This window comes from Alkaliphilus flagellatus (assembly GCF_018919215.1).
Classification (GTDB): domain Bacteria; phylum Bacillota; class Clostridia; order Peptostreptococcales; family Natronincolaceae; genus Alkaliphilus_B; species Alkaliphilus_B flagellatus.
The window spans coordinates 1-50,156 of record NZ_JAHLQK010000009.1; the positions used below are offsets into that span (position 1 = coordinate 1).

Genomic DNA, 50,156 nt, shown 5'->3' on the forward strand with positions numbered 1-50,156 from the left:
AGCTGATAGGTACTAATAGGTCGAGGGCTTGACCAATATATTCTAACATTGTATAGTTTTGAGGGAATTATCCCTTAAATGTAACTCCAAAATTTCTACGAAATTTCGGAGTATTACACTCACACAAAATCAAAGATTTTGGTGATTGCAATATCGTGGCAATAGCGAAGGGGTCACACCTGTTCCCATACCGAACACAGTAGTTAAGCCCTTCAGCGCTGATGGTACTTGGCGGGAAGCTGCCTGGGAGAGTAGGTCGCTGCGATATATTTAAAGACACAGTTACATAAATTGTAACTGTGTTTTTTTATTGTCTAGAAAATAATAAATATAGTTTCACGTGAAACTAAAGGGTATAAAACAAAGTTTTTATTTAAAGGAAAGCTGTCCTTTATACTAATTTATGATAAAATATAAGAAATAATTCTATATAGAAAGAAGTGATATTATGACCAGTACAGAAAGAAGAAATGCTATAATAAATAAATTAAAGAATAACCTGGGGCCTATTAAAGGTACAGATTTAGCGAAATTTTTTAATATATCAAGGCAAGTTATTGTACAGGATATTGCACTTTTAAGGGCCCAAGGAGAGGATGTTATTGCAACTCCACAAGGTTATATGATTCCCGTAAAAAAAGATAATAGAATAACAAAGCGAATTGTTTGTAAGCATGAAGGATATAATGCTATTGAAGAAGAACTTCAAATTATGATAGATTATGGTGCAACAATAATTGATGTAATAGTAGAACATCCACTATATGGAGAAATAACTAGTGTACTTAACATAAATCATAAAAGAGATCTAGAGAACTTTATTAATACAATTACTAAAAAGAAAGCAGAACCCCTTGCTACATTAACAGATGGTATTCATATTCATACTATAGAAGTTGCTAATGAAGAAATCTTTCAAGAGTTAAAAAAAGCATTAAATAAAAAAGGATACTTGATTAATGACTAACAATATGTTATATTTTTATAGACAGGTGACAAGACAGCAGTAAATACATGTGATACAATTTATTGATTAAGTCACTAATAATCTATTAGATGAAATTACATTTTCATATTGGAGGAGTGCAGATGAAGATTAATGACAGGCAAGTATCGCTAAAAGATTATATTACGAAGGCGCTTAACGGTATGGCCCTTGGACTTTTCTCTTCTTTAATTATTGGACTTATTTTAAAGCAAATTGGAGAATTGGCTAATGTCCAAATTTTAGTATCTTTTGGTCAGGTTGCACAATTTTTAATGGGACCAGCTATAGGAGCTGGAGTAGCTTATTCTATTGGAGCACCTCCATTAGCAATATTTGCATCATTAATAACTGGAGCTATAGGTGGAAATACAATTTTTTTAACTGAGGTAGGTTCATATAGTATTAAAACTGGAGAGCCAGTAGGTGCATTTGTAGCAGCACTAATTGGAGCTGAGATTGTAAAGTGGATTGCAGGCAAAACAAAGGTAGATATTGTACTAATTCCAGCTGCTACAATCGTAATAGGAGGATTAGCGGGTAATTTTATAGCACCTAGTGTTACAATAATGATGACATTCTTAGGAAGATTAATTAATGATGTAACTGTGCTTCATCCAATACCTATGGGTATATTGTTAGCTGTATTAATGGGAATGATATTAACTCTTCCTATAAGTAGTGCAGCTTTAGCTATTTCATTAGGACTAAATGGTTTAGCTGCAGGAGCTGCTGTAGTAGGTTGTTCTACTCAAATGATAGGTTTTGCTGTGGCGAGCTATAAAGAAAATGGTATAGGTGGTCTTATTGCACAAGGATTAGGTACAAGTATGCTTCAAGTACCTAATATTATTAGAAATCCATTAATATGGATACCTCCAACCTTAGCTAGTGCATTTTTAGGTCCTTTAGCAACGACTATAATTAGAATGGAAAATAATAGTATTGGTGCGGGAATGGGTACAAGTGGATTAGTAGGTCAGTTTGGGGCATTTGTTACTATGGTTACTCAAAATGGTGAAACAGCTTCAATTGTGCTGATTAAAATAGCGTTGCTCCATTTTATTTTACCTGCTTTGCTAACTCTTTTTATTTCATTATTTATGAGAAAGCAAGGTTGGATTAAAGAAGGGGATATGAAGTTAAGTCAATAAAACATAATTAAAGCAATTAAGAATTGCTCTAACAACCAGTTCTTAATTGCTTTAATTGTTCTAAAGACATATTATCTAAATAATAGGACTTTCTAGCGAATTCTTGCCTAGTAATAACATTCTTTTCTATTAAAAGCTCTATTAATGTAGCTATTGCTAATGTGTTTCTATAGTCAATTTCTTTTAAATCTCCTATTTGACCTACTAAATTAACTTGATTCATTAAAATTCCCCCCTTATAATTCCAAAGTATGTATTAATGATCTATTTGAATTATAGCCTAATAAGATTAAAATATACAAAATGCTTGTACAATGAAACCTAAAATGTATAATTTTTTGAAGATATTCATAAAATAAATATAATTTTAAAATATGACTTGAAGTTTTTATATAATTATGATAATATACACTTCAACAATATATTTATAATACGAAGAAGAGAAATAGTAGGCAAGTAGCTTCTTAAGAGAGTCGATGGATGGTGTGAATCGATGGGGCGAGTTGTTGAATCCATCTCTGAGTGTTCTACTGAAAAATAAGTAGGTGGAAACGGCTAGCATACGTTACAATGCTTTAAGGTGGATTAGTATAGCTAATCAACTAGGGTGGCAACGCGGAGTTAAGTCTTTCGTCCCTTTTATTAGGGATGGAGGGCTTTTTTTAATGTATAAATAAAGAGGAGGTAGTAATGTGTTAGATATTAGAAGAATACGAACAAACCTAGATGAAATTAAAGTAGCTATGGCTAGAAGAGGAGAAAAAGATTTTAGCTTAGATGAAGTTGTTGAGCTGGATGAGCAAAGGAGAGTCTTGCTTCAACAGGTAGAGAATATGAAAAATGAGCAGAATACAGTATCTAAGGAAATTCCCAGACTAAAGAAAGAAGGAAAAGATGTTACAGAAGTAATGGCAAAAATGAAAGATCTGTCAGCACAAATTAAGGAGTTAGATGGACAGGTTAAAGAAGTAGAGGATAAGCTAGAATATGCCCTACTTAGAATACCTAATGTACCTCATCCAGATGTACCACAAGGAGAAACTGACGATGATAATATTGAAATAAGAACATGGTCAAATCCGACTAAATTTGATTTCGAGCCAAAGGCACATTGGGATATAGCTACAAGCCTTAATATTATTGATTTTGAGGCCGCTTCAAAGATAACAGGAGCAAGATTTGCGTTATACAGAGGGGTGGGTGCAAGGCTAGAAAGAGCTTTAATTAACTTTATGCTAGATTTGCACACTGGCGAGCATGGATATACTGAAGTTTTACCTCCATTTATGGTAAATAGAAATAGTATGACTGGTACGGGACAATTACCTAAATTTGAAGATGATGCTTTTAAAATACCACAAAAAGATTATTTCTTAGTGCCTACAGCAGAGGTTCCTGTTACTAATATGCATAGGGATGACATTATTGAGGAACAGAAGTTACCGTTATATTACGTAGCGTACACTCCTTGTTTCCGTTCTGAAGCAGGTTCAGCTGGTCGGGACACTAGAGGATTAATTAGACAACATCAATTTAACAAGGTAGAGCTTGTTAAGTTTGTTAAGCCGGAAGAATCTTATAAAGAACTTGAAAAGCTAACAAACAATGCAGAGAAGGTATTACAGTTGTTAGGAATACCTTATAGGGTAGTGAAGATATGTACTGGAGATTTAGGTTTTACTGCAGCATTTAAATATGATATTGAAGTATGGATGCCAAGCTATAATCGTTATGTAGAGATTTCTTCTTGTAGTAACTTTGAAGACTTTCAAGCAAGAAGAGCTAATATTAGATTCCGTCCTGAAGAAAAGGGTAAGGTAGAATTTGTTCATACATTAAATGGATCTGGGCTTGCCGTTGGTAGAACAGTAGCTGCCATATTAGAAAATTTTCAAGATGATGAAGGAAATGTAGTTATACCTGAAGTGTTAAGGGGTTACATGGGAGGAATTGGAGTTATCTCTAAATAATAAAATAGTATAATTTTAGGTAGGCAGTGTATATAGATTCTTATATATACTGCTTATTTATGTATAATAGAAGTATAATTAAATGGTTAAAATATTAATGGTAACTATTAGAAATGTGAACTATTTGGAGGTTAAAAATGAAAAAGAAAAAAGTTGATAAATTCATTTTAGAAAGAAGCTTTAATTATAATTATGAAGAAGATGTTTATGATAGATTAAAATCTATAGAAAACAATAGGAATGACTTTTATACAAATAGATCAAAGATGAAAAGACCTGAATATGATTATGAAGAAGATGCCTATGAGCCGGAAATAGAAGAATAGATTTTATAGATATTCTGGTTTAAATTAAACTATATTGGGAAATCTTAATAGAGGAAGGTAAAATATAAAAAATAAAATAATTTTTAAATAATATGTTTAACTCCTTAATATATAGGTATATATAAGATAAATAGATTGTAATGATTACAAAATTGGAATCATTACAAACAGGAGTTGTTAGTATGAAGATATCAATAGATGATATAAGAGAATATCTATTAAAAAATAATATTAAGCCATCCTATGCAAGAATAAAAATATTAGAGTATTTAGTTGAGAAGGATTCGCACCCAACAGTTGAAGAGATATATAGTAACTTAGTTAATCAAATTCCAACACTATCTAAAACAACTGTATATAATACTATGAAACTCCTAATAGATGCTAATATTGCAAGAGTCATTACGATTGAAGAAAATGAAATGAGATATGATGCAGATATGGGTAACCATGGACATTTTAAATGTAATGAATGTGGTAAAATTTACGATTTCTACATTGTATCTGATTCAACAGAAAAAGCAGAATTAAAAAATTTTAAAATCATGGAAAAAAGTGTTTATTATAAAGGCATTTGTCAAGAATGTCTGTCAAATAAAAAATAAAAATTTAAGGAGGAATAAGAATTATGAATGTACAAATTGGATTAGATGTTAAAGGCAGTGAGGAAGTTTCAAAGGTTTTAAATCAATATTTAGCTAACTTACACGTTCTATATACTAAACTTCATAACTATCATTGGAATGTAGAAGGTAAAAGTTTCTTCCAGCTCCACGCTAAATTAGAAGAACTTTATAACAATACTGCTGAGGAATTAGATGCAGTAGCAGAAAGAATTCTAACACTAGGATTTAGACCAGCAGCATCTATGAAGGAGTATTTAGACCTTGCAACTTTAAATGAAGTTAAAAGTGAACCAATAACAGGAGAAGCTATAGTTAAAGATCTTCAAAAAGATTTTGAAACTTTAATTGCTGAATTAAGAACAGCTTTAAAAACAGCTGATCAAAATGATGATCAAGTAACAGTAGACTTATTTGTAGGAAGTATTGGTAATTTAGAAAAGACATTATGGATGTTCCGAGCTTATTTAAGCTAATAAAATAAAAAATTAAATATGTATTATAAAAAGGAAGCCATGCTTTAGGATATTTTATCTATATAAGACTGGCTTTCTTTTTTATGATATATAATAGGAATGTTAAAAATAATTATATTACAATGTGTATATGGTAAAATAAGTAAGAAACATTGACCCGATTTTAAATTTATGCTAAAATAAAATATGTATGATTCAACTATGCACCTGTAGCTCAGTAGGATAGAGCAACGGTTTCCTAAACCGTGTGTCGGACGTTCGAATCGTCTCAGGTGCACCATACCGAAAAAGCAATCCCAATACCTATAAGGTATTGGGCGTTTTTTTATTTTTTGAATAAGTATTATAATGGTTGCCCAAATGTTGACCATTTGGGCAACCATGGGCAACATCATATTTAAGTTAGACAAAGTCCTATAGATTTTTAGGGCTTTGTCTTTTTTATTTTCAGGATTATTTATATTGTTTAGAAAAAATATAACACTACTACTGGAAATATTGGTATAATATACCTAATGGTTCTAGAGATTATATATAAGTTAAAGGGGGAGATGACCAATATGAAAAGATTTTTAAGTAAAGTTAAAGTAACAGAGAGCGAGGTGTTACGGTAATGAAAAAATTGCTTCATCAAGTCACCATGATCGCCATAATATTGATGGCAATGCTGTTTTTTACCGCATGTGTAAACTCCGATGAAGAGATGACAATCCAAAACTCCGATGAACAGCTGACAATCGAAGACTTTTTAAATGATTTTGATTACATGATGCAAACAATGGAAGACACATTTCCGTATTTTGGAGTTGCAGAAAGAAGATTAGGTGTGGATATAAGAGCTCTGGGGAGGGAAACACGGGCTATGATAGAGAATTACCCCTATTCCCTTGAAAGCCTTGCAAATGACCTAGGTATTTCCTTGGAGGATATGCCTGAATTAGATGAACATATTTTTTGGAGCATTATTTACCATGAATTTTTCTCACATTTCAATCAGTTTGCCCATACCTTTGCGCTGCATTTTGGAACATATAATTATTATAAACCCAATTATATAACTCCTTTGAGTCATTATTACACACCTAATAATAATCATGCCTACTCTAATCCTGTATCCCAAAGATTTTACCAAGAGCAGAAAGACCTTTTTAATACCCTTTTTGAAGAGAAAGGAGTTCTTTTACAATTTATTTTTCGTGATGAACCTCCATTTCAGCTACCGGATAGTATAGTTGAAACAGAAATTATTGAGGAAGACAGGATAGCTTATTTAAAGGTATCAACCTTTTCGAATTTTAACCTTACTATTTACAATAACTTGAGAAAATTTTATAGTGATATACAGAACTATGAGCATTTGATTATTGATATCAGGGATAATCTTGGAGGATCAACGGATTTATGGAGGATGCTTATTATGAAACCTCTGTGGTCAGATAAGAATAATATGCCGGATATGCCTTTATATGCTTTTTACCGAGGAAGTAAGCTAGGGAAATCTTTAGCAGAAGAGAATATTAAAATTGAGTCACAGTATTCACGTTATATGCCTGAAACTGATAATTTACTTAAAGTAAGTGAAATTATAGAATCAAATAATTTGCCACATATTAATGAGGAGGATGTACAAGATTTAGCTTATGGTGTCAAGTTTAATACCAGTATTAGCAATATCGAATGGCGGCATATGAATCAGGTAAAGGTTCAAAATATTTCTGATTATCCCTTTGATGGAGAAATATGGCTTTTAACCAATGGAAACAACTTATCTGCAGCGTCGCTGTTTGCTCGACATGCAAAAGAAATGGGCTTTGCTACCCTTGTGGGAGAGCAGACCGGCGGAGCATATTCTACATATGCGGTCCACTTTACCTTGCCTAACACTGGGATTATATTAAGGTGGGATATAGACTATTTAACTGATAGTTATGGCCGGGCTTTAAATGAGTTCCCGACCACCCCCCACCACTTTAACCGCCCTGGTATGGATGCACTGGAGACTGTTTTGCAGTTAATAGAAGAAGGCAGCTTTTGATGACAAAGAACGTAGGACATTCTAATTACAATGCAAAGGGATATAATCATAGAAAGATAATGGCTACTACACGATTGATACAATTATATGTATGAAGAATGGTATGGTATATAATACTTATAGAGAACCATAATAGGTAATATAACTATAGACAGTGGAGCATAGGGCAAGCAGAAGATTTTGGAAGGGCAAAAAACATAGCTAAGTATAGACAAATTTTATAAGATAAGCTAGACTAATACAGATAGATTTACTACACTATTTTTTAGATTTTTTATGATTTTTGGGCAACACTGAGTAACATTGTTGACCATTCAAAATTAAGAACATAGTATTTTCAATAGGTTTAGCAAAGATAAAGGGCTTTCCCAAACCGTGTGTCGGAGGTTCGAATCGTCTCAGGTGCACCAATTAGAAAAGCCATGTGTAGGATTATTTATTTGTTTAGGTCAATGGAGGATATTGCTATGCAAGCTTTAAAAGTAATATGTATGTTTATAGTTGGTATAGGAATGATTATTATAGGAATAAAAGAAATCAAGAAAAACATGAAAAAACAAAGTTGCTAGTTGCAAGATGAGCATTTTATGTAATCAATGCCTGCATCTAGATTGAGAAAAGGATACATATTGAAATTAGTAATCTCAATACTTTTATGGTGTTGGGATTTATATATTATTATACTTGCTAACTAAAGAATCAACTTATATTTTCTAGATTTTATATCTTAAACTATTGTTATTTAATAAATATAAATAAGTGGAATCATTAACAAAAAATATTAGAACTGCTAAAATTTTTGTGCATATTATAATAAAAAAGCAACTATTATATAGCAAAATAACAAATATAATAAGGAGAAATATAGACAAATTTCATAGAATAAGTTATAATAGAACAGTGCCTAAAAGCTTTACTACTGTATTTTTTAGGACTTTTGACAAAAACATTGACCAACTATAAATTAAGCGAATATAACATTTTTAAGGGTATATTCATTTGAAGGTCTAGATTCCTAAACCCTATGCGGGAGGTTTGAATCCTCTTAGGTAGACCATTTATAATATGGAGGCTCAATAATATTGGAAGAAAAATTTATGCTGCTAGCTATAGAGGAAGCCAAGAAAGCATTTAATAAAAAAGAGGTGCCTATAGGGGCTATTATCGTTAAAGAGAATGAAGTAATAGCACGTGCTCATAATTTAAGAGAAACCTCTAAAAATGCTATATCCCATGCAGAGTTAATTGCGATTCAAGATGCATGCAACTTATTAGGGGGATGGAGGTTGACAGACTGCACTTTATATGTTACTATAGAACCCTGTCCTATGTGTGCAGGAGCTATTTTACAGAGTCGAATTAAAAAAGTTGTAATAGGTGCGATGGATGCCAAAGCTGGTGCATGTGGGTCTATATTAAATCTTTTAAATAATCCTAAGTTTAATCATCAAACAGAGATTGAAACTGGGGTTTTAGAAGAAGAGTGCTCTCAATTAATGAAGAAGTTTTTCAAGTCTTTAAGAGAAAAGCATTAACAATGAAACTCAGCTAGCGCTGAGTACTCTACTTACATCAAATCAAAGATTTGGGTAATTAAAACATGGAGAGATGTCCGAGTTGGCTAAGGGGCACGCCTGGAAAGCGTGTAAGGCCGAAAGGCCCCGCGGGTTCGAGTCCCGCTCTCTCCGCCATTAGAAAGTTTAAAAGTTTGCTGTGCTAGACGGGGAGGTAGCGGTGCCTTGTAACCTGCAATCCGCTATAGCAGGGTTGAAATCCTCTTGGAGGCTCGCACTTTGTAGGGCTGGCCTAAACAAGTGGCGATGAGAATTGGGTCCTACGCAACGGAAAGTCATGAATCCCGTCAGGTCCGGAAGGAAGCAGCGGTAAGTGATCCCTTTCGTGTGCCGCAGGGAAGCCTAATTTGAGTTAACTATTTAGGTAACGCTTATGAAGACGAGTCAAATTGAGGTGCACGGCTTAAAATAATATATTATATAAACCATAAAACCATGAGAATTTTTTATCATGGTTTTTTTATGCAAAAAAAGAAATATGCTATTATTTAATAGGATAATTTTAAAAAGATGTAGGTGGATTTGTAAATGCTACATTTAAAACAACACTAATATATGCTACACTTATAATAAGTGAAGATATCATCTTCTTATAACAATCATTATATAATAGAGGAGTAAGCTTTCTTGGAGTGTAAGACAGAGGATTTAATACTGGCAATTATTGCACAAACAATCGTTAAAATATTAACAAAATAAAAGGAGGATTTCTTTTGATTACAATAAATATTTGTATCGGTAGTGCATGTCATCTTAAAGGAGCTTATAACGTTATTAAAGGATTACAGAAAATTATAGACGAAAGAAATTTAGAAGATATTGTTTCTGTAAAGGCTGCATTTTGCTTAGGGGAATGTACTAAATCAGTTTCAGTAAAAGTTAATGATGACAAAGTTGTATCGGTTAGTGAAAAAACTGTAGAAGAGTTTTTCAATAACAATGTTTCTAGGAGGTTATGACAATGAAGTTAATAAACTTCTCAAGAGAAAAGTGCAATAACTGTCATAAATGTTTAAGAGCATGTTCGTCTAAAGCTATATCGGTTCTTGAAGACCATGCAGAAATTGTTGATGAGAAGTGCATTTCATGTGGTAAATGTCACATTGTTTGTCAGAAACAAGCTTTATATATAAAGAGCAAAGTTAACAAAGTAAAAGATGCGATACAAAATAATAAAAAAGTAATCGCAAGTATTGCACCATCATTTGCAGGTGCTTTTGAAATGAAGGATGAGGCCCAGATAGTAACTGCATTAAAACAGATTGGATTTGACATAGTTGAAGAAACTGCTATAGGAGCTGAAATAGTACTTGATTATTATAAAGAATATGTGAAAAAAGGAAGTTATGACAATTTAATTACTACAAGTTGTCCATCTGCTAATTATCTAATTGAAAAATATTATCCATCCCTTATAAAATATATGATACCTATAGTTTCACCTATGATAGCCCATGGTAAACTACTAAAGCATAAATATGGACCGGATAGTTATGTAGTGTTTATTGGTCCATGTATTGCTAAAAAAGTAGAAGCACAGGATTTTCTACATAGTGAAATTATAGATTCAGTATTAACATTTCAAGAGATGGATGAGTGGTTTAAGGAAGAAAAAATAGAATTGAAGGAACTAGAGCCTCAATTATTTGATCATATATCCTATAGAAGAGGGAGCTCTTTTCCCTTGGAGGGTGGGGTTTTAATAGATGTTTCAGATGAATCACAGAAAAAGTATGAAATAATAAGAGTTATAGGAGTAGATAGATGTAAAGAAATACTAGAGTGTATTGAAAATAGAAGCATTAGTGGGGTATGTGTAGAGCTTAACGTATGTGAAGGAGGTTGTATAGATGGAGCAGGTATGCCAAAGGATAATATCAACTACTACACAAGAGAAAAGAGAGTAAAGAACTATGTAAATAAAAAAAGATATTATTCAAATAGTGATGTTGGAATAGAGCATGTTGATGAAAATATAGATTTTTCAAAAATATTTTTGGATAAAAAGGTTAATAGAAGAAAGGCCTCCGAGAAGGAGCTACAAGAAATATTAAAAAAAATGGGAAAATACAAGCCAGAGGACGAACTAAACTGTAACGCATGTGGATATGTAACTTGTAGAGAAAAGGCAGAATCAATTTTTGAAGGAACATCAGAAATAAATATGTGTCTACCATTTATGAGAGGAAAAGCTGAAAGTTTAAAGAATGTTATTTTTGACAATAGTCCTAATGCAATTTTTCTTTTAGATAATGAACTATGCGTAAAAGAGTTTAATACTTCCTCAGAAAGAGTATTTAAAATAAAAGCAGATGCCATAAAAGGTAAATCGATATCAAACATAATAAGTGATGAAGAGTTTAATAAAGTTATGACTACAAAGGAAAGTCTTATAGGACACAAAATTGTTTATCCAGAATACGGTGTTGTATTAATTACGAATATACTATATTTGGAGAAACAAAATGTTATTATGGCCATAATGACTGATGTAACATTAGCTGAAAAGAATAAGGAAGAACTTGCAAGAGTAAAAGAAAAAACATTAGATGCCGCACAAGAAGTAATAGATAAGCAGATGAGAGTAGCACAGGAAATTGCAAGCTTATTAGGAGAAACTACTGCAGAAACAAAGGTAATACTTACAAAACTAAAAGCTATAGCATTAGGCGAGGCAGGTGATATATAATGGAATTCTTCATTGATGTTGCCTATGATAGTTTAAACAAGTATGGCGAAGAACTTTGTGGAGATAAGGTAGAAATTATTAATACAGACGAAAGTATAATTATTGTATTGGCTGATGGACTTGGAAGTGGAGTGAAGGCTAACATACTTGCTACAATGACAACTAAGATAGCGGGGACTATGCTTAAAGAGGGTGCTAGTATCTATGATACGATAGATACTATTGCAAATACACTGCCTATGTGTAATGTTAGAAAACTAGCTTATTCTACATTTGGAATTATAAAAATACAGAGTGATGGCAAGGCTTATATGATTGAATATGATAATCCACCAATGTTCTTTACAAGAGGTAATGAGGGTATAGACATTGAAAAAAAAGAGATTATAATAAATGAAAAAAAAATAATGGAAAGCTATATCACTTTAAGAGAAGGAGATACATTGACATTAGTCAGTGATGGGGTTATTCATGCTGGAGTTGGAGGAGTCTTAAACCTAGGATGGCAATGGGAAAACGTAGCTGAATATTTGATGAGACAGGTTAAAGTAGAAAAATGTGCTAAAGGTATTTCAAAAAATTTAGTTGACACATGTAAATGCTTATATGATGGTAAGCCCGGTGATGATACTACCGTTGTTACTGTTAAAATAAGAAAGCCTGAAATTATAGACTTGTTCACAGGTCCTCCTGAAGATGAGACAAATGATTCGAGGGTCATAAAAGATTTTATGAAAAATAGAACAAAAAAAGTTGTATGTGGGGGAACTGCGGCAAAGATAGTAGGTAGAGAACTAAATCAAGATGTAGTAGTTGACTTAGAATCAATGACAAGAGATGTACCACCTATGGCAAAAATAAAAGGTATAGATCTTGTTACTGAAGGTGTACTTACATTGAGTAAAGCCGTTGATAAAATAAAGAAGTATACTAATAATTCAACGAATAGATATACAGTGCATGATTTGAATGGCAAGGATGGAGCATCTAATTTAGCAAGAATGCTCATAGAAGATTGTACCCATCTTAACCTTTGGGTTGGTAAGGCCATAAATCCAGCCCATCAGAATCCCAATCTACCAATAGACTTAAGTATAAAGTTACAAGTTATAAATGAGTTATCAAAATTAATGAGAAGCTTAGGGAAGAAGGTTTCTATAAATTATGTTTAATTTAGAACAATTTTTAGCTGACAATGAGTTTTGAACATAAGTCACTTAAGTAGTGAAGTTATTTACATAATAATTATCAATTGAGGAAGCTCCACAGGTATATATACTTGTGGAGTATTTTAGTAAAATAATACTTCATTACAAGGCTAAATCCATTTATCATTGAAAAAGCATATTGCGTCTGTTATAATTTTAAGAAAATATAGAAAACATTGTTCAATACATAAATATATACAAAATTCAAAATTAGAAGGAGAGATAACTAGATGAAATATATTGAAAATCATTCAACAGATCCACGTTATAACTTAGCTTTTGAGGAATATGTTTTTAAAAATTTAGAATTAGAAGACGGTTATGTTTTACTATGGAGAAACGAGCCTTCAATAATTATAGGAAAAAATCAAAATTCAGTTGAAGAAATTAATATGGAATTTGTAAAGGAAAATAATGTTCATGTTGTTCGTAGAATTACAGGTGGAGGTGCAGTTTATCACGATCTCGGAAACTTAAACTTCTCTTTTATTACAAAGGCTGGAGATATCGGGGAAATTGATTTTAAAACCTATACTATTCCAGTATTAAGAGCATTAGAAAAATTAGGAATACCATGTGAACTATCAGGTAGAAATGATATTACAATCGATGGGAAGAAGTTTTCTGGTATTGCACAAAGTGTAATAAAGGGTAGGGTGTTAAATCACGGAACTTTGCTTTTTAATTCTCAGTTAGATGTACTATCAAATGCATTAAATGTTAAAAGAGATAAAATTGAATCTAAGGGTGTAAAGTCGGTAGCCAGCCGAGTTACAAACATTAAACCCTATGTAAAAGAAGATATTGATGTATTAGAGTTTAGAGACTTAATACTTAAAAATATATTTGAATATGAAAATAAGCCTATTGAAAAGTATGAGCTAACTGAAGAAGATAAAAAAGCTATACAGCAAATGGTAGATGAGAGATATGGTACCTGGGAATGGAACTTTGGTAGATCACCTGAGTTTAACTACAAGGGCTACAAACGGTTTGCTGGTGGTGGTGTAGAGGTAAGGCTTCATGTGGAGAATGGATTAATAGACAATTGCAAAATATATGGAGATTTCTTTGGTACAGGTGATATAGGAGTGTTAGAAGAAAATTTTAAAGGTGTAAGATATGATGAAGAATCAGTAAAAGAAATGTTAAAAGATTTCCCTGTCGGTAAGTATTTAGGAAGGATTTCAGAAGAAGAATTTTTAATGTGTTTATTTGATAACTAAATTTCTAGGGAGATGACAAAATTGAAGTTAGTTTGCCTTGGCGATAGTTTAACTTTTGGATTTAAAATGACAAGAAATAATACTTGGCCTCAAATTTTAGAGGAGAATTTAAAAATAAAGGTTATAAACAAAGGTATATGTGGAGATACGACAGGTGGAATGGTATCTAGATTTGGACGTGATGTTTTAGATGAGAAACCAACCCATCTATTATTAATGGGTGGAGCCAATGACTTGATTTTTAATGCACCTATGCCTACAATATATTCTAATTTAGCTACTATTATATATCAAGCCTATCACTATAGAATACAGCCTATTGTTGGTATACACACGCCTATGGTGCCATCGATGGCTAGAGAAAGCTTTGAGTTTACTGATAATTTTGAAAGAGTTAATAGAGAATTGATTTTACTAAGAGAGTGGATTTTTAATTTTAGTAATTTAATGAAATTTGAAACAGTAGATTTTTTTAATGAATTTTATGATCCTGTTAAAAAAATTGGTAAAGAAAATTTGTACATTGATGGAGTTCATCCCACAATAGAAGGAAATAAAATAATGGCACAATTAGTGATTGAAGCTTTAAATATATAAGAAGGATGTGTTTAAAGTGTATGTATTACAGGAAAAACAGTATAAAAGAACAATAGATGAGACAGAAAATTTCGTTGATAAGAAAACCCCGGTAATCGTACAAAAAGATTATGTTCTAAGGGGCTGGGAAAGATGTATAAATAAAGGTCTTAGTCCATATGAAAGAAAAACTGCTAAATGCTATCAAGGAGATGAATTAGATAAAACATTAAGACAAAATATGGAGTTAATTGCTTTTGCCAAGCCTTTTATGGACAACTTATACTCCTTTGTTAGACATTCTGGTTTTGCTGTAATGTTAACTGATGCTAATGCGTGCCTTTTAGAAGTAATAGGAGATAAAGAGATTATTGAAGACTCCGATGACAGAGACAACTTTAAAAAAGGCTGTTTGTGGCATGAGAAATATGTAGGTAATACAGCGGTAAATACTGCTCTCCTTGAAGGAAAGCCACTTCAGATATCGGGGGAGGAGCATTACTGTACAGCATATAAAAATTGGACTTGCTCTTCCGCACCTATTAGAAAAGAAGGAAGGATTATTGGAGCATTAAATGTAAGAGGCTATATGTGGAATACCCATCCTCATACATTAGGGATGGTAGCTGCTGCTGCAAAAGCCATTGAAAATCAAATAGTAATTGAAAAAGCCAATGCAGAAATTCTGCTTAAAACCAAATATCAAAGTGCTATTGCTGAATGTATTACAGATGGGTTTTTAACAATAGACAACCATGGTATTCTCACCTATATAAATGAAACCGGAGCTGATATTTTAGGAATAAACAAAGAAACCGCCCTTGGAAATCCTATTAAAGACTTGGTAGACTTTGACCCAGTAATATTAGATGTAATTCATACTGGAAAAGGATATGTTGATAAGGAATTCATTGTAAGAAACAACAAAAATGGCGTTAAATATCACTTTATTAAGACTGCTATGCCTATTCGAGATGAGGAAGGTAACATAGTAGGAGCCATAGATAACTTTAGGAAGATTAAGCGAGTTCATACGATGATGAGAAAGCTAGTTGGGAACTATGGGAAGTTTACATTTGATGATATTATTGGTAGTAGCAGTAGAATGAAAGAGTGTATTAGATTATCTAAAATTGCTGCTCGTAGCTCTTCTAACGTATTAATTTACGGGGAAAGTGGAACAGGAAAAGAATTGCTAGTTCAATCAATACACAACGCAAGCAATAGAAAAAATGAGAGCTTAGTTTCTATTAACTGTGCAGCTATTCCTAGTGAATTAATTGAAAGTGAACTTTTCGGTTATGAAGGGGGAGCCTTTACTGGTGCATTAAAAAATGGACAAATAGGGAAATTTGAGTTAGCAGATGGTGGTACTATTTTTCTGGATGAGATTGGTGATATGCCACTACATATGCAAGCTAAACTTTTAAGGGTGCTTCAGGAAAATCAAATTATGCGGGTGGGGGGAAGCGATCTACTAGATGTGGATGTACGCATTATTAGTGCCACAAATAAGGACTTGCTTAGTGAATGTAGAAAAGGAAACTTTAGGGAAGATCTTTATTATAGATTAAATGTATTAAACATTGTTTCTCCTCCTCTAAGGGATAGGAAGGAAGATATAGAAGCTTTAGTTTGTCATTTTATTAGCAAAATAAATGAGAAAATAGGAAGTAATACAGAGGATATTTCTCCAGAGGCCATGGACTGTTTAATGAATTATGACTGGCCAGGTAATGTTAGAGAATTGGAAAACACTATAGAACGAGCAGTTAATATATGCTCTGGAACAACTATTGGTATGCAGGATATTTCTAAAAATATACTTGAATACTTGAAGAAAAAATCTGACGGTTGTAAGGATAAGCCATCTATTGATGTAGATGAAAGCATGGAAATAGAAAGCTTAGAGGAAATAGAGAAGGAAGCCATTGAAAAAGCACTTTTAATTACTAAAGGGAATATATCCCAGACAGCCAGCGCATTAAAGGTTAGTCGTAATACACTTTATAACAAAATGAAAAAGTATGGCATGCAATAGATGATTAATAATTAATGTTAAATAATTGAGCACTGTTCAAAAAATTAGCATATCAATGCTAAAAAATTGAGCAGTGCTCAATTTTTTATAAATATTTATTTATCAGAATGATATTAAAAAATCAAAATATAAAAAATTACAAATATTTAGAACTTGAATATTTGAAGGGTTACAACCTTCTAGCAAGAGGAAAATTTATGAATTTTTTAAAAAATATATATTTTGGCACGAAGGGTGCATATATAATATGTCGAATTATGAAATATTTTGAGGAGGTGTGACTGCTTTGGCAGAATTCAGTAAAGAACTCGTATCAGATTTTTACAGAACCATGTGGAAAATAAGACTTTTTGAGGAAGCTGTAGAGAAACTATTTTTAGATGGAGATATTCCAGGCTTCGTCCACTTATATATTGGGGAAGAGGCGATAGCCACAGGTGTCTGCGCTAACTTAACAAACTCAGACTATATCGAAAGTACTCACCGTGGTCATGGCCATACATTGGCAAAGGGAGCAGATTTAAACAGAGCAATGGCGGAAATCTTTGGTAGGAAAACAGGTTTCTGTAAAGGAAAAGGTGGTTCTATGCACATTGCTGACTTTAGCGTAGGTATGTTAGGAGCCAACGGTGTAGTAGGGGGAGGCTATAACCTAGCAGTAGGTGCTGCTATGGCGATAGAATATCAAAATAGAAAAGATGTATCTGTTGTATTCTTTGGAGATGGTGCATCTAATCGTGGTACTTTCCACGAGGCAGCAAATATGGCTGCAGCTTGGAAACTTCCAGTTATTTTCGTGTGTGAAAATAACCAATGGGCATCTACTACACCACATCTTACTCAAACATCTGTAGAAAATATTTCAGATCGTGCCGTAGGTTATGGTATGCCAAGTATTATTGTAGATGGTAATGATGTTTTTGCCGTTTATGAAGGAATGAAAGAAGCAGTAGAAAGAGCAAGACAAGGTGGAGGACCTACTTTCTTGGAAGCAAAAACCTATAGAATTAAGGGCCATTTCGTAGGAGACCCTGAAATGTACAGAACAAGAGAAGAAGTAAAGGAGCAGTACGAAAATAACGATCCAATCAAGCACTTTGAAAAAAGAGCATTGCAGGATAATTTATTGACTAAAAAGGAAATGGAAGCAATTAAAGCAGAAGTAGAAAAGGCAATAGAAGAATCTTTAGAATTTGCTAGAACCAGTCCATATCCAGAAGTAGAAGAATTATTTAATGACTTATATGTATAGGGAGGTGGCTAAACAATGAGAGAAATAACATTTTCACAGGCAACTCTAGAAGCAATGTCAGAGGAAATGAGAAGAGATAATCGTGTATTTGTAATGGGAGAAGATATAGCAAGACAGGGTGGAATTTTTGGACAGTTTAAAGGATTAGCAGATGAATTTGGAGCCGATAGGGTAAGAGATACTCCTATTTCTGAAACCGCTATTATGGGAGCAGCTGTAGGAGCAGCTTTAGCAGGGATGAGACCAGTAGCAGATATGCACTTTGCAGACTTTATGGGAGTTTGTATGGATGAAATATTCAACCAAATGGCAAAAGTTCGTTATATGTTTGGAGGACAATGTACAGTTCCTGTAGTTGTAAGAGCCCCAGATGGAATTGCTAACAGAGCAGCAGCACAACACTCTCAAAGTATTGAAGCTTGGTTTCTTCATATGCCAGGGGTAAAGGTTGTAGCTCCTTCTAATCCAGCCGATGCAAAGGGGTTATTAAAGGCAGCTATTCGTGATGATAATCCAATTATTTATTTTGAAAACAAAATTCTTTATAGAGAAAAAGGTCCTGTTCCAGAGGGAGAGTATATTGTGCCAATTGGAAAGGCTAATGTAGCTAAAGAAGGAAAAGACGTTACGATTATCTCCTACTCTATTATGATGAAAAAAGCCTTTAAAGCGGCTGAAATATTAGCTAAGGAAGGTATTGAGGCAGAAGTAATAGACTTAAGAACTATTTCACCTTTTGATAAAGAAACAATTTTAGAGTCTGTTAAAAAGACTCATAGATTAGTTATCATTCATGAAGCAGTAAAACAAGGTGGAGTTGGAGCGGAAATTTCAGCCTTTGTAGCAGAAGAAGCTATCGACTATCTTGATTCCCCAATCCTTCGTTTTGGAGCACCATTTGTTCCAGTTCCATTCTCACCACCATTGGAAGATGCATATAAAATGAAAACCAGTGATATTGTTGAAGGAATCCGAAAAATGTTTTAGGAGATAGAAACATGAAAAAAACACAAACGATTGTGCTTAATGAAAGCAAAATAGTTGTAGGGAGAATTCTTCCCGGAGTGGATTTAATGGAAGGAATCCACCAAATGTGCAAGGAAAACAACATTCAATTTGGTGTTGTTGGAGCGGTATTAGGAAGTTTGTCCAGCGGATGCATTGTATATGCTATTCCTGATGAAGACAATAGTATGGAAATTCGCTACAGCGAACCTACGCATTTTAATGGACCTTTGGAGTTGTTATGTTGTCAAGGAATTGTAGGAAAAGATGAAGATGGTAAATTCCAAATTCATCTCCATGGATTAATGGGAGATAAAAACCTACGAATAATAGGAGGTCACTTTATCCCTAATGAAAATAAGATATTAGCTACGGCAGAAGTAATGATACAAGCAGTAGAAGAAGCCGAATTTATTCGTAAGTACGATAAAGAAACAGGTTTTTCATTATTTCACTTTATTCAAAAATAAACGATTAAAATAAAGATATAATAAAGATAATTCAAAAACCTAATAAAATAAAGGAGGACAATTATGTTTAAAAAAATAATTGCTGTTGCAACTTCTATGGTGTTAGTAGGCTCATTACTTGTTGGTTGTGGAGGAAAGACTGCTAGTTCAGGAGGAGCAGGAAAAAAGGATAAAGTAAGACTAAAAATGAGTGTTACTGGTTCTGACAGTTCTACTTGGACAAAGGGAGCACAAAAATTTGCCGAGCTAGTAAAAGAGAAGACTAATGGAGAAGTGGAAATTAAAGTATATCCAAATGAGCAGCTTTCTGGTGGTAATCAAGGAAAAGGAATTGAAATGCTTAGAAATGGTGCTACAGATCTTAGTTATCACTCTAATATTATCTATTCTATTATGGATGAGCGTTTTGGTGTAATCAGCTTGCCGTGGCTTTTACCTGATTATGAAACTGTAGATGCAAAGCTTAATGGAAAAGGTGGAGAAGCTATAAACGAAATATTAGATGAAATTGGTGTTGTAGGTCTTGGTTTTGGAGAAAACGGTTTTAGACAGCTAACTAACAGTAAAAAGGCTATTAGTACACCTGAAGACGTAAGTGGTCTTAAAATAAGAGTACCTGGCATTAAAATGTATATTTCTCTTTATAAAGCATTAGGTGCAGACCCAATAGCTATGAATTTCTCTGAAGTGTTTACTGCTTTACAACAAAAAGCAATTGACGGTCAAGAAAACCCAACAGATATTATTACTTCATCAAAAATCTATGAAGTTCAAGATCATTTATCAGTATGGAATTACTCCTATGATTCAATTATTTTAGGAATGAACAAAGCAAAATTTGAATCCTTAAAACCAGAACATCAAGAGGCTATTAAAGAGGCTGCTACAGAAGCCTGTGATTATCAAGTGGAGATTAATAGACAGGCTGAAGGCGAGCAGCTAAAGATGTTCGAAGAAAAAGGAATGACAATTACAACAGTTACAAAAGAAAACATAGAAGCTTTTAAAGAAAAGGTAAGCTCAGTATATACAGAATATGAACCAATCATGGGAAAAGAACTCATAGACGCTTTTAGATAATAGGATAATGTGAGTCCTGCAGGGGAGATACTTGGTTCTGTCAGGACTCATTGTTTTCAAAAAACTTTTAACTTTTAGGTAAGGATGAAGAAATATAAGGAGGGAAAGTTTTGAAAAAGTTATTAGATAACATTGAAGAATACATAGTGGCAAGCAGTTTATTTATAATGACATCCATTGCCTTCGCTAACGTTCTTTCTAGAAAACTGTTTCAAGCTTCTTGGTCTTTTACAGAGGAAATTACAGCTAACCTTTTTATTTTAGCAAGTATGCTAGGAGCTGCTATTGCTGCAAAGAGAGGGAGCCATTTAGGTTTGAGTATACTAACAGATCTTTTTCCAAAAAAATATCAGAAGTTTGTTACATTAATTAGCACAGTAGCAGCGGTTGTTTTTTGTATTGTACTAATAAAAGAAGGTTTTGTCCTAGCAATGCAAGAAAAGGCCACTGGTCAATTAACCCCTGCTTTAGGATGGCCTGAATGGATATTTGGTACCTTTGTTCCCGTAGGAGGAATATTTATTATGATACGATTTATTCAATTTGGAATTAAGGCCTTCAAGGAAGAGGGGGTAAAATAGATGTCAATTCCTGTTATCTTATTTGGTAGTTTTGTTATTCTTTTATTATTAAACGTACCTATAGCTTTATCCCTAGGTCTATCTAGCTTAGCAGCCATGTTGGCTAATGATACATTGCTAACTATGCTTCCAATGCAGCTTCACACCTCTATTGGTAAGTTTACACTATTAGCTATTCCTTTCTTTATTTTAGCGGGAAATGTAATGGAAAAGGCAGGTATATCTGAAAGACTAATCAATTTAGCGGACAAGACCGTAGGACACAAAAAAGCAGGTTTAGCTATTGTAGCAGTAATCACTTCATGTTTCTTTGCTGCTATTTCTGGATCAGGCCCTGCAACAGTAGCTGCTTTAGGAGCTATTCTTATTCCAGCTATGATAAAAAGTGGATACGATAAAGGTATGTCAGCCTCACTCCTGGCTACTTCAGGAGCTATTGGAATTATTATTCCTCCTAGTATTGCCTTTGTTGTATATGGTTCCATTGCCGAACAGTCTATTGGAAGATTATTTATTGCAGGAATAACACCTGGATTATTAATAGGTGCTGCATTAATAATAGCTTCTCTTATTTTATGCCGAAAAATGCCTATTGAACAAAAAGAAAAAGCACCAAGGGAAGAGGTATGGGAAGCTCTTAAAGATGCTTTTTGGGGGCTAATGATGCCAGTCATTATTTTAGGTGGAATTTATGGTGGAATTTTTACACCTACAGAGGCAGCAGCTTTTTCAGCGGTATATGGTATTTTAGTTGGTATATTTGTATATAAAAAGATCAATTTTAAGGGTTTTATAGATCTTTTAGTTGAATCCTCAGTCCAATCTGCAGTTGTTCTATTTATTGTAGCCAGTGCCAGTGTTTTTGCTTGGATCGTTACTACAGAAGGAATTGCCGATATGGCAGGAGAAGCTATTTTAACTTTCTCTGGAGGAAATAAAATATTATTCCTACTTTTCGTTAACATCATTCTTTTAATAGCAGGATGTTTTATAGATGCGGTTTCAGCTTTTTATTTATTTGTTCCAATACTATTACCAGTAGCCCTAGAGTTAGGCTATGATCCAGTTGCCTTTGGAGTTTTAATGACAGTTAACTTAGCTATTGGACAAGTAACACCTCCTGTAGGGGTAAACCTATATGTTGCTTCGCCAATGGCAGGAATTAACTTAAAGGAAATTTCTAAGTCAGTTATGCCATTTATATTGGCGGCAATAGCAGTATTGTTATTGATAACCTATGTTCCTCAGGTGACACTTTTATTACCTAACTTAATGGGAGTTAAATGATATTAAAGGGGGTTAGAAAATGTCAAAGTTGATTGTAATGCCTAAATTAGGCTTAACTATGGTTGAAGGAAAGGTTTCAAAGTGGCATAAAAAAGAAGGAGATGAAGTTAAAAAAGGAGACCTTCTTTTTGAAGTAGAAACCGATAAAATCACCAATCGTGTAGAAGCAGACCAAGATGGTATATTAAGAAAAGTATTTGTACAACAAGGCGAAAATGCCCCTGTTACTGCCCCTGTTGCTATTCTTGCAGGTCGAGGTGAAGATATTAGTAGTCTTTGTGGTGGAGATACAGGAAAAGTAGAGATCACAGCTACTGGGACTAAAGAAGCAGCAGAAAAAGTAAAAGAGGTGGTTTCTGTAACAAGAAAAGAAGGAGAATATGTAAAGGCTTCTCCTTATGCAAAAAGCTTAGCTAAAGAAAAATCAATAGACCTGGCTGGCATTAATGGAACCGGTGAAGGCGGAAGGATTTTAGCTAAAAATGTATTAGAATATGTACAGGAAAACAAGGTAAAGATTTCTCCAACAGCTGCAAAAATGGCTAAGGAAATGGGGGTAGATGTTACCGCCATCGACGCAAAAGGAAGAGTTATGAAGGAAGATATTTTATCCGCAGTAGGTATGGGAGAAGAAATATCAGCTATAGAAGATAAAGTGGAGAAGGTAGCTCCAAGCAATATGAGAAAAGTCATTGCAAAACGAATGCTTGAAAGCTGGACCACATCACCAAGAGTTACTTATAATATGGAAGTTGACGTAACTGGCATGAAGGAGTTTAGAGATAAGTTAAAAGATAGCTTTAATAAAGCAGGTGGAAAGCTTACCTATAATCACATTTTAATAAAGATAGCATCGAAAGCTTTATTGGAAGTCCCATATCTTAATGCTAGTTTTGATGGGGAAGAAATTGAATTTCATCACTATGTAAATATAGGATTAGCCGTTGATGTTGGAGAAGGATTAATGGTTCCAAACATAAAAAATGTACAGGATAAGTCCCTTTTAGATATTGCTGTAGAAACAGAAGCCATGGTTACAGCTACTAGAGAAGGAACAATTACCCCTGATAATTTATCTGGTGGCACATTTACAATTTCAAATATAGGAATGTTTGGTATTGATTCTTTCTCACCAATTATAAATAAACCAGAGGTTGCTATATTAGGTATTAACAGAATTGTTGAGAAACCAATAGCATTAGATGGACAAATTGTTATTAGACCAATGATGAATTTAAGCTTATCTGCAGATCACAGTTTAGTTGACGGTGCAATGGCAGCAAGATTTTTAGCAAGATTCAAGGAAATTATAGAAAACCCTTACTTGCTACTAATGTAAGCGGAAGGAGGAATTAAAGGGTATGGCAATAAATATAGTAATGCCTAAGCTAGGACTAACAATGTCAGAGGGTACAATTATAAAATGGCATAAAAATGAAGGTGATATGGTTAAAAAGGGAGATTCTTTATTTGATGTAGAAACCGATAAAATCACTAATACTATAGAGGCAAAAGAAGAAGGAATTTTAGCGAAAATCTTAATAGGAAATGGGAAAAGCGCTCCTGTAACAGCACCAGTTGCTATATTAGCCGATGAAGGAGAAGATATTTCCTCCTTTGTTAAAGAAGAAAAGCCATTAGAAAAAGAAACAAAAGCAACAGTTCATCAGCCAGAGACCAATGAAGATGATAAGAAAAACGTTGTAGTTATAGGAGGAGGCCCTGGTGGATATGTGGCTGCAATTCGTGCAGCACAGTTAGGGGCACAAGTGACCTTAGTAGATAAAGGTTCTTTAGGAGGAACCTGTCTTAATGTAGGTTGTATACCTACTAAGGTACTTCTTCATACTGCAGAAATTTATCAAGAAGTTCTACATGGAAAAGATATAGGCATTCAAATAGAAGGAAATGTAAAGGTAGATTGGGCAAGCCTACAACAGAGAAAAGAAAATATTATATCCCATTTAGTCGGTGGAGTAACAGGCTTATTAGCTGCTAATGGAGTAGAAGTAGTTATTGGTACTGCTTCTTTTATAGATAGACATCAGATTAAAGTTATAAAGGAAGACGGTAGCAGTGTACCCATTAATGGTGACGATTTTATTATTGCTTCTGGTTCAGAGCCATTTATTCCTCCTATTCCAGGAGTTGAGTTAGAAGGAGTACTAGATAGTACGGCAGCACTTAATTTAGATGAATTACCAGAGGATATCATTATAGTAGGTGGTGGTGTTATTGGAACAGAGTTTGCTACTTTGTTCAATAGCTTTGGTGTAAAGGTAACCGTAGTAGAAATGCTCCCTTACATTCTCCCTCCTATTGACAGAGAAGTTGCTGCTGCAGTACAAGAAAATATGATAGGTACTGGTATTGATATTTTCACATCAGCGAAAGTAACAACAATTGAAAAAGATGGACAAAAATTAAAAGTATCCATTTCCTTAGATAGAGAAGATAAGGTAGTAAAAGCAGACAAAGTTCTTATGTCCGTAGGTAGACGTGGCGTTACAAGAGGATTAAATTTAGAAGCTGTTAATATTCGCTTAGATCGTGGCACCATCTATGTAGATAATAGTATGAGAACTAATATAGAAGGTATCTATGCTATAGGAGATGTAACAGGCAAAAATATGTTAGCCCATGTAGCTTCAGATCAAGGAATTGTGGCAGCGGAAAACATTATGGGTATTGATAGTGCTATGAAGTATAATGCCATCCCTGCCTGTGTTTATACAAAGCCAGAAATTGCTTCTGTAGGAATGACAGAGGAAGAGGCCAAAAAGAAAGGCATTAATTACGAAGTAGGTATTTTCCCATTAGTTAACAATGGAAAAACCTTAATTATGAAAGAAGTAGAAAATACAATGATCAAAATTATTACTGATAAAAAATATGATGAGATTATTGGGGTACACATTTATGGTCCTAGGGCTACAGATTTAATTGCAGAAGGTACATTAGCTCTTAGACTAGAAGCTACTGTAGATGAATTAATTACTACAGTACATGCCCATCCAACAGTAGGGGAAGCTATGAAAGAAGCAGCTCTTGCTGTAAAAAATATAGCTATACATGCAGTAAATAAATAGTAATTAACAATAAGGATTAATAATAGCAAACTGTTAAAACCCTCCAATTTTAACATATAATTAACCTTAAAAAAGCTGCTCCCATTATGGAAGCAGTTTTTTTATCTATATTCAATAGGGGGAGTACAGCTATTTAAAAAAGATAGATAGTACTATTAGTTGTATATGCCTTAATATGAGCTATAGTTTCACATGTATCAAAGGCAGGTGTTCGTGCAGTAACCCTATGATTAGAGTAGTTCTTTATATTCTCAACATAAACTACTGGTAAGCCAATATTAATATTTCCATGGGTAGTACTTGCATCAAATTGGACTCCAGCATTTTTAGGAAGAGACCCAATAACTTCTATTTTAGAGTTGGTTGTTTTCAAACTTAGAGATTGTAATTGGTTATATTCAATATCTTTTATTGTAATTTTACTATTGGATGTAAGGCCTTCAATTCTTTTTATACTACTATTATCAATAACTATTTTTCCGTTTTTTGTAGCTGCTAGTAAATTCTGTGCCTTACAGTTCTCTATGATTATTTTGCTGTTTGTTGTTGTGCAACTAGTATCTTCTTTTGTCTCCACATGATTTAGTGTTATACTTCCATTTTTAGTTTGTAAAAATAGCTTGTTACAATTTAAATTTTCAACTGTAATAGAACCATTTTTACTTTGTGCTTTTACTAGATTATAGGTTTGGTCAGGTATCATGATCTTTAATTTAATACCAATACCGTCGATTTCTTTAGGATAGAAACAAAGAATATTTCCATCTTCTCTTAAATCTAATATTGGTTTATTAGCATCATACTTACCTTCTTTAGCGGAGATATAAGCAGTCACCTTAATCATAGGTTCATTCCATCTGACAATTGAAATGTTGCCGTTGTAGGCTTCAAATTGTAAAGATACTTGGTCAATGTCACTTAATTTTTTTTCTATTATTTCCTCATAGCATTTATTAGATCCAAATAAATCCACATTAATAAATGTATCGGAATCTACCGCTTTGTCTACAACATCAATGATTTTTTCAGCAAAGTTTATAGATTTTTCAGCAAATATAGACCCTAAGTTAACCATTTTTTTACCAAATTGTTCACCAAAAACATCCATTTTATCTTCTAATTGTTCACCTATGGTTTCGAATCTTTTTCCTATAGACTCAAGAATCTCTTCGAAATCTCTACTTTTACCAGCATTGGATTGACTTTCCCTGTTTTCATGTTTGGTATATGTATTATCTTTATCTTTAGAGAGATTTACCTTGGACGGATTAAAAGTGTTAGATGCTTCCTGTGTAGCTTGATCATACTCCATATCTCCTAGAGCATCCAATAGTTGCTCTGCTTCAGATTCTGTAATTTTTCCCTGTTCTAAAAGTTTTAAAATTATTAATCTTTCTTCTCCCATTGAAATTCTCCTTTACTTTTATATAATGATAAACAAAGGTTTCCTATAAATGTAATCTTGATGATTAGCTACTAATCTACTCTTTTAATAGGCTTACAGCCTCTTCGGCAGTAATTTCACCTTTACTTAGTTTCTCTAATATTTCTTTTTTATTGATAGTAGATATCGGTTTTGATGAATATCCTAAGGCAGTAATAACACTTTCTAGCTTACCCCTAACAGTTGGGTAAGAAACTCCTAATTCCTTTTCAATTTCCTTAATATTCCCTCTGTTTTTTATAAATACCTCAATAAAATGTTTATACTCTAATGGAAGCTGACAAAACTTACAAGGTTCAAAGCTTCCTTCAATTGTTGTATTGCAATGTGTACAGTGAAGCTTAGTAACTTCTAATGAATGACTACATACCGGGCATTGTCCTAATATTTTATTTTTCATCTTATAGCACTCCTATCTTTATTTTATAATATAAAAAGATATAGATTTTTTAATTATTAAGGCTTTTAAAGAAGTAATAGATTAGTAGTGTTTTAAGCACTTAAAAATTTAGAATAAGTTTTGAACACTTTAATTTCAAAATGCAAGTTTTAAAATTGAGTGAAACATAAATCATTGTGAGAAAATAGCATAATTTTAAATTCTCTTCTATAGCTATTCCCACAAAACATTAAAAAAATTAATATCAATATTAAAATATTTAAGCTATAATTTAATATTATTAATTATATTTTAAAATGTCAATATATATTTCTATTTTTGTGGAATAAAAATAATAAAAATAATAGAAATAATAGACATAATCAATTTAAATATAATATTCTATTGATAAAGCAAATTTGCCTATTTATAGAATACGTTGAACAATACGAATCCTATTGTTATACTTAAATATATAATAAAGAAAACTTAATTTAGATGTAGCGCCTGACTTCACGCGTAAATAAGTGGGAATAATAGCAATACACAGAAGATATTAAAATGGAGGAATGAAAATGAACAAGGAAGTAGATGCAAGAGGAATGAATTGCCCTATGCCAGTAATCCATACTAAAAAAGCTTTAGAGTCTATAAACAATGGCAAGGTTACTACTATTGTAGATAACGAGGTTGCAAAAGAAAATGTATCAAAGCTTGCCAAAAGTATGGATCTTAAGATTGATATTAAACAAAATCAAGGAAATTATTATATTGATATTTTTAAGAATCAACAAACAGGTGTAGTAGGAGTAGAAGCATTAGATGTTAAATACGGTACAAATAATAAAAAAGATTTAGTTATTTTAATTTCAAAAAATAGTTTAGGAGAAGGATCAGAGGAATTAGGTATACTTTTGATGAAAAGCTATTTATACGCACTAACTGAAGTAACTCCATATCCTAAAAGTATACTTCTTTTAAATGGTGGCGTTAAACTAGCAATCGAAGATTCTGAAGTAGTGGAGCACCTTAGAAGTTTGGAGTCTAATGGTGTTGAGGTCTTATCCTGTGGGACTTGCCTTGACTACTTTAAAATAAAAGATAAATTAGCCGTGGGTGGAATAAGTAATATGTACACTATTGTAGAAAGATTAAATAATGCTAGCAATACGATAAAACTGTAGCAAAGAGGGATAATCAATGATCGATCAACAATTTTATGTAGTAGTGTTCGAGTCAACTCACTATGCAATTGCAGCAGAAAAGTTATTCAAAGATAAGAATTATAAGTTTGATGTTATACCTACTCCAAGGGAAATTACTCATAGCTGTGGACTATCTATTAGGTTTACAGTGGATGCTTTAGTAGAGATGAAAAGAGAGATGGAAGACGCACATATTGCTATTAAAGGAATATATGAAATACAAAAAATTGATAATGAGAAGATTATTAAGCAAATTAGTTAAAGAGGGTAGATGATGGAAACTATTAATAAGAGTTTAACAACAGTATTTCAAGAAACCATGGATTTTTTAAAGAATCCTGAGCAATTTTCTAAAATTATAGGAAATGCAATTAAAATTATTTTAATTTTAATTATTGCAAAACTTTCTGTAAGGATTTTTGGATCTATAATTAATCAGTTTTTTGAAAAACAAAAGAAACTAAAGTTCAATATAGATACAACAAGGATAGACACTATGAAGGGTCTTGTTAAAAGCATATTAACATATGTTATTTATTTTATTGCATTCACAGCAGTTATTAAGTTTTTTGGTATAGAAATTACGGGGCTTATTGCGACTGCTGGAATTGGTGGGTTAGCTATAGGTTTTGGGGCGCAAAATCTAGTGAGAGATATTATTACAGGATTTTTTATTTTATTTGAAGAACAATTTGGCGTAGGACATTATGTTGAAGTTAATGGTGTTAGTGGAATTGTTGAAGAAATGGCTCTAAGGGTAACTAAGATTAGAGATTTTAATGGGGATCTGCATATTGTTCCTAATGGAGAAATCAGTAAAGTAACCAATAAAAGTAGTGGTAATATGAGAGCACTTGTTGAAATGTCAATTGCATATGAGGAAGATATTGATAATGCTATTGCTGTTTTGAATAAAGCAAGTGAAAAGTTAGGTGCAGAGAATGAACAAATTGTAGAAGGTCCAACTGTATTGGGTGTAAGCAAATTAGAAAATTCATATGTGGTAATTTCAATTGTTGCAAAGACTTTACCAATGGAACAATGGGCTATTGAACGTTTAATGAGAAAAACTTTTAAAGAGGCCTTTGACAATGCAGGAATAGAGATTCCTTATCCAAGGACTGTAGTAATTACTAAAAAAGATTAAGTTAAGATAGAAGTAGATTGGAGTGGTAATGATAATGCCTATAAAGCTAGAAATTGGGGATATAGTTGAATTAAAAAAACAACATCCTTGTGGAAGTAAAAGTTTTGAGATTTTAAGAACTGGTGCCGATTTTAGAATAAAGTGTTTAGGCTGTGAAAAGCAAATTTGGCTTCCAAGACCAGAACTTGAAAGAAGAATACGAAAAATAACAAATAATGAAGATAATAAAAGCTAATTAGCATAGGATACTAATAAAGAAGCTGAGATTCTGATAATTCAGACTTGACTAAATTATAGAACTTATTGAACTTTGAATGAATTTTTGATAAAAACATTTCTATTTATTAAAAGAATGTTATAATAATAATAAATTGTTTTATAAAACATACATTTTATTTTATTATCTTAAATACTTTATGGAGGGATTTTTCGATGAAGTTTGCAAAAAGAATGGATTATTTGAAAGCATCAGAAATTAGAGAGTTATTAAAGCTTGCAGAAAGACCGGAAGTTATTTCTTTTGCTGGAGGGCTTCCTGCACCAGAGTTATTCCCTACAGAAGAATTAATTAAAGTTTCAGAAGCTGTATTAAGAGAATCAGGTAGACAAGCTCTTCAATACGGACCAACAGATGGATTTACACCACTTAGAGAAAAAATTGCAAAAAGAATGGAGAAGTTTGGATTTAAAACTGCTGTAGAGAACATCTTAATTACAAGTGGATCTCAACAAGGTTTAGACTTCTCTGCTAGAGTTTTCTTAAATGAAGGTGACATCGTAATTTGTGAGAGCCCAAGCTACTTAGGTGCTATTAATGCATTTAAAGCTTCTATGCCTGAGTTTGTTGAAATTGCAACAGATGCGGAAGGTATGATTATGGAAGATCTAGAAGAAGTTTTAAAAACTAGAGAAAACGTTAAAATGATCTATGTTATTCCAGATTTCCAAAATCCATCAGGAAAAACATGGTCTATTGAAAGACGTAAAAGATTAATCGAACTTGCTAATGAATACGATTTACCAGTTATAGAAGATAACCCATACGGAGACCTTAGATTTGAAGGAGAAATTCCTCCATCACTTAAAGCTTTTGATACAGAAGGACGTGTTATTTTCTTAGGAACATTCTCTAAAACATTCTGTCCTGGTATGAGAATCGGTTGGGTAATTGCAGATGCTCCAATTCTTCAAAAATATAACTTCATTAAACAAGGAGCAGACCTACAATCTAGTACAATTGCTCAAAGAGAAATGGACAAGTTCCTAGAAATGTATGATCTTGATGCTCACATTGAAAACCTTATAAAAGTATATAGAAACCGTAGAGATGTTATGATGGAAGCTATTAAAGAGCATTTCCCAAGCAACGTAAGCTACACATATCCTGAAGGAGGACTATTTACATGGGTGGTTCTTCCAGAAAATATTAGTGCAAGAGACGTAATGCCAAAAGCATTAGAGCAAAACGTAGCCTTCGTTCCAGGAGGATCTTTCTTCCCTAATGGTGGACACGAAAATACATTTAGATTAAATTATTCAAATATGCCTGAAGATAAAATTAAAGAAGGTATTGCAAGATTAGGAAAAGTATTAAAAGAAATGATGTAATTAATAAATCGAGAGTGGCCATTTGGCCACTCTCTTTCATTGTAAGGGGGAGATTGGGATGAATAAAATGTTATATTGTGGGGGCTATCTTAGTTATAGGATTGCCAGTAATTTTATATTATATACATGAAAAATAAAATATTTTGGCTAACATTCAATAAATAGATAAAATATCCATTTATTGAATGTTAGCCAAATGATATAATAATATATTAATAGAATTTGCTTATTATTTAACAATATTATTAAGGAGAAGGGATAATATGTTCCTAGAAGTGCTTAACAATATGAAAATAAAAGATGTTATGGATATTGAAGTAATTACAATTACTAAGAATGCTACTTTAAGGCAGGGCATTGAAATAATGTTTAAATACAATAAGGGAGATATTATTGTTCTTGATGATAAAAACAGGTTATTTGGTATTCTAACTATGACCGACATATCATTAATTGGTGGAGCTTTTTTTAGCAAAAACAAACTAGACCAACCAATAGAGCTATACTGTAATCGAGATGTTATATCGACTACCATAGAAGGAAATGCAATTTCTACAAAAGAATTGATGAAGGAAAAAGGCATAGGAAGATTACCCGTGGTTAAAGATAATAAAGTAATAGGTATTGTTAGAATTAGGGACTTGCTAGATAAGGTATATTCAAAAATAGATAAGACTATGGAAACCTTTAGTTATATACTAAACGGTATTCATGAGGCAGTATGTGTAGTAGATGAATATGGAAAAGTAATTTTTTGGTCTAAGAACTCTGAGTTATTATATGGTATAAAATCTGAGGATATAATTAATAAAGAAATTAGTGAATATTTCCCAAAGGCTTTATTATTAGAGGCATTAAAAAATAGGAAATCAATAACTAGTATATATCATATGCCTAGGGAAGAAAGTCATGTATTTTTAAGTGCAGAGCCACTTTATATTGATAATGAGTTTGTTGGTGCTGTTTCAACAGACAGAGATATAACAGAGGTAATGAACCTTTCGGTAGAACTTGAGAAAACTAAAGAAAGGCTGGATTTGCTACAGGAAGAAATGAAAAAAATTACAATGGATAAGTACTCTTTTGGTCAGATATTAGGTAAAAGTGAAATTATTGTAGATAGAATTAACAAGGCAAAAAAGGTAGCAAGAACAAATAGTAGTGTTTTAATCACTGGGGAAAGTGGTACAGGTAAAGAGGTTTTTGCTAGAGCCTTGCATCAAGAAAGTGGAAGGAAAGGCGATTTCGTTGCAATTAATTGTAGTGCTATCCCGGAATCATTATTCGAGAGTGAAATGTTTGGGTATGAGGGAGGAGCATTTACAGGAGCTTTAAAAAATGGAAAGATGGGAAAAATAGAACTAGCTAATAAAGGAACTTTGTTTCTGGATGAAATAGGTGATATGCCTTTTCATATGCAGGCAAAAATACTGAGAGTCCTACAGGAAAGACAGATTGTTAGAATTGGTTCTGATAAGACTATAGATGTTGATGTTAGAATTATATCCGCCACTCATCACGATCTGAGAAAATTAGTTAATGAAGGAGAGTTTAGAGAAGATTTGTTTTATAGATTAAATGTTGTTAATATTGAGCTACCAAGCTTAAGAGAAAGGAAAGAAGATATACCCATATTGATAATGAAATTTATAAAAGAATTTTGCCAAGAAAACAAAATTAATCCTCCAAATATAACTACTGAGGTTTTAAAAGTATTAATGAATTATAATTGGAAGGGAAATATTAGAGAGTTAAAAAATACAATAGAGCATTTGTTAGTATTTTCTCAAGAAGGTGAAATTAAACTTAGTAGTATACCAGAGCATATTTTGAGGAAGCATACAGTCGATGATTCAGGGGATGAAAGTTTTGACTTACAGAAAACTATTGAGAGAGTAGAATATGAAACTATTAAAAAGGTAATGAATATGGTTGGAAATAATAAAAGCAAAGCAGCAAATATTTTAAATATACCGAGGAGTACTTTATATTATAAGATGAACTATTATAATATGGATTAGTTTAAATAAGGTTTTTTAGAACTGTCAACTAGCTGACAACTGTCAGTCAGCTGACAGTTCTATTTTTTTGAATTTTTTTATATATAAGGTAGCATATATCAACATTATTCGACAAAAAATTATCAAAAACAATTAAATTATTATATAAAAGTGTCAGTACACTGACGTTTTCATAACTTTAATAATAATAGATTTCCAAAAAAATCTAACATAATCGCTTATGTAAAATAAATTTTTAAAATTTTAATAGTTGAAATATCAATAGATATAACGACTTCGATAGAAAAATTAAATACTGTTTATTTTAATTGGCACACCTATTGCTCTATATAAGTGTAACAAAAGGAGGTGATAAGAATGTTTATTAAAATACCATTGAAACAACATGTTGGTGCCCACTGCAAAGCAATTGTAAAACTAGATGATAAAGTTAAAAAGGGACAATTGCTAGCTACACCAGATGGATTAGGGGCTAATATTCATTCAAGTGTATATGGAATTGTTAAGGAAATAACCAATAATGATATAACCATTGAAGTCAATATAAATCAGCCAGAGGAATATGTAAGGATTAAAGAAACCAGTAACTATCTAGAGGCTATAAAAGAAGCAGGGGTTGTTGGAGCTGGAGGTGCTGGGTTTCCAGCCCATGTTAAATTAAATGCAGACCTAAATGGCGGTTATGTAATAGTGAACGCCGCTGAATGTGAACCTATATTAAGCCACAACATACTAGTATTAGAAAAGCAGCCTGAATTAATTTTGAGAGGCTTAAAATATGCAATGGAAATCACTAATGCTGCTAAGGGATATATTGCTATTAAACCTAAGCATAAAAAGGCAATTATTGCTCTAGGAAAGGCTTGTAAAAATGAATCAAATATAGAGGTAAAGTTTTTACCGGATATGTATCCTGCGGGAGATGAGAGGGTTATTGTAAGAGAATTGTTAGAAGTGGAGCTAAAACCAGGACAATTACCATCAGAGGCTAACGCTGTAATTTCAAATGTTGAAACTATAAAGAATATTTGCTTGGCTATTGAAGAAAGAAGACCAGTAATTACAAAGGATATAACTGTAGGCGGACGGGTTGCAGAATCTAAAGTATTTTTAGATGCACCTATTGGTTATCCGATATCCCACTTCATAGAAAAATGTGGTGGATACAATGAGCCTTACGGTGAGATTGTGCTTGGTGGACCTTTTACAGGGAAAAAGGGTGAAGAGGAAACTTCTATTACTAAGACTACTGGAGGAATTTTAGTAGCAATGCCTTTTCCTCAGGAAAAAAGAAAAGCTGGGGTTATAGCTTGTGAGTGTGGTGCACAGGAGGAAAGACTTAGGGAAATTGCTGCGGGAATGGGCACTGTTGTTGTGGCAGAGGTTAAATGTAAAAGAATGACAGAAACCAATGGTAGGTATAGATGTGATTTGCCAGGTGTATGCCCTGGTCAAGCTGAGAAGGTACTGGCTCTAAAAAAACAAGGAGCTGAAGTGATTATTACTGGAACCTGTGAGGACTGAACTAACACAGTCATGCAGACGGCTCCTAGGTTAGGAGTACCAGTATATCATAGTACAGACCATGTTTTAAGGGCATCAGGACATAAATTATATAGGAAAAAACAATAAGAGGGAGGTTTATTTTAAATGTCAATTTCACCAGAAACAGTAAAAAAACATGGTAATGATCCAGCAGTTTCTTGTTGTAGATTTGAAGCGGGTACAGTAGTTGGACCTTCTAATTTAGAAGACCCTAATATTTTCCCAGACTTAGTTGATTCAGGGTTGTTGGAAATGCCAGAAAATTGTTTAAAAATTAGTGAGGTAATTGGAGCAAAACTAATAAAAACCATTGATGCTTTAGTTCCCATGACACCAGATTATTTGGAGGGTGTTAATAAAGAAACTAGTGTAGAGGAAGCTACAACATCTGTAGAAAAAGCAGAGTCTAAAGATGAAACATTGAGTAATCAAGTAGTAGATTCTAGTGTAGTAGCTAATGGAGGAACAATCAAAATCCATATTGGAGAGGGAAAAAATATCAATTTGGAAATTCCTCTTTCATTGGGAGGAACAACTACTTTAGCTAAGGCAGAGCCTTCAAAAGAAGTAGGTTTCAGCACAAAAGAAGAGTTAGCAGTAATTAATAACCAAACAAATGCTTTAGAAGCAAAAGAAATAAGAAGATTAACTAAAAAGCATTTTAACATTGAAAAAGTAGAGTTTGGAAAAGAAACAAAAATAGAAGGTAGCACTTTGTATATTAGAGAGGATATTTGCAAGGATGCATTAAAGGCGGACAAGCTAGTAACTGATATTAAACTAGATATTATTACTCCTGATAGATATAAGGAATACAGTGAAACCATTATGGATGTTCAACCTATTGCTACTAAAGAAGAAGGTAAATTAGGAAGCGGCACTACAAGAGTATTAGATGGTGTAATAGTAATGGTTACTGGAACCGATGAAAATGGAGTACAAATTGGAGAATTTGGTTCTTCTGAGGGAGTTTTAGAAACAAATATTATGTGGGGTAGACCAGGTGCTCCTGATAAAGGTGACATATTTATTAAAACCCAAGTAACTATTAAAGCTGGTACTAATATGGAAAGACCAGGCCCACTTGCAGCCCATAAGGCCTCAGATTATATAACACAGGAAATAAGAGAAGCAATTAAAAAGTTAGATGAAAGCCTTGTAACTAATACAGAGGAATTGGTGCAGTATAGAAGGCCTGGTAAGAAGAAGGTAGCAATTGTAAAAGAGATTATGGGACAGGGTGCAATGCATGACAATTTAATATTACCGGTGGAGCCAGTAGGTGTATTAGGTGGAAAGCCAAATGTTGACTTAGGTAATGTCCCAGTTGTTCTATCTCCTTTAGAAGTTTTAGATGGTAGTATCCATGCTTTAACTTGTATAGGACCTGCTTCTAAGGAAAATTCAAGACATTATTGGAGAGAACCTCTAGTAATTGAAGCAATGAATGATGAAGAAATAGATTTAGCAGCTGTTGTATTTGTAGGTTCTCCTCAAATCAACGCAGAAAAGTTTTATGTATCCGAAAGACTAGGTATGATAGTTGAATCTATGGATTTAGATGGTGTAATCATAACCACAGAAGGCTTTGGAAATAACCATATTGATTTTGCTAGTCATCATGAGCAAGTAGGACAAAGGGGAGTTCCTGTAGTTGGAATGACCTTTGCTGCAAATCAAGGGGCCTTAGTTGTTGGTAATGAGTATATGACCTATATGATTGATCTTAATAAATCAAAACTAGGAATTGAAAACGAAATACTATCAAACAACACTTTATGTAAGGAAGATGCTGTAAGGGCACTAGCTATGTTAAAGGTAGCAATGGCTGGTGAAGATGTTAAAGAAGCAGAGAGAAAGTGGAATTCCAATGTAAAGATTAACAATATAGAAATGCTTGAAAAAACCTATGGTTCAAAAGTTGAACTGGTTGAAAATGAGCAAATACTTCCAAAGAGTAAGAAGCGTTTAGAAATCTACGAAAAATAGTTTTAAAAGATTAAGCGAAGGAGCTCAAATATATGGACAATTTGAAATATGGAAATAGACAGATATATATGGAAGGAATAATTGTTGAAATACAAGATGGAGCAGTATCCATAGATCTGAAAGGCAGATTAGGTTTTATGAAAATTCCAAGAAGGATGCTAATTTCAAACCATGATATTAAAGTAGGCCAAGAAGTTGGTTTTATGATGAGCTATCCTGAAAGCTTGAGTGAAGAAATAAATGAAAAATATTTAGATACTATCAATCACAATAAAACAAAGAGGGAGGAGATATTAAATGAGTCTTTCAATAGTTAAAGGGTTACAGTCTGAAATATTTGTACCCATTACACCATCACCAGTTTGGACACCAGTACAAAAAGATTTAAAGGATATGACAGTAGCACTTGCAACAGCAGCAGGAGTACATTTAAAATCCGATAAAAGATTTAATCTTGCAGGAGATTTTAGTTTTAGAGAAGTTCCAGTTGAAACACTATCTAGTGATCTAATGGTATCCCACGGAGGATATGACAATGGTGACGTAAATAAGGACATAAACTGTATGTTTCCAATTGATCGTTTAAAGGAGTTAGCTGAAGAAGGTTTCATTAAAGCTGCTGCACCATTACATTTTGGATTTATGGGTGGTGGAGGAGATCAGCAAAAATTCCAAGAGGAAACAGGTCCTGAAATAGCAAGAAAATTGAAAGAAGAGGGTGTAGATGCAGTTTTACTAACAGCTGGCTGAGGTACTTGTCATCGCTCTGCTGTAATCGTACAGAGAGCTATTGAGGAATCGGGGATTCCTACAATTATTATAGCAGCTTTACCACCGGTAGTAAGACAAAATGGTACACCTAGGGCTGTAGCACCGCTTGTACCAATGGGAGCAAACGCTGGAGCACCAAATGATAAGGCAATGCAAACTGCAATAGTTAGAGATTCATTAAAGCAGTTAGTAGAAATTTCATCTGCAGGTCAAATAGTCCAGTTGCCATATGAATATACAGCCAAAGTTTAAAAAATATAAACCCACTCCTTTATGGAGTGGGGCCTTTAAAATAAGAAGGTGATCTAATGGAAAATGAAATTCTTTTAAGAAGATTAGTAATTAAATCCTTCCATATAGATAAGGTGTTATTCGGAGATAGAAATAGTATTGAAAACGGAACTTTAACAATTAGCAAGGAAATTACAGATTTAATCTTAGAAAATGAAGAAACCATTGATTCAATAAATATCAATTTAATATCTCCTGAGGATCACAATATATGGGTTAACAGCATAATGGACATTATACCTATTTCAACTAAGGTCTTAGGCCAGTTAGGAGAAGGTATAACTCATACTCTAACTGGAGTATATGTTATGTTAACAGGTATGAGTCAAGATGGTTTTCAGATGGCGGAGTTTGGCTCGTCGGAAGGGATATTAAAAGAAACCATGGTTTTGGGAAGGGCTGGTACACCAAGCAACACCGATTTCATAATAAACTTTGACGTAATATTTAAAAGGGGCTACCCCTTTGATAGAAATTTACCCTTGGCAGCCCATAGAAGTTGTGACAAGTTTATGCAAGATATTAGACAGGTATTAAAGAATATTGATGGACGTCAGGGGGCTGAAGTTAAGGAATATTACGACAAAATAAGACCGGGGAAGAAAAAAGTAGTAATAATAAAGCAAATTGCAGGACAAGGTGCTATGTATGATAATCAGTTATTTCCTAAGGAGCCCAGTGGATTTGTTGGGGGTAGATCTATAATAGATATGGGAAATGTACCTATTATAGTTACTCCTAATGAATACAGAGATGGTGTATTGCGAGCTATGACTTAAGGTGGTGATTATTAATGGGAATTGGTCCATCAACTAAAGAAACTACACTTCATCATTTTAGAGATCCACTCCTTAATATTGTATCTGGAGATGAAGACTTAGACCTTTTAGGAATTATCTTTGTGGGAACCCCTCAAGATAATAATGATAAACACTTTATGGGGCAAAGAACAGCGGCAATGGCAGAAATGATGAGGGCTGATGGAGTTATTATATCTGTTGATGGCTGGGGAAACTCTCATGTGGACTATGCTAACACCATAGCAGAAATAGGACAAAGAGGTATTCCAGTTGTTGGTCTTAGCTTTATAGGGAAGCAGGCCAAGTTTGTAGTAAAAAATAAGTATATGGATACAATAGTTGATTTCAATAAATCTATAGAAGGAATTGAAACGGAAGTAGTTGGGGAGAACAATGTAATTGAGTTAGATGCCAAAAAGGCACTAGCATTACTAAAGTTGAAGATGAAAAAGGAGGATAAGTAAATGAACTTTGTAAAGAGTATTCATGCTATAGATTCTCATACTATGGGGGAGCCTACCCGTATGGTTGTAGGTGGTATTCCAAACATCCCAGGAAATACAATGGCTGCAAAGAAGGCTTTTTTAGAGAGGGAAATGGACGAGATTAGAACTACTATTATGCACGAACCTAGAGGTCATAATGATATGTTTGGATCCATAGTTTTGGCTCCAACACATGAAGAAGCAGATTTTGGAATTATTTTTATGGATGGTGGAGGCTATTTGAATATGTGCGGTCATGGTTCTATAGGAGCTATTACTGTAGCAGTAGAAACTGGCATGGTAGAAAAAAAAGAACCTTTCACAGAGGTAGTAATGGATACCCCAGCTGGTCTAATAAGAGGAAAAGCTAAGGTAGAGAAGGGTAAAGTAAAAGAGGTTTCTATTGTAAATGTCCCGGCATTTTTATATAAGCAGGATGTAAAAATTATTGTACCAGAGATAGGGGAAGTTGTATTAGATATTTCCTTTGGAGGTAGTTTTTTTGCGATAGTGAATGCCAAGCAGTTAAAAACAACTATAGAGCCTAAAAATACACAAAGACTAGTTGATATTGGTCTAAAAATAAGAGAAATAATAAATAACACAGTGGAGATAAAGCACCCATTATTAGACCATATTAAAACTGTTGATTTAGTAGAGATCTATGATGATCCAGTACACAAAGAGGCGGATTATAGAAATGTTGTTATTTTTGGTCAAGGACAAGTAGATAGATCCCCCTGTGGTACAGGGACAAGCGCTAAGCTAGCTACTTTATATTCAAAAGGGCAGATTAAAGTAGATGAACCATTTGTCTATGAAAGTATTCTAGGAACAATATTTAAAGGAAGAGTAATTGGAACTACAAAAGTAGGGGAGTATGAAGCAATTATACCAGAAATAACGGGATCAGCTTTTATAACAGGATTCAATCAATTTGTTGTATCGCCAGATGATCCAGTGAAAACAGGGTTTATACTAAAGTAGTAATAGGTGGGTAATAGGAAGCCTTGACGAGATATTACAAACACAATAGTTAAAATTTTAACAAATCATTAAAAATAGGGGGAAATAAAAATGATAACAGCGGTTTTAGGTGTTTTAGCAGCTTTAACAATTTGTTTTGCTATAGTTTTTATAAAAGACGTAGTTAAGCACAAAAATAATTTAGAATCGAACTCATGGGTAAAGGTAAGTGCAATTGGATTTATTACAAACTTTTTCGACACATTAGGAATTGGTTCTTTTGCACCTACCACAGCTTTATTGAAGGCCTTTAAGCAAACAAAAGATAGGGTAATTCCTGGTACTTTAAATGTTGCTTGTACTATACCAGTTGTAGCAGAGGCTTTTATTTTTATGACAGTAATAAAGGTGGAACCAATTACATTAATAGGCATGCTTGCAGCAGCAGCTCTAGGTGCCTGGGTAGGGGCTGGCATAGTTTCAAAACTACCAGAGAGAATAATTCAGTTCACAATGGGTGTAGCCTTATTTATAACAGCATTTTTAATGTTTGCATCTAAGGTAGGATGGATGCCTGGTGGTGGAGATGCAATTGGATTAGAGGGAGGCAAATTAATATTTGCTATAGTAGCTAACTTTGTATTAGGAGCTCTAATGACAGCAGGAATTGGTCTGTATGCACCTTGTATGGCCTTAGTATACTTTTTAGGTATGTCGCCGAATATTGCTTTCCCAATTATGATGGGTTCTTGTGCTTTTCTTATGCCAGTAGCTTCTATAAAGTTTGTTAAGGAAGGAGCATACGATAGAAAGGCATCCTTAGGTATAACAATAGGTGGAGCTATTGGAGTATTTATTGCGGCATATATTGTAAAGTCATTACCACTTAATATATTAGGTTGGTTAGTTATTGGTGTTATTTTATATACTTCAATTACAATGTTAAAATCAGCTAGCAAAGCACATAGTAAATCAGGTGTTGCTATTGAATAAACGTTTTGAAGAGAAATGAAATAAAATAAAAAGCCAATACAATAATAGAATAAATTATTATTTTAGGTTACAATATAAATAATCGTAAATTGTTATAAAAATTTTAACAATATACGATTATTTATTTGCAATCAATTAAATGAAGTGGTATAATATCTTAATGTGAGAAAATCATTTCTCTGCCCTGTAATAAAACAGGGCCGCTAAGTCCAAAGGGAGGTGGAAAAATGAACAAGTATGAATTAGTATACATTCTAAAGTCAAACGTTGAAGACGAAAAAAGAACTCAACTATTAGACAAATTTAGAGGTATCATCGAAGCTGATGGAGCAATCGAAAATGTTGACGAGTGGGGTAACAGAAAGTTAGCTTATGAAATCAACAAGATAAACGAAGGATACTATACTTTAGTAAACTTCAATGCTGGAGCTGATGTACCAAAAGAATTAGACAGAAACTTAAAAATTGCTGATGAAGTAATTAGACATATGATTATTAAAATAGAAGAATAATCGTAAAGGTGGGAGAAAAATGAATAGAGTAATTTTAATCGGACGTCTTGCTAGAGACCCAGAATTACGTTTTACTGCAAGCGGAAAAGCCGTAGCCACCTTTAGTATAGCAGTAAATAGACCCTTTTCTAAAGAAAAGGAAGCAGATTTTTTCAACATAGTAGTATGGGGAAAAACGGCTGAAAACTGTGCTAACTATCTTGCAAAAGGTAGATTGGTAGGATTAGAAGGAAGACTTCAAAGCAGATCCTATGAAGCTCAAACTGGCGAAAAACGGTATGTTACAGAGGTTATAGCTGATCAGGTAGAGTTTTTAGAGTGGGGTAATAAAGAAGGACAAGGACAATCCCCATCTAAAAGAAATGATGATTTTGGGTCTGTCGATATAGATATTAATGAATTCCAGGCAATGGATGATGACGAAGACATCCCATTCTAGAGAAGAGGAGGGAAAAAGATGGTAAACAATAAAAGAAGACGTAAAACAAGAAAAAAAATCTGTGTTTTCTGTGCTGATAAAACAAAAAATATTGACTATAAAGATGTGCATAAACTAAAAAAATACGTAACTGAAAGAGGTAAGATTTTACCAAGAAGAATTTCAGGAAATTGTGCAATTCATCAAAGAGAGTTAACACAAGCAATCAAAAGATCAAGACACATTGCCTTATTACCATATACAATGGATTAATATAAGTATAATAAAAGAAAGTAACAATTGTTACTTTCTTTTAAATTTTTTTGATAAGACGTCGAATTAATATATTGTTTAAAAATTTGATTTTTAGTATTAATACAAAATTAAAGGATATAGTCAAAATAGCAATGTAGCTAATTAATATTAATTAGCTACATTGCTATTTTTTATACCAAAGAAGAATATATATAGGATAGTTAGTAAAAAAGGTGCACTGTGACTTTTATCACATCACAAAATATGGATACACACTATAATGTTAGTTAATTATCAAACTATTTATCAGTTTTGATAATTATTTTTAAAAAGGGAGGTGAATAAAATGAAAAGAAGAGGTTTATTTATATTTTTATTAGTAGTAATAACATTGGTTTCTGCCTGTTCTAAGTCTAGCACCGAAGCAAAGGGAGAAGAAATACAAGGAATTATTCCTGCAGAGGAGTGGGCTGATAAGTATCCAGATGAATATGCTTCCTATTTAAAAAATGCGGAGGTGGCAAACACAACCTATGGTGGTTCTGAGGCAATTGACTATTTAGAAAAGTACCCAAATCTTAAAACACTATATGCGGGGAATGGATTTAGCAAGGAATATTTAAGAGCTAGAGGCCATGTATATGCATTAGAAGATGTGATTAATACAGCTAGGCCAAAGCCAGGGGCCAGTTGTCTATCTTGCAAGACTGCCGATTATTTAGAAATGATCAATGAATATGGAGATAGTGTCCATGCAATGAATTTTGATGAAATGGCGGCCAAGGTTAAAAATACTATTAGCTGCTATGATTGCCATCAAAATACCCCTGGGGAACCTGTAATAACGAGGAATCATTTAAATGTTGGCTTAGATAAGTTAGATACAGAGTTTAAGATGGGTGATTTATCCTGTGCTCAATGTCATGTGGAGTACTATATGGATAAAGAAACAAAGGAAGTTATTTTGCCCTGGGATAATGGAATAACTGTTGAAGGAATAGAAAAGTACTATGATGATATGGATTACTACGATTGGGTACATCCAGATACAGGTACAAAGCTTCTTAAGGCACAACATTCAGAGTTTGAAACATATCAAGGAAGTCTACATAGCAAAATGGGGTTAACCTGTATAGACTGTCATATGCCACCAATGGAAAATGAAGATGGGGATACTTATCGCTCCCATCAATGGACAAGTCCATTGAAGCATGTGGAACAATCATGTTTACCATGTCACAAAAACGAAACTGCTGATGAACTTATTGCCAGAGTAGAAAAGATTCAAGAAGGTGTAGAAAATAAAACCAATGAAGTTAGTGACATTATTGTAAATTTAATTAATGAATTAACAAAGGCTGTAAACAGTGGTAAATATCCAGAAGAAACATTGAATTTAGCAAGAGATTACCATAGAAAGGCTCAATGGAGATGGGATTTTGTTTTCGTAGAAAACAGTACAGGATTCCATAATCCAGAGTTTACCCATAAAAGCTTAGATGAGGCACGTATGTATGCGGAGAAAGGTTTAGAGGTTTTAAGAGAATTTCAATAATTAAGGGGCTCTATCGAGCCCCAGTTTAAAAGGGGAGTAAAGAATGAAACAAGATAGTATTTTTAAAGAAATATGGAAGGCATTTCACTCAATGAAGTTTGGAATTATCTTATTAATAATTATTAGCATTTCTTCCATAGCGGGAACAGTTATACCACAAAATAATCCGATGACATTTTATGAAAAGGAATACAGTTTTTTTATATACACAATTATTAGTACATTAAGCTTACATAAAGTATATGCTTCTTGGTGGTTTATATCTATGATGGTAGCATTGTCTATAAACTTAACGCTTTGTAGTATTATCCGACTTCCTGTAATAATTAGACAAATTTCAAGGAAGCCTCAATTGGAAGAAGAAATTAGAGGGAAAAATTTTTTAATAAAAAGTGAGTTTGATAAAGAGATTGATGTGGAGAAATTTTTTAAAAGAACAAGGTTTTTTAGGGTGAAAAGAATAGATAAAGCAGAAGGAACCTATTATTTTTCGCAGAAAAATTCCTTTGGTTATTTAGGGTCGTGGCTAAGTCATGTGGGCTTATTAATAATTATTTCGTCCTATATCTTTGGAAAAATAGTTGGATTTGAAACTTATGCTTATGGAGTGCCAGGAACGGTACATTCCATAGAAGGTACTTCATACACATTGAATATAGATGATTTTAATATCGATTTTAGAGAGGATCATACTGTCAATCAATATATTAGTAATATTACTGTGAAGAACCAGGGCGGTGATGTAGTAAAGACAGGGAATGTAATGGTTAATCATCCATTTAGAATGGAAGAAATAAATATATATCAAAATGGTACTGGTTGGGCTATAGACATTGAACTTGAAAAGAATGAGAAAAAGATTTCAGAAAGAACACTTTACCAAAGTGAAGTACATGTAGATGATAATGAACGAATAGCTCTACAGTTTGTTAACTTTTATCCAGATTTTGATCAATCTAAGGGAATGCCTAGAACTTTAACTCCCTATTTAAATAACCCAAAACTTCTTTATACTATTTTTTATGAAGGGCAGAGGGTGGACATGAATGTGGCCTCTATAGGGGAAGATATTTCCTGGGAAGAATATACTTTTAAAATTCATAATCCTAGACAATTTACACTTCTACAAATTGTTAGTGACCCTGGAATGACCGGGGCAACGGTGGGAGGATTAATTTTATTGCTAGGTATTATGCTGGCCTTTTATTTCCATCCAAAGCAGTTAAAGGCGTTCGAAAGCAAGGATGGAAGGACTGTTATATGGGGTGATACAGCAAAAAATAAAGATGTTTTTAAAGAGGAAATGAAACTAGCTTTAATGGAAATAGAATAATTAGGGGGAAATGAATTATGAATTTGGAAAGATTTTTAAGTATAGAGAGTGGGTTATTCAATGTTGGAATAGCCATGTATATGATTTCGATGGTGCTTTATTTTCTGTTTTTTATTATAAAAAGTGAAAAGTATGGTAAATATGCAACATTTTTTGTTAAGATAGCCTTTATGTTTCATACAGTAGCCTTAATAGCAAGAGGAATAGGTGCGCAAAGAGTGCCCCTAACCAATCAATACGAATTTGCCACTAGTTTTGCTTGGGGTATAGCCCTTTGTTTTATTATATTTGAAAAAAAATATAACTTTAGAGCCATGGGAACCTTTGTTACACCTATAATTTTTATAATTATTGGATATGCTGCAATGCAAAATAAAGGTGTTCGTCCTTTAATGCCTGCGCTTCAAAGTAACTGGCTTACAATCCATGTGGCTACAGCAGTTATTGGATATGGTGCCTTTGGGGTTGCCTGTGGGGTATCAAGCATGTATTTATTAAGAGACAAGTTTTCTAGAGATGAATTTATTAAAAAATATATACCCCCTTTGGAAAGACTTGACTTAATCAGTTATAGAGCTATTTCTCTAGGCTACTTGTTTTTAACCTTAGTTATGGTTACAGGTGCTATTTGGGCTGAAAGAGCTTGGGGAAGATATTGGGCATGGGATCCAAAGGAAACTTGGTCATTTATTACATGGATTATATATTCTATATACTTGCATGTTAGAATTATGAAAGGATGGAAGGGAAGAAGGGCAGCACTTTTTAGCGTTATAGGCTTTATTTGTGTATTATTTACCTATATTGGTGTTAATACTTTATTACCAAGTATCCATAGTTACGTTTAGGAGGTTATAGATAGATGGAGTGGTCAAAGGAAGCGGAAGTCAGAATAAAGAAGGCCCCATTTTTCGTTAAGAACATGGCAAGAAAAAAGGCAGAGGAAGTTGCTAAAAGTAGGGGAAAAACCAGAGTGGACATAGAAGATATAGAAATTGCAAAGGGAAGTGGAGAACTGGAGGATTTAAGTACCATGGATTTAGCCATTGATGGATTAAAAAACACAAATTTTCGTGACATGGCTTTATGTGGTGGGATTAGGGAATGTCCCTTAACTCTTTTTAATGACGAGGAAGTAGCTAGAATTTTTGATAAAGTTATTAAAGAAGAAGATTTAGAAAAGGTAATAAAAGGCGCCATTGATGAACCAATATTGTATCATAAAAAATTTAAAGCAGCTATTAGTGGCTGTCCAAATAGTTGCTCTCACCCACAAATTAAAGACATTTCTATTGTTGGATACAGTTCTCCTAAAATTAATGATGGGTATTGTATAGGTTGTTACCAATGTGTAAAATCATGTCCAGAGAAACTTGTAACTGTAGATAAGAATCCAAGGATTGATATAAAGGAATGTATTGACTGTGGAAGGTGCATTAGATCATGTCCAACAGAATCTATTAGAGAACTTGAAAAAGGGTATAGAATCTATATAGGTGGTAGATTAGGTAGAAGACCCCATTTAGCTAAAAAAGTTGTAGATGTTAAAAGTATACAGGAATTAGAATATGTACTTAGAAAGTTAATAGTTTTATATAAACAATGTATAATACAGAGGAAAAGGTTTAGTAAAACCGTAGAAGAGTCCACTATAGAGGAAATCCAAAGAAAGATAGGTATACATTAATCATCGTTAAGGCTAAAATATATAATATAATGATTGTATAGTAGGTGAAGTATGAGAAAATTTGAATTAAGAGAAATAATATTTATAAGTTTAATAGTTGCTGCAATTTTAACTATTGGTTATGCATTGCTACCGTTCATGCAAATGCTACCTACTCCTGCATTTCGTGCTCTTTTAGTAGCTCCAATCTATAGCATAGGGGTTACACTATTAGCTTCTAGAATTAGAAGGCCAGGAACTATTACTATGATGGGATTATTAATAGGTAGTTTGCTAAGTATCTTCTTTATCTGGATGTTTTTTATAGCTGTTATAGGCGGTATTTTAACAGATCTTACATGTTTTACATTATTTAAGGGATATGACAAAGATAAAAGCATTGCTATTGCTGGGGGATTATTTCCTGCCTATCAATTACCAAGTACATTTGTGGTTGTAGCATATACATTAGGTGGCGTTACAAAGGACCTTCTAAACAATTCGCTGGTTATATTAATTCCAACTATTATTACTTTTATTTTAGGTTATCTAACCTCTAAGGGGTTACAAAAAATTCTACGCAGTCGCAGTTTTGAGTCAATGTAATTTAAAATTTGCAATGGGAGTGCATATAGGTAAAACACTATATGGACTTCTTTTTATAAGTAGGACAGGACAGACGACTTTTTAAATTATTTTAAAGGATTTATTTATGCATAAGGAGAATAATATGCATATTGTAACTATAATTTAAAGCATAAAAGGAGAGAAACAAATGGCCTACATAGTAATGGGAGATCATTTTATAGATAGTGAAGAAGTTTTAAAGAAAATTAAAGAAAATACCCAATTTAAAATGGTAAAAGATTTAACTAAAGGCTCAAAGCGAGAGGATACTTTAATTTTTCAGATTATACAAGATGTAAAGCAATTAAAACTAGAATTAGATCTAGAGGGCCAAGCAATTGATGTGAATGAAGAGGAATTAATTGAAGAACTAATGAGTTTAGCTGATGAAACAGCTTATATGGTAGAGGATTTTATTCCAGAGGATGCTATATGTTATGTTTATTCCTATCATTATGACGAAGGATCAGAAGAGATAAAAACTATTGTTGTTGCAGCTGATGAAGTTATAGGGGGACTGAGATTAAGAGATGTGGCGGAAAGGATTTTGCGTTCTGTTGATTAGTAAAGAAAATTTAATTCAGATATAATTTAGCGCTAAATTTGAAATTTTTGAATTAATTTGGTTTAATAGTACTAAGCAATAAAATACAAAATAAAAAATAAAAGGGGGAATTCTAAAATGGCTACACCGGTATTAAATGTTGAATTAAGGAATGTTAAAGGAAAAAACAAAGTATTTAAGACAAGAAGAAGTGGAAATATACCAGGAGTAGTTTACAGCAGAGGAGAAAAGACAAAAGAGATATCATTAAATGGAAGAGAAGTGGAAAAAATATTATCAAGATATGGTCAAAGTATGAAAATAGCTTTGGATCTTGAAGGAAAGAGATCCTTTGCAATTATTAAAGAAATACAAAGAGGTAGTATTAATAATGAAATATTGCATATAGACTTCCAAACATTAGACGAAAACGAAAAGATTAAAATGCAAATGCCAATTCAGATTATTAATAGAGAAGAAGTAGAATCTTCGGTTCGATTTATACAGATAAATATTAATGAGGTGGAAATTCAAACTTATCCTAAATATTTACCAGACAAAGTTGAACTAGATGCTACTAAACTAAATGAAAAGGATGTTCTAACAATAGGAGATTTAGATATTGCTGAAAATGAACATATTGAGATATTAGAAGATAGAGAAAAAGTAGTAGCTTCTTTTGCTCATATATCAAGTAGAGCTGAAGTAGATGAAGAAGAAGCATAATTAAACTACACTAGCGGTGAATTAAATTTCACCGCTTTTTTATTGTGAATACAACAAGGTTCCCGGGACCCATCAGCAATCTTTGATTGCGTTGATGGGTGGGGTTCTTATTATGTAAATAATGACTAGACTACTAAAAGTATAAAACATAAATTTTTGGAAATAATTGATTAGAAAAGGAACTAGGGGTGATTTATCTATGAAATATGCTTTTAGTAGCGAAGTTAGAAAAGATCTAGGTAAAAATGCAAGTCATCGTTTAAGAGAAAGAGGATATGTACCCGCTGTCATTTATGGAAGTAATATGAATACATTGCCTTTAGAAATTAACTCTAATGAAGTAGAGAATTTTACTAGAAATTATGGTAGTGGAGGACTAGTAGGATTAAATGTTGGAGAAGTTAATTACACAGTTTTCGTTAAAGAAATTCAGAAGGATCCTGTTACAGGTAAAATAATTCATGTTGATTTTCAACAAGTTTCCCAGAATGAGAGAATACATGTATCGGTTCCTATAATATTAAGGGGTAAATCCTCAGTTGAAAGAGGAGGTTCAATAATTCAGCAACAATTAAGAGATATAGAGGTGGAGTGCTCCGCTAGAGATATTCCTAAAGCTTTAGAGTTTGATATCTCTCAATTTAAGCCCGGAGACATATTAAAGGTTGCAGATATGGAATTTGGACAGGAAATTAGTATTATTCAAGATCCTCAATCCATTATTGCATCAATTGCCTTTGCTAAAGATAGTATAGAAGAAAGTGAAGAGTAAATATAATAAACAGCAAATGCAAGATTTCAATACTTGTATCTGCTGTTTAAATTTTTTTTGCAAAATGTGTTGACACAAATTTTAAACCGTGATATAGTTGTACAAGTCGTCACCAGTAAAAACATTTTAAATATTAACTTTAAAATTTAAAAAATAACTGTTGACAAAGAGTAATAACCATGATATAGTAGTAAGAGTCCCCATGAGGGACATCGAAGGGCACAAGCCCTTAAAGAGGTCTTTGAAAACTAAACAGTATAGATTAAGCCAGCAAAGGTAGATTGCCAAAATCTTTGATTTTGTGTAAGGTACCTTCTCAGCGAAAAGCTGAGTTTCCATTAAATATTAATTTATTTAAATGGAACCCAAAAATTCGAGCATTTTTATTTAAGAGTTTGATCCTGGCTCAGGATGAACGCTGGCGGCGTGCCTAACACATGCAAGTCGAGCGGAGTTA

The 50,156-nt window shown here is 33.1% G+C and carries 50 protein-coding genes, 2 tRNA genes, 2 rRNA genes, 1 other RNA gene and 1 other annotated feature; of the genes, 52 read left to right on the forward strand and 3 right to left on the reverse strand.

Annotation, left to right across the window (positions count from 1 at the left end):
- Positions 1-151: 151 nt before the first annotated feature.
- From rrf to KQI88_RS17320, 3 genes are all read left to right on the forward strand, one after another.
- Positions 152-268 (forward strand): 5S ribosomal RNA (gene rrf, locus KQI88_RS17310).
- Between the two features lie 180 nt (positions 269-448).
- Entirely contained in the window at positions 449-967 is a 519-nt protein-coding gene (locus KQI88_RS17315; RefSeq protein ID WP_216419526.1) for a transcription repressor NadR, read from the forward strand.
- Positions 968-1,089: 122 nt separating this feature from the next.
- Positions 1,090-2,139 (forward strand): PTS transporter subunit IIC, encoded by a 1,050-nt coding sequence (locus KQI88_RS17320; protein WP_216419528.1) that lies wholly within the window; start codon positions 1,090-1,092, stop codon positions 2,137-2,139.
- A 28-nt stretch (positions 2,140-2,167) separates the two neighbouring features.
- Here KQI88_RS17320 and KQI88_RS17325 read toward each other — a convergent pair whose 3' ends face one another.
- Positions 2,168-2,362, reverse strand: a complete 195-nt coding sequence (locus KQI88_RS17325; RefSeq protein WP_216419530.1) for a hypothetical protein — start codon at positions 2,360-2,362, stop codon at positions 2,168-2,170.
- Between the two features lie 203 nt (positions 2,363-2,565).
- Positions 2,566-2,780 (forward strand) — a binding site (T-box leader).
- 51 nt (positions 2,781-2,831) lie between these two features.
- Here KQI88_RS17325 and serS point away from each other — a divergent pair.
- The 23 genes from serS to lpdA all read left to right on the forward strand — a co-directional run bounded on the left by serS (position 2,832) and on the right by lpdA (position 25,647).
- On the forward strand, positions 2,832-4,109 hold the full coding sequence (serS, locus tag KQI88_RS17330; protein ID WP_216419532.1) for a serine--tRNA ligase: 1,278 nt from the start codon (positions 2,832-2,834) through the stop codon (positions 4,107-4,109).
- Between the two features lie 137 nt (positions 4,110-4,246).
- Positions 4,247-4,435, forward strand: a complete 189-nt coding sequence (locus tag KQI88_RS17335) for a hypothetical protein (protein ID WP_212381098.1) — start codon at positions 4,247-4,249, stop codon at positions 4,433-4,435.
- Positions 4,436-4,617: 182 nt separating this feature from the next.
- On the forward strand, positions 4,618-5,040 hold the full coding sequence (locus KQI88_RS17340) for a Fur family transcriptional regulator (RefSeq protein WP_216419534.1): 423 nt from the start codon (positions 4,618-4,620) through the stop codon (positions 5,038-5,040).
- A gap of 23 nt (positions 5,041-5,063) precedes the next feature.
- Positions 5,064-5,534, forward strand: a complete 471-nt coding sequence (locus tag KQI88_RS17345; protein WP_216419536.1) for a Dps family protein — start codon at positions 5,064-5,066, stop codon at positions 5,532-5,534.
- A 203-nt stretch (positions 5,535-5,737) separates the two neighbouring features.
- Positions 5,738-5,814: transfer RNA gene (locus KQI88_RS17350), tRNA-Arg, on the forward strand.
- A gap of 333 nt (positions 5,815-6,147) precedes the next feature.
- Positions 6,148-7,569, forward strand: a complete 1,422-nt coding sequence (locus KQI88_RS17355) for a S41 family peptidase (RefSeq protein ID WP_216419537.1) — start codon at positions 6,148-6,150, stop codon at positions 7,567-7,569.
- A gap of 1,082 nt (positions 7,570-8,651) precedes the next feature.
- Positions 8,652-9,104 (forward strand): tRNA adenosine(34) deaminase TadA, encoded by a 453-nt coding sequence (gene tadA, locus KQI88_RS17360; protein WP_281417673.1) that lies wholly within the window; start codon positions 8,652-8,654, stop codon positions 9,102-9,104.
- Between the two features lie 67 nt (positions 9,105-9,171).
- Positions 9,172-9,260 (forward strand) — tRNA-Ser (locus tag KQI88_RS17365).
- 20 nt (positions 9,261-9,280) lie between these two features.
- Positions 9,281-9,545: signal recognition particle sRNA large type (gene ffs / locus KQI88_RS17370), an RNA gene on the forward strand.
- A 311-nt stretch (positions 9,546-9,856) separates the two neighbouring features.
- Positions 9,857-10,102, forward strand: a complete 246-nt coding sequence (locus KQI88_RS17375; RefSeq protein ID WP_216419539.1) for a (2Fe-2S) ferredoxin domain-containing protein — start codon at positions 9,857-9,859, stop codon at positions 10,100-10,102.
- 2 nt (positions 10,103-10,104) lie between these two features.
- Positions 10,105-11,832 carry a [Fe-Fe] hydrogenase large subunit C-terminal domain-containing protein gene (locus KQI88_RS17380; RefSeq protein WP_216419540.1) on the forward strand — a complete coding sequence of 576 codons (1,728 nt, stop codon included), beginning with the start codon at positions 10,105-10,107 and terminating at the stop codon, positions 11,830-11,832.
- Entirely contained in the window at positions 11,832-13,004 is a 1,173-nt protein-coding gene (locus KQI88_RS17385) for a SpoIIE family protein phosphatase (RefSeq protein ID WP_216419542.1), read from the forward strand. Before KQI88_RS17380 ends, KQI88_RS17385 begins: the two co-directional genes overlap by 1 nt.
- A gap of 266 nt (positions 13,005-13,270) precedes the next feature.
- Entirely contained in the window at positions 13,271-14,266 is a 996-nt protein-coding gene (locus KQI88_RS17390; RefSeq protein ID WP_216419544.1) for a lipoate--protein ligase, read from the forward strand.
- Positions 14,267-14,287: 21 nt separating this feature from the next.
- Entirely contained in the window at positions 14,288-14,863 is a 576-nt protein-coding gene (locus tag KQI88_RS17395) for a GDSL-type esterase/lipase family protein (protein WP_216419546.1), read from the forward strand.
- Positions 14,864-14,879: 16 nt separating this feature from the next.
- Positions 14,880-16,883, forward strand: a complete 2,004-nt coding sequence (locus KQI88_RS17400) for a sigma-54-dependent Fis family transcriptional regulator (RefSeq protein ID WP_216419548.1) — start codon at positions 14,880-14,882, stop codon at positions 16,881-16,883.
- 286 nt (positions 16,884-17,169) lie between these two features.
- Positions 17,170-18,135: a thiamine pyrophosphate-dependent dehydrogenase E1 component subunit alpha gene (locus KQI88_RS17405; protein ID WP_281417674.1), complete on the forward strand. Its 966-nt coding sequence runs from the start codon at positions 17,170-17,172 to the stop codon at positions 18,133-18,135.
- 15 nt (positions 18,136-18,150) lie between these two features.
- Positions 18,151-19,122, forward strand: a complete 972-nt coding sequence (locus tag KQI88_RS17410; protein WP_216419550.1) for an alpha-ketoacid dehydrogenase subunit beta — start codon at positions 18,151-18,153, stop codon at positions 19,120-19,122.
- A gap of 11 nt (positions 19,123-19,133) precedes the next feature.
- A complete protein-coding gene (locus KQI88_RS17415; RefSeq protein WP_216419552.1) occupies positions 19,134-19,610 on the forward strand; it encodes a PPC domain-containing DNA-binding protein in 477 nt (158 codons plus the stop codon).
- Between the two features lie 63 nt (positions 19,611-19,673).
- Positions 19,674-20,690, forward strand: a complete 1,017-nt coding sequence (locus KQI88_RS17420) for a DctP family TRAP transporter solute-binding subunit (protein ID WP_216419554.1) — start codon at positions 19,674-19,676, stop codon at positions 20,688-20,690.
- Between the two features lie 110 nt (positions 20,691-20,800).
- Positions 20,801-21,271 carry a TRAP transporter small permease gene (locus KQI88_RS17425; RefSeq protein ID WP_216419556.1) on the forward strand — a complete coding sequence of 157 codons (471 nt, stop codon included), beginning with the start codon at positions 20,801-20,803 and terminating at the stop codon, positions 21,269-21,271.
- A complete protein-coding gene (locus KQI88_RS17430) occupies positions 21,272-22,558 on the forward strand; it encodes a TRAP transporter large permease (RefSeq protein WP_216419558.1) in 1,287 nt (428 codons plus the stop codon).
- A 19-nt stretch (positions 22,559-22,577) separates the two neighbouring features.
- The gene (locus tag KQI88_RS17435) at positions 22,578-23,897 is read left to right on the forward strand and encodes a dihydrolipoamide acetyltransferase family protein (protein WP_216419559.1); all 1,320 of its coding nucleotides are present in this window, start codon (positions 22,578-22,580) and stop codon (positions 23,895-23,897) included.
- A gap of 22 nt (positions 23,898-23,919) precedes the next feature.
- Positions 23,920-25,647: a dihydrolipoyl dehydrogenase gene (lpdA, locus tag KQI88_RS17440; RefSeq protein WP_216419561.1), complete on the forward strand. Its 1,728-nt coding sequence runs from the start codon at positions 23,920-23,922 to the stop codon at positions 25,645-25,647.
- A gap of 133 nt (positions 25,648-25,780) precedes the next feature.
- Here lpdA and KQI88_RS17445 read toward each other — a convergent pair whose 3' ends face one another.
- Both KQI88_RS17445 and KQI88_RS17450 read right to left on the reverse strand, forming a co-directional pair.
- Positions 25,781-27,052, reverse strand: a complete 1,272-nt coding sequence (locus KQI88_RS17445; protein WP_216419563.1) for a DUF4097 family beta strand repeat-containing protein — start codon at positions 27,050-27,052, stop codon at positions 25,781-25,783.
- Between the two features lie 76 nt (positions 27,053-27,128).
- Positions 27,129-27,491 carry a DUF2089 domain-containing protein gene (locus tag KQI88_RS17450; protein ID WP_212381124.1) on the reverse strand — a complete coding sequence of 121 codons (363 nt, stop codon included), beginning with the start codon at positions 27,489-27,491 and terminating at the stop codon, positions 27,129-27,131.
- 554 nt (positions 27,492-28,045) lie between these two features.
- Between KQI88_RS17450 and yedF the strand changes: the two genes are divergently transcribed.
- The 26 genes from yedF to KQI88_RS17580 all read left to right on the forward strand — a co-directional run.
- Entirely contained in the window at positions 28,046-28,654 is a 609-nt protein-coding gene (gene yedF, locus KQI88_RS17455; RefSeq protein ID WP_216419565.1) for a sulfurtransferase-like selenium metabolism protein YedF, read from the forward strand.
- 16 nt (positions 28,655-28,670) lie between these two features.
- Entirely contained in the window at positions 28,671-28,937 is a 267-nt protein-coding gene (locus tag KQI88_RS17460) for a DUF3343 domain-containing protein (RefSeq protein WP_216419567.1), read from the forward strand.
- Positions 28,938-28,949: 12 nt separating this feature from the next.
- Positions 28,950-29,822, forward strand: a complete 873-nt coding sequence (locus KQI88_RS17465) for a mechanosensitive ion channel family protein (protein WP_216419569.1) — start codon at positions 28,950-28,952, stop codon at positions 29,820-29,822.
- Between the two features lie 34 nt (positions 29,823-29,856).
- Positions 29,857-30,057, forward strand: a complete 201-nt coding sequence (locus KQI88_RS17470; protein ID WP_216419571.1) for a DUF951 domain-containing protein — start codon at positions 29,857-29,859, stop codon at positions 30,055-30,057.
- 197 nt (positions 30,058-30,254) lie between these two features.
- Complete coding sequence (locus tag KQI88_RS17475; RefSeq protein WP_216419573.1) at positions 30,255-31,430, forward strand: aminotransferase-like domain-containing protein; 1,176 nt, start codon at positions 30,255-30,257, stop codon at positions 31,428-31,430.
- A 263-nt stretch (positions 31,431-31,693) separates the two neighbouring features.
- Positions 31,694-33,451: a sigma-54 dependent transcriptional regulator PrdR gene (gene prdR / locus KQI88_RS17480; protein WP_216419575.1), complete on the forward strand. Its 1,758-nt coding sequence runs from the start codon at positions 31,694-31,696 to the stop codon at positions 33,449-33,451.
- A 357-nt stretch (positions 33,452-33,808) separates the two neighbouring features.
- Positions 33,809-35,083, forward strand: coding sequence for a proline reductase-associated electron transfer protein PrdC (prdC, locus tag KQI88_RS17485; protein WP_216419577.1), 1,275 nt, complete (start codon positions 33,809-33,811; stop codon positions 35,081-35,083).
- A gap of 18 nt (positions 35,084-35,101) precedes the next feature.
- A complete protein-coding gene (gene prdA / locus KQI88_RS17490; RefSeq protein WP_216419579.1) occupies positions 35,102-36,985 on the forward strand; it encodes a D-proline reductase (dithiol) proprotein PrdA in 1,884 nt (627 codons plus the stop codon).
- Positions 36,986-37,017: 32 nt separating this feature from the next.
- Positions 37,018-37,302 (forward strand): CBO2463/CBO2479 domain-containing protein, encoded by a 285-nt coding sequence (locus KQI88_RS17495; RefSeq protein ID WP_216419581.1) that lies wholly within the window; start codon positions 37,018-37,020, stop codon positions 37,300-37,302.
- Positions 37,283-38,008, forward strand: coding sequence for a D-proline reductase (dithiol) protein PrdB (gene prdB / locus KQI88_RS17500; RefSeq protein ID WP_216419583.1), 726 nt, complete (start codon positions 37,283-37,285; stop codon positions 38,006-38,008). The genes KQI88_RS17495 and prdB overlap by 20 nt, the downstream gene beginning before the upstream one ends.
- Before the next feature lie 56 nt (positions 38,009-38,064).
- Positions 38,065-38,826: a proline reductase cluster protein PrdD gene (prdD, locus tag KQI88_RS17505; protein WP_216419585.1), complete on the forward strand. Its 762-nt coding sequence runs from the start codon at positions 38,065-38,067 to the stop codon at positions 38,824-38,826.
- A 14-nt stretch (positions 38,827-38,840) separates the two neighbouring features.
- A complete protein-coding gene (locus KQI88_RS17510) occupies positions 38,841-39,311 on the forward strand; it encodes a glycine/sarcosine/betaine reductase component B subunit (RefSeq protein WP_216419586.1) in 471 nt (156 codons plus the stop codon).
- Complete coding sequence (locus KQI88_RS17515) at positions 39,312-40,319, forward strand: proline racemase (protein ID WP_216419588.1); 1,008 nt, start codon at positions 39,312-39,314, stop codon at positions 40,317-40,319. It begins immediately after the preceding gene.
- A gap of 90 nt (positions 40,320-40,409) precedes the next feature.
- On the forward strand, positions 40,410-41,291 hold the full coding sequence (locus KQI88_RS17520) for a sulfite exporter TauE/SafE family protein (protein WP_216419591.1): 882 nt from the start codon (positions 40,410-40,412) through the stop codon (positions 41,289-41,291).
- Positions 41,292-41,518: 227 nt separating this feature from the next.
- Positions 41,519-41,803 (forward strand): 30S ribosomal protein S6, encoded by a 285-nt coding sequence (gene rpsF, locus KQI88_RS17525; protein ID WP_216419593.1) that lies wholly within the window; start codon positions 41,519-41,521, stop codon positions 41,801-41,803.
- Positions 41,804-41,822: 19 nt separating this feature from the next.
- Positions 41,823-42,242, forward strand: a complete 420-nt coding sequence (locus KQI88_RS17530; protein ID WP_216419595.1) for a single-stranded DNA-binding protein — start codon at positions 41,823-41,825, stop codon at positions 42,240-42,242.
- An 18-nt stretch (positions 42,243-42,260) separates the two neighbouring features.
- On the forward strand, positions 42,261-42,494 hold the full coding sequence (gene rpsR, locus KQI88_RS17535) for a 30S ribosomal protein S18 (protein ID WP_212381150.1): 234 nt from the start codon (positions 42,261-42,263) through the stop codon (positions 42,492-42,494).
- Between the two features lie 328 nt (positions 42,495-42,822).
- Positions 42,823-44,031, forward strand: coding sequence for an ammonia-forming cytochrome c nitrite reductase subunit c552 (locus KQI88_RS17540; RefSeq protein WP_216419597.1), 1,209 nt, complete (start codon positions 42,823-42,825; stop codon positions 44,029-44,031).
- Between the two features lie 43 nt (positions 44,032-44,074).
- The gene (locus tag KQI88_RS17545; protein ID WP_216419599.1) at positions 44,075-45,364 is read left to right on the forward strand and encodes a cytochrome c biogenesis protein ResB; all 1,290 of its coding nucleotides are present in this window, start codon (positions 44,075-44,077) and stop codon (positions 45,362-45,364) included.
- Positions 45,365-45,381: 17 nt separating this feature from the next.
- The gene (gene ccsB / locus KQI88_RS17550) at positions 45,382-46,212 is read left to right on the forward strand and encodes a c-type cytochrome biogenesis protein CcsB (RefSeq protein WP_216419600.1); all 831 of its coding nucleotides are present in this window, start codon (positions 45,382-45,384) and stop codon (positions 46,210-46,212) included.
- 14 nt (positions 46,213-46,226) lie between these two features.
- Positions 46,227-47,051, forward strand: coding sequence for a 4Fe-4S dicluster domain-containing protein (locus KQI88_RS17555; protein WP_216419602.1), 825 nt, complete (start codon positions 46,227-46,229; stop codon positions 47,049-47,051).
- 51 nt (positions 47,052-47,102) lie between these two features.
- On the forward strand, positions 47,103-47,636 hold the full coding sequence (locus KQI88_RS17560; RefSeq protein WP_216419604.1) for an MptD family putative ECF transporter S component: 534 nt from the start codon (positions 47,103-47,105) through the stop codon (positions 47,634-47,636).
- Positions 47,637-47,805: 169 nt separating this feature from the next.
- Positions 47,806-48,222: a hypothetical protein gene (locus KQI88_RS17565; RefSeq protein WP_216419606.1), complete on the forward strand. Its 417-nt coding sequence runs from the start codon at positions 47,806-47,808 to the stop codon at positions 48,220-48,222.
- 117 nt (positions 48,223-48,339) lie between these two features.
- On the forward strand, positions 48,340-48,927 hold the full coding sequence (locus tag KQI88_RS17570) for a 50S ribosomal protein L25 (protein ID WP_216419607.1): 588 nt from the start codon (positions 48,340-48,342) through the stop codon (positions 48,925-48,927).
- A gap of 199 nt (positions 48,928-49,126) precedes the next feature.
- Positions 49,127-49,699 carry a 50S ribosomal protein L25 gene (locus tag KQI88_RS17575; protein WP_216419610.1) on the forward strand — a complete coding sequence of 191 codons (573 nt, stop codon included), beginning with the start codon at positions 49,127-49,129 and terminating at the stop codon, positions 49,697-49,699.
- Between the two features lie 383 nt (positions 49,700-50,082).
- A 16S ribosomal RNA gene (locus KQI88_RS17580) occupies positions 50,083-50,156 on the forward strand; the annotation flags it as partial.

Excerpts from the sequence above, each read along its gene's own strand:
- KQI88_RS17315 (WP_216419526.1), top strand. The coding sequence starts at position 449 with ATGACCAGTACAGAAAGAAGAAATGCTATAATAAATAAATTAAAGAAT.
- KQI88_RS17320 (WP_216419528.1), top strand. The coding sequence starts at position 1,090 with ATGAAGATTAATGACAGGCAAGTATCGCTAAAAGATTATATTACGAAG.
- KQI88_RS17325 (WP_216419530.1), bottom strand. The coding sequence starts at position 2,362 with ATGAATCAAGTTAATTTAGTAGGTCAAATAGGAGATTTAAAAGAAATT.
- KQI88_RS17335 (WP_212381098.1), top strand. The coding sequence starts at position 4,247 with ATGAAAAAGAAAAAAGTTGATAAATTCATTTTAGAAAGAAGCTTTAAT.
- KQI88_RS17340 (WP_216419534.1), top strand. The coding sequence starts at position 4,618 with ATGAAGATATCAATAGATGATATAAGAGAATATCTATTAAAAAATAAT.
- KQI88_RS17345 (WP_216419536.1), top strand. The coding sequence starts at position 5,064 with ATGAATGTACAAATTGGATTAGATGTTAAAGGCAGTGAGGAAGTTTCA.
- KQI88_RS17355 (WP_216419537.1), top strand. The coding sequence starts at position 6,148 with ATGAAAAAATTGCTTCATCAAGTCACCATGATCGCCATAATATTGATG.
- KQI88_RS17380 (WP_216419540.1), top strand. The coding sequence starts at position 10,105 with ATGAAGTTAATAAACTTCTCAAGAGAAAAGTGCAATAACTGTCATAAA.
- KQI88_RS17385 (WP_216419542.1), top strand. The coding sequence starts at position 11,832 with ATGGAATTCTTCATTGATGTTGCCTATGATAGTTTAAACAAGTATGGC.
- KQI88_RS17390 (WP_216419544.1), top strand. The coding sequence starts at position 13,271 with ATGAAATATATTGAAAATCATTCAACAGATCCACGTTATAACTTAGCT.
- KQI88_RS17410 (WP_216419550.1), top strand. The coding sequence starts at position 18,151 with ATGAGAGAAATAACATTTTCACAGGCAACTCTAGAAGCAATGTCAGAG.
- KQI88_RS17415 (WP_216419552.1), top strand. The coding sequence starts at position 19,134 with ATGAAAAAAACACAAACGATTGTGCTTAATGAAAGCAAAATAGTTGTA.
- KQI88_RS17420 (WP_216419554.1), top strand. The coding sequence starts at position 19,674 with ATGTTTAAAAAAATAATTGCTGTTGCAACTTCTATGGTGTTAGTAGGC.
- KQI88_RS17430 (WP_216419558.1), top strand. The coding sequence starts at position 21,272 with ATGTCAATTCCTGTTATCTTATTTGGTAGTTTTGTTATTCTTTTATTA.
- KQI88_RS17435 (WP_216419559.1), top strand. The coding sequence starts at position 22,578 with ATGTCAAAGTTGATTGTAATGCCTAAATTAGGCTTAACTATGGTTGAA.
- lpdA (WP_216419561.1), top strand. The coding sequence starts at position 23,920 with ATGGCAATAAATATAGTAATGCCTAAGCTAGGACTAACAATGTCAGAG.
- KQI88_RS17445 (WP_216419563.1), bottom strand. The coding sequence starts at position 27,052 with ATGGGAGAAGAAAGATTAATAATTTTAAAACTTTTAGAACAGGGAAAA.
- KQI88_RS17450 (WP_212381124.1), bottom strand. The coding sequence starts at position 27,491 with ATGAAAAATAAAATATTAGGACAATGCCCGGTATGTAGTCATTCATTA.
- yedF (WP_216419565.1), top strand. The coding sequence starts at position 28,046 with ATGAACAAGGAAGTAGATGCAAGAGGAATGAATTGCCCTATGCCAGTA.
- KQI88_RS17460 (WP_216419567.1), top strand. The coding sequence starts at position 28,671 with ATGATCGATCAACAATTTTATGTAGTAGTGTTCGAGTCAACTCACTAT.
- KQI88_RS17465 (WP_216419569.1), top strand. The coding sequence starts at position 28,950 with ATGGAAACTATTAATAAGAGTTTAACAACAGTATTTCAAGAAACCATG.
- KQI88_RS17470 (WP_216419571.1), top strand. The coding sequence starts at position 29,857 with ATGCCTATAAAGCTAGAAATTGGGGATATAGTTGAATTAAAAAAACAA.
- KQI88_RS17475 (WP_216419573.1), top strand. The coding sequence starts at position 30,255 with ATGAAGTTTGCAAAAAGAATGGATTATTTGAAAGCATCAGAAATTAGA.
- prdR (WP_216419575.1), top strand. The coding sequence starts at position 31,694 with ATGTTCCTAGAAGTGCTTAACAATATGAAAATAAAAGATGTTATGGAT.
- prdA (WP_216419579.1), top strand. The coding sequence starts at position 35,102 with ATGTCAATTTCACCAGAAACAGTAAAAAAACATGGTAATGATCCAGCA.
- KQI88_RS17495 (WP_216419581.1), top strand. The coding sequence starts at position 37,018 with ATGGACAATTTGAAATATGGAAATAGACAGATATATATGGAAGGAATA.
- prdD (WP_216419585.1), top strand. The coding sequence starts at position 38,065 with ATGGAAAATGAAATTCTTTTAAGAAGATTAGTAATTAAATCCTTCCAT.
- KQI88_RS17510 (WP_216419586.1), top strand. The coding sequence starts at position 38,841 with ATGGGAATTGGTCCATCAACTAAAGAAACTACACTTCATCATTTTAGA.
- KQI88_RS17515 (WP_216419588.1), top strand. The coding sequence starts at position 39,312 with ATGAACTTTGTAAAGAGTATTCATGCTATAGATTCTCATACTATGGGG.
- KQI88_RS17520 (WP_216419591.1), top strand. The coding sequence starts at position 40,410 with ATGATAACAGCGGTTTTAGGTGTTTTAGCAGCTTTAACAATTTGTTTT.
- rpsF (WP_216419593.1), top strand. The coding sequence starts at position 41,519 with ATGAACAAGTATGAATTAGTATACATTCTAAAGTCAAACGTTGAAGAC.
- KQI88_RS17530 (WP_216419595.1), top strand. The coding sequence starts at position 41,823 with ATGAATAGAGTAATTTTAATCGGACGTCTTGCTAGAGACCCAGAATTA.
- rpsR (WP_212381150.1), top strand. The coding sequence starts at position 42,261 with ATGGTAAACAATAAAAGAAGACGTAAAACAAGAAAAAAAATCTGTGTT.
- KQI88_RS17540 (WP_216419597.1), top strand. The coding sequence starts at position 42,823 with ATGAAAAGAAGAGGTTTATTTATATTTTTATTAGTAGTAATAACATTG.
- KQI88_RS17545 (WP_216419599.1), top strand. The coding sequence starts at position 44,075 with ATGAAACAAGATAGTATTTTTAAAGAAATATGGAAGGCATTTCACTCA.
- ccsB (WP_216419600.1), top strand. The coding sequence starts at position 45,382 with ATGAATTTGGAAAGATTTTTAAGTATAGAGAGTGGGTTATTCAATGTT.
- KQI88_RS17555 (WP_216419602.1), top strand. The coding sequence starts at position 46,227 with ATGGAGTGGTCAAAGGAAGCGGAAGTCAGAATAAAGAAGGCCCCATTT.
- KQI88_RS17560 (WP_216419604.1), top strand. The coding sequence starts at position 47,103 with ATGAGAAAATTTGAATTAAGAGAAATAATATTTATAAGTTTAATAGTT.
- KQI88_RS17565 (WP_216419606.1), top strand. The coding sequence starts at position 47,806 with ATGGCCTACATAGTAATGGGAGATCATTTTATAGATAGTGAAGAAGTT.
- KQI88_RS17570 (WP_216419607.1), top strand. The coding sequence starts at position 48,340 with ATGGCTACACCGGTATTAAATGTTGAATTAAGGAATGTTAAAGGAAAA.
- KQI88_RS17575 (WP_216419610.1), top strand. The coding sequence starts at position 49,127 with ATGAAATATGCTTTTAGTAGCGAAGTTAGAAAAGATCTAGGTAAAAAT.